This window comes from Enterococcus sp. C57 (assembly GCF_040887305.1).
GTDB classification, from domain to species: domain Bacteria; phylum Bacillota; class Bacilli; order Lactobacillales; family Enterococcaceae; genus Enterococcus_B; species Enterococcus_B hirae.
Map to the genome: position 1 here is coordinate 346,030 of NZ_JBFOFP010000002.1, position 57,671 is coordinate 403,700.

Consider the following 57,671-nt stretch of genomic DNA (forward strand, 5'->3'; position numbering starts at 1 on the left):
CTCCACCATCAGTCGAATAAAAAAGACAAGCAAACATTTTCCCTGCATCGATCGATCCATTTTTTAGGAGGTAAAACTTGGTTTCCAATTTATTGGCACTTACTTGTACCACTTCATTTGGTGACTGGAACAAATCGATCCCTCCCAATTGATACTCACCCGGGATAGCTACCAAGGATTCTTTGAATGTTAGTCCCCCATCATTCGTATAATAGATGTTTTCTCTTGTAGAAAGGAAACCCAATGTCTTCGTCACAAAACTAACATTTTGAATCGGTTGATTTACGATGGTACTGCCGCTTTTTTGCCAGCTTTGCCCTTTATCGTTGGTCGTATAAATTTTTAGACTTTCCGCAGACATTCCTGTAGAGGATGAAAATACCATGACGCCTTGATCGTTTGTGAAAAAGTTTGCTTTACGATAACGAACCTGTCCGCCTTGATCTGTAATCTGACTTTTTTGCCACGTCTTCCCATTGTCAGCTGATGATAATAGGTAAACGTTTTTTTGATCAGGTGAATAGATAAACCAAGAAAAAGTAGGAGAAACATCAAATGTTTTGTCCATCCATTCCCCTTTTGCAACAGTACCCGAAGTCAAAGTATAGTCACCAAAACGCAACCAGTCCACAGCAATTGGAACGAAATGCCAGTCTTTTCCTTGATTCGTCGTCAAATACAAGGCTTGTGTTTCTGGGTCTATTTTTACGTCATTCGTTTGCTCAGTGGTCAAATTGACGGATGTTTGAACAGGTTTCAATAAACCGTCCTGATTAGTCGAAGTTGGCATTTTTCTTACTTTTTCTTCGCTTTGCATCATAGAGTGTACATTCGTTGCTACTGGTCCTGCATTAATGAATTGATAAACACCCCCGCCAATCAATAAGAGTGTTCCAACTCCAATTGCTAAATGAGAGTAAAAAGGCTCAATTCTTTTTTTGTTTTTTTGGTCTATCGGTTCATTTACTTGCATAAAAACATAGTATCGATTACTGCCATACCAAGTAAGTTGTTCTCCTAGAAAAAGTGAGACACCCTCCATCGTTTGCAGCAGAAAATAACGCCTCTTTTTCGCAAGTGTAAACTCCTTTTTGTTATGATCACTCAAGTAGAGATAATTTTCGTCCTGAGAGCCAACTGAAATATGTAACATATTCGCCACTTGTTTTTCCAGCCATTGATCATAATGCCGAGAGATGTTCCTCTTTTTGAACCATAGCACAGCAACGAGAAAAAACAAGAATAGTCCTATCGCAAAGTCAACATAACTTGAAAAATGGTACAAACTAGTGATTCGCTCCATTTTAAATGAATGTGGATGATTCTGCTTTAAATGATGGTAGATGTTTCCCCATCCGACAAAGAACAACAAGTTAGCGATAAAATACATCCCAATTTTCCATGTCATATTTTTCGTTCGTTGATTGATGATAGACAACATCTTTGTTTTTGCTGACATCAATTCAATAATCAATAATTCTTTATCCATCTTGCCAATCTCCTTTTTTTACATTATGACGTAAAACGAGGAGATTGGCTAGTTGATTTACGCTTTATTTAACGTTTATCTTTTTTTTGTAAACAAAGTATAATCCAAGTAAGAAGCAAGCCATGCCAATCATAGAAAGACTTGATTTTTGATAACCTGTAGTAGGTAGTTTTTTGTCTTCTTGTTCTTCTTGTTCGTCTTTTTCATCTTTTTTATTTTTTTCATTTTTTTCGTCTTTTTTATCTCTCTGATCGTTGTTATTCGTTGTCTCATTTGGCGTTGCTGGTACAGGCTTTTTATCCCCCGATTGGTTCGTATCCGCATCTGCTTTTTCTTTAGTTGGTTCAGCTAGCACATGGATTTCAACAGTTTTCTTTTGATGACCGTTTTGATAGGTCACTGGATAAACGCCAACTTTTGTCGTATCCACCTTACCAGAAACCATTTTCTGGTCAAATGTTAGGGGATTTCCTTCTTTATCATTGGCTGAAATAAAATTGTCTTGTGGATTCCAATTGTCTCCTACATAGAGTGTGGAACCTTTAACTACGAGTGTTTCTTTGTTCTCTTTGACCGTTACTTTGATCGTCTTACTTGCTATTCCGTTGGTATACGTCACAAAATAATCGCCCGTTTTTTGGCTATCCACCGAACCTTCCACCATTTTTGGAGTGAACGCTAGAGGCATCCCATCTTCATCAGTAGCTGAAACAAAATTAGCTTGTGGATCCCATTGATCACCCACATAAATAACTGAGTCTTTGGCCTGAATGCTCTCCTGGTTTTCTTTCACTGTTACATGAATGACTTGAGCAGCGCTACCATTAGTATAAGTAATCGGTGTCACTCCTGCTACTGAGGTATCCACTGTTCCACTGACCATACTCATATCAAATGGAAGGGGATTTCCTTCCTTATCTGTTGCTGAAATAAAATTATCCTGTGGATCCCAGGTTTCACCAAGGTAAAGCGTCGAATCTTTGGCTAAAATTGATTCATAGTTTGGCTCTTTCTGCCAAACATACGTATCTGCCATCGCTCCTGTATAGTTCGTCATCAATTCTTCTGAAGTTAGCACGTATTCCCCTGCAGGGTTCGTAACCGTTCCAGAACCAACGTTTTGCCAATAACCAGTGTTTCCATCTTCTACTGGAATAGCAGGAAGATTGGCTGAATCTACAAAACGATAGCCTTTACCAAGAGTCAATTCATTGAGGCTCGTTGTTCCAGCCAGCATTTCTGCCATTTCTACGGGATCCTCAAACTGAAAATAAGAAAGATCTAATTTTTTTACTTTCGAACAATTTAAGAACATATATGTCAGATAATTCACAGACTCTGTATTGAAATTAGACACATCGATCGTCTCTAGTAACTCACAATTAGCAAACATGTATCTCATTGCTTGGACTAGACTGGTGTCAAAATTAGAAACGTCCAAAGAGGTTAAACTATTACAGCCATTGAACATATAATTCATGGATGTTACTTGACTTGTATCAAAACCTTCCACTGCGATCGTTTTCAATTTGCGACATTGATCAAACATGTAATGCAAATGAACAACCTTTGATGTATCAAAATTAGAAACGTCCACACTCTCTAATTCATAATTCAAACGAAACATCACTGAAAGATCAATCGCACTTGATGTATCGAAATTTGAGACATCCACATAGCGCAACTTCTTACATTCAGCGAATAAACGTGACATATAAACCACATTTGATGTATCAAAGTGAGCGATATCTAAGGTAATTAATTCATTACAAGCAAAAAACATTCTGTTCATGTTGACAACATTACTCGTATCAAAACTAGAAAGATCGATTGATTGTACTTTGGTACATCGACTGAACATGCCACTCATATCAACTACATTACTTGTATCGAAACTTGAAAGATCAAGATGAATGAGATTCTCTGTTTGGTCAAATGCTTCAAAAAACATATTAGACATATTCGTGACATTTGACGTATCCCATCCTGACAAATCAACGCCATTTAGTACACGACAGTCAGAAAAAAAGGAAGTCATATCCGTTACTTGACTTACGTCTAAATAAGCTAAATTCTCAATGGACAAAAGATTAGTATATCCATAAAATAAGCGATGAGTTTCTTTAGGAGCAATCGTTGGTCCAGTGAATACCATTTTTTTTATTTTAAATCGATAGCTGTTGAACCAAGGAGGAAAAAACGTAACCGGTGTTTCTCCCAATGTGCCTCCTCCAATATATAATGTACCTTCTGCATCGATTCGCCAAGAACAAGTTCCGAAAACACCACTGGCAATATCGGTGGATTCTTCTGTAGGTGTGGCAGTGTTGAGAAGCGTCTCCTCTTGTTCTGTGTTTTCCGTCAATTGATCCTGATCTAAGTCAACAGCTGATTGACTTTCAGTTGGTTGATCAAGGCTCTCTGATTCCTCTACCAGTTCTTCTTGCGGAACTTCTGTCATTGACTCCTCTAACTCTGGCTGATTTTCATCAGGTTCCTGGATCATTGTTTCTAATGGATTTTCGACCAGATCGTTTTTACCCCCTGGTTCGTTTAAACTAGTTGCTGTTTGTACTTGCTCTTCGTCTGGTTTACTCCATTCTTCGGCATAAGAATAAGAAAACGGATGAAGCAGAGATTGTGTCGCCAACCAAATCGCTAACGAACATTTGACTAACTTTTTCTTGTTCATTGATTTTCCCCCTAAATTCACCATGTTTTTAAAATAAAAGCTATTTATATAATCAACGATTACTTGAAGGAAAAGTTTTCTATTTTTTTCTTTCAAAAAAAATATTAGTAAAAAAATTGAGCTCATCGTTTATTCAAGTTAAAATAAAAAAGATTTCACTAAATAAATTACGCGGCTTTTAATTAAAGTCGGGAAGGAATAAGAATGAATAACCTATTTTTCAGATTATTAAATAACAAGCAATTGCAGCGGCAGATAAGAATTCTTTACTATTTACATAAATGTGATTCGATTTCTTCAACTGAAAAACTAGTGAAAGAACTTGAAACAACAGCACCGACACTTCGCGCGGATATTGATTCTTTACAACAATTACTTCCCAAGGGAATGACCATCAAATATTATAAAAAGATCGGTTACCGATTGATGGTTTCTACATTTAAAACGATTGATTCCATTGTCATGGAGATCGCTAAAGATACAATTGTTTATAAATTGATTGACGAAATCTACCGAGGTCGTATTCATTCATTCCAAACTGCCACCGAACAGTTTCATCTCTCGCATTCAGTTTTGAGAAAGACCATTCGCCATATTAACAAAGAATTAAAATTTTATCGCCTTACTTTATCGACTAAACAATTAGATTTATTAGGAAATGAAGCAGATATCCGTTACTTTTTATTTGAGTTTTACCATGGTTTTAGACAAACATTTACGACCAATCATTCTTATCAAACAATCAACAATACATACGAAGAACTCCAAGAAGCGACAACGCAAATCGCAACAAATTATTTTCGCATCAACTTATGGATGAATATTTTAAAACAGCGCTTATTAAATAAACAAATGATTCATCTCGAACCGTCCTTATGTAAAGAAATTAAGGCAAGAACAAGTTTCATTCAGTTTAAATCGGTTTTTAAAAAGTATTTTAAAAGTAGATTTGGTATTACCCAAGTAGCCGAGGAGGAAATTGTTTGGTCTTACCTCATACGCTTACATTGTGTTTCTTACTACCCAGCTAACAAAACTTTGAATCTGTGCTATCCAGAAGATATTCCAACCTTAGAACAGTATGAACCATTTTTACGACCATTACAGAATTCTACAACTATCACAAATGTCGACCTGCTAAAGTTAAAAGGATATCTCAGCAACCTGCGTCTGCTGACAAAAATCTCTTCTCATTTTGAGCGAATCACTTTAGAACTTCATACTAGCGTACCTATGAAAGTCAAAAAACTTTTTAAAGAATGGCAGAACTATTTAAAAAAGTATACACATGTATTACCTTTTTCTGTTACCCACTATCAAGATATCGCCTTAACGTTAAGTATTATTCATTATGCCAATTTAACCTCTTCCTCTACCCAAAAAAAACAGACGATTTTATTTTCATTCCAAGGAGAACCCGGATTAGAAGACTATTTGACTCGATTCGTATGCCAATTGCTTCCACAAAATGTGGTTCCTCTTTTTGTCTCTAATAAATTTATTTCACATAAGATGGTTTTAGAAACTGAGGTTGCATTGGTTGTTTGCAATTATGATTTTCTAGATACAACCTGCCCTTGCCCAGTACTCTTACTTTCTTATTTTCCTACAAAAAAGGAATGGTTCGATCTACAACAATACATTTTTAAATTAGCTTATCCAATCAATGATTGATCATTAGCTGAACAAGTAATAAAAAAAAGAATCAACACGATTTTTAGTTTCGTGTTGATTCTTTTTAATTATTTATTATAGATTTTTGGTCCTTTTCGCATATTCCGTCGATCATTTTTAGGCTCAGCCATTTTTTTTGAACGTCCGCCGCCTTGTTTCTTTTTGATCAATTCAAGCATTTTTTCCTTTGTATCCATCTTGTACCCCTTTCTTTATGATTGTCAGCCACGTTATCATTTTCTAGTTTTCTGATTCTTTTACATGATTCACTAAGTTTGAATTATCCCTTAGGTGCTAATAGCGCCACTAATTCCACATGATGTGTTTGTGGGAATAAATCGACTGGTTGTACTTTTTTCACTTCGTAGCCTGACTCAGCAAATAACTTTGCATCTCTGGCAAAAGTTGCTGGATTGCAAGAGATATACACTAATTTCGCAGGTTCCATGTCAATGGCTGACGCAATAAAACGTGCATCTAATCCTTTTCTTGGCGGGTCGACAACGATCACAGATGGTTTGATCCCTTTGTCTTGCCATTTCTTCATGACTGTTTCTGCCTTACCCACTTCGTAATGAGCATTTTCAATTTTGTTTGTTAATGCATTGAATTGTGCATCTTCAATCGCTTCCGGAACAAGTTCCATGCCATAGACCTCTTTAACTTTATCAGCTAAAGATAAACCGATCGTTCCAATACCAGAGTAAGCATCAATGACGGTATCTTCTTTTTGTAACGCTGCAAATTCAATGGCTGTTTGATACAATTTTTCCGTTTGTTCAGTATTCACTTGATAGAATGATTTTGAGGAAATACGGTAAGTTTTTCCCAATAGTTGATCCTCAATATAACTTCTACCATAAAGAACCTTCTCTTTATCGCCTAATATCACGTTTGTTTTCTCTTCGTTGATATTTTGAACGACTGAAACGACTTCTGGCAATTCTTCATGAATAATAGAAGCAATTTCCTTTCCTTTAAAGAATTTTTCTTTTCGTGTAACTAAAACGACCATCATTTCATGTGAGTAATGACCTCTTCTGATGATAATATGACGGATTTGTCCTTCATTTTTCGCCTCGTTATAACCACGTACTTGGAAACGTTGCAAAATATCTCTCACACGTTTGATGGCTTCATCGATTGCTGGATCTTGAATATAATAATCCTCGATTTCAACTAGTTCATGGCTATTCTTTTTATAAAAACCAGTTGCTAGACGACCATCTATTCTTCTCACTGGAATCTGCGCTTTGTTACGATAGCCAACAGGATTCTCCATTGGGATGGTAGGTAAAATGTCAACCTCTGGCATCTTTGCGATCTTGCTCATGACATTTTCCACTTGCTTTTGTTTAAAAAGTAATTGTTGCTCATAGTTCAAATGTGCTAAAGGAGCAATTCCTGTCCGTAGAAGGCGATTATCCTTTAATGGTTGACGGTCTGGTGATTCGGTTAGCCATTTTTCTACTTTTCCATAACCAAATTTATTCCCGGCTTTTACTACTAGCACTTCCACTCGTTCACCTGGTAATGCATTTTCAATAAACAAAGGATAGCCATCGATTTTAGCTACGCCCATACCTTCATAACTTAAATCGATAATATCTAATGTGTAACGTTCATTTTTTTTAACTGATAGTTTCTCTTTCATAATAACTCCTCATTTAGGTTTATAACTGAAGCAGTTTTGCTTTTAGTACCACGGTCATATCCAAAAAACGAACATTTGTGTTTTATTGGATAGGGACTTGGTACCGGGTTGCTTCAGGACATTTTTTTTAGGCACATAGAGCCTTTTTTTGGCAAGTCCATTTATTCACTTGATGCCTTCACTTCATTTACGATCCAATTGTCAATCTTTCGTTCGCCTGCTTTAGACTCAACAAAGAAAAATAACATACTGTTACATAATGACCTTCAATAAATAAGAATTAATTTTTATCATACGAAAGGGTGGAACGATCATTTGTCCCACCCTTTACGTCATTTTTCTTTATCTGCAATCTTGCCGTCACCGTCTATATCTTCATCAGTCAAACGCTCAACTTCTTTGACAAATTCTTTGCTGACCTCTTCTAACTCCTCTTCGGAACCAGTAATTGCTTCATCTGGAATTTGGTCGATGTTTGCATAAAATTCAATATGTTGATGAAGGTTTTGGAAGTGCATAGGTGCATTTCCACCATATTCGCCGTCTAAGTTGATCATGACCGGTCGGTTGATATCGTCTTCTGTTTCGACATACAAACTGCTGGTTTTCGTATAAATCACTCGAGAATCATCTACATGGCGCCCACCATTCAACATCAAGGCTGCGATATGCAAAATTTCAAAAATATTCGCTGTTTTGACAATAATTAATGAAAATTTACCATCGTCTAGCTTGGCATCAGGCGCAATCTTTTCGAACCCGCCGACTGAATTAGTGAGTCCTAAAAAGAACATAGAGGCATTCCCGATGTATTCTCCTTCATCATATTTCAAGCGCATTTTGATTGGTTTCACTCGAGGCAGCATCTCTGCTCCTTTAGCTAAATATGCCAAATAGCCGAAAATACTCTTTAGTTCTGAAGGAACTTCATAAGTTAACTCCGTTAAATAACCACCCGCAGCGATGTTGATAAAGTAGCTATCTTCCGTTTGACCGATATCCATCTTAACCGTCTGATTCTTCTTGATAACTTCAGCTGCGGCTTTGATATCATCCCGTGGAATCTTTAACGCACGTGCGTAATCGTTAGTAGTACCTGCTGGGATAATCGCCATTTTAGGACGATGCTCAAGCGGTGCAATACCGTTAACAACCTCATTGATTGTCCCATCGCCTCCCGCAGCTACCACCAGATCAAACCCATTTTCTGCTGCTCTTCTTGCTTCATTTTTGGCAGAATTTTTTTCTGGTGTTGTCGCATACGCACTTGCTTCATAGCCAGAATCCTCCAAGGCTTGGAGGATATCCGCTAGATTTTTTTTCAACAATTCTTTGCCAGAAGTTGGATTATAAATAACACGAGCTTTTTTCATGATCTACTCCTAGCGTTTTGCTAATTCTTCTTGCAACAGTTTATTAACGACACCTGGATTGGCTTGACCTTTAGTTGCTTTCATGATTTGTCCTACTAAGAAACCAACCGCACGATCTTTTCCGTTTTTGAAGTCATCTACTGATTGTTGGTTATTATCTAAGATTTCGTTGATAATTGGTAATAGTTTGCTTGGATCAGACAACTGAACCCAACCATTTTTTTCAACAACATCTTGTGCGTCGCCACCATTTGTGATCAATTCTCGGAATACTTTTTTCGCAATCTTAGAACTAATCGTACCATCTGCAATCAGACGAATCATGCCTGCTAGATTTTCAGGAGTCAAGTTCGTTTGAGCTAATTCTAGTTTCTCACTGTTCAAGTAAGCAGATACTTCACCCATTAACCAGTTAGATGCCTGTTTTGCATCCGCACCATTCTCTAAAGTCGCTTCAAAGAAGTCAGACATTTCTTTTGATAGAGTTAGAACCATTGCATCATACTCAGGTAACCCTAATTCTTGGATATAACGTTGACGACGAGAAGCAGGCATTTCCGGCAAGCTTGCTTTCACTTTTTGGATCCATTCATCGTCAATCATAAATTTAGGAATATCAGGTTCAGGGAAATAACGATAATCGCTAGAACCTTCTTTGACACGCATCAAAATTGTTTTATTAGTTGTTTCGTCAAAACGTCGTGTCTCTTGTTGGATTTCTCCACCAGAAAGTAAGACTTTTGCTTGACGTTTTTCTTCGAAGGCTAGACCTTTTTTAACAAATGAAAGGGAGTTTAAGTTTTTCAACTCTGCTTTTGTTCCAAATTCTTCCTGTCCATAAGGTCTTAAAGAAATATTGGCATCACAGCGCATAGAACCTTCTTCCATTTTCACATCACTAACTTCAGTAAATTGGATGATTGAACGCAATGCTTCTAGATAAGCATAGGCTTCTTCTGGTGAACGCATATCAGCTTCAGAAACGATCTCGATCAATGGTGTCCCTTGACGGTTTAAGTCAACGTAAGAATAGCCACCAATACCATGCATGTTCTTACCAGCATCTTCTTCTAAGTGAACTCGTTCGATCCGTATTTTCTTTTTCTTACCTTCAACTTCGATCTCGATCCAACCGTCATGCCCAATGGGTTGATCAAATTGTGAGATTTGGTAAGCTTTTGGATTATCTGGGTAAAAATAGTTTTTACGATCAAAATGTGTGTCTTTAGAAATTTCACAGTTCAAAGCGAGTGCTGCTCGCATACCGAATTCTAATGCTGCTTTATTCATTACTGGTAAAACACCAGGATATCCCCAGTCGATCACATTTGTATTGCTGTTTGGTTCAGCTCCAAAATGTGCAGGAGCTGGAGAGAAAATTTTTGAGTTGGTCTTTAACTCAACGTGGACTTCAAGCCCAATGATTGTTTCAAAGTTCATTCGCCTTTCCCTCCTAAAATTGCTGGTTTTTGATTATGGAATTGTGTTGCTTGCTCAAAAGCATAGGCTGCTTGGTACATTGTTTTTTCATCAAAATAATTACCAATGATTTGTAAACCAACCGGCATATTCTCAGATAATCCCGCAGGAACTGACATTCCAGGTAAACCAGCTAAGTTAACAGGAATTGTTAAGATGTCACTCATGTACATCGTGATTGGATCGTTAATGTTTTCACCGATACCAAATGCCACTGTTGGAGAAGATGGGCCGATGATCAAATCGTAGTCTGCAAAGACTTTTTCAAAATCACGTTTGATCAATGTTCGAACTTGACCCGCTTTTTTAAAGTAAGCATCATAATATCCAGCACTTAATGAGAATGTTCCCAACATGATCCGACGTTTGACTTCTTCGCCAAAACCTTCAGTACGTGAATTCACATATACATCTTCTAAGTTCTTCACATTTTCTGAACGGTAACCGAAACGAATACCATCAAAACGTTGTAAGTTGGAACTTGCTTCTGATGAGGCAATGATATAGTAGACTGCTACCCCATATTTTGAATGTGGCAAACTTACTTCTTCTACAGTTGCGCCTAATGAACGGAAAGTTTCTGCCGCTTTCAAAATGTTTTCTTTTACGCCAGGAGCGACTCCTTCGCCAAGATATTCTTTTGGTAAAGCAATCTTCATCCCCTTGATGTCGCCAGTCAATCCTTCGGCAAAATTAGGAACAGAAACACCAGAAGATGTGCCATCTTTTTCATCATAGCCACTGATTGCTGTTAAAGCTAATGCATTATCTTTCACGTTGCGAGTCATTGGCCCGATTTGATCTAGTGATGAGGCAAAGGCGATCAAACCAAAACGTGACACACGTCCGTAGGTAGGTTTCATTCCCACGATTCCATTAAATGAAGCTGGTTGGCGAATACTTCCGCCTGTATCACTACCTAAGGAAACTGGGATTTGTCCAGCAGCGACTGCAGCAGCCGAACCACCAGAAGAACCACCAGGAACTTTCGAATGGTCCCAAGCATTTTTTGTTTTCTTAAAGTAAGAAGTTTCTGTACTTCCTCCCATCGCAAACTCATCCATGTTCAATTTACCAACTGGAATCATATCTGCTTGATACACTTTGTCCATGACAGTAGCATCATAGATAGGATCAAAATTATAAAGAATTTTGGAAGCTGCAGTCGTCAACAGATCTTTGGTAACGATATTGTCTTTGATCCCAATTGGAATCCCAGCTAAGACATTATTTTCGTCAATTCCTTTTTCATCTAACGCTTTGGCTTGTGCCAGAGCTTTTTCTTCATTCAATGTAATAAAAGCTTCAATCTCTGGCTCAGTTTCTTTGATTCGCTCAAAGGTTGCTCTTGTTAAATCTTGTGCAGTGATTTCTTTAGAAACCAGTAATGCGTGCAATTCTTCTAAAGAAAGATCATATAGTTTTGTCATTATGCGCCAGCCTCCCCATTATCAATAATTGCTGGCACTTTGATAAAGCCATCTTCTTTTTCTGGTACATTTCTCAACAATTCATCGCGATCCCAACCAGCACTTGCTCGGTCTTGTCGCATAACGTTCACTGTTTCAACCACATTTGATGTAAATGGAACACCTTCTGTATCAACTTCCTCAAGCATTTCCACCATATCAATGATTTTCCCTAATTGATCAGTAAAACTTGCAAGTTCTTCATCTGCGAACGCAAGTTTTGCTAATTTGGCAACGTGTTTTACTTGTTCTTCACTGATCGCCATACTACCCCTTCTTTCTAAACGAGTTAAAAACTTTGCTCTCTATTTTAACATAAGTGATTCCCATCTGAAATTGTTTCTTGAAATTTGTCTGAAAAAAATCAGATTTTCTTAATTAAAATGACTGTCAGCTAATGCTTCTGCCATTTTTTCTTCTGACCATACATCGATTCCTAGTTCTTGTGCTTTGGTCAGCTTACTACCAGCGTCTTCGCCTGCTACCACGATGTCGGTTTTCTTAGACACACTGCCAGTAACCTTACCTCCAAGATTTTCAATGGTTTCTTTTGCTTCTTCACGCGTAAAACGAGTCAATTTCCCTGTTAAAACCACTGTTTTTTCTTTAAAAGGTGATTCGATCGTTTCGATCTGTGAAGAACGAATCCCTTTATACTCAAAGTTGACACCTGCTTGTTTTAGTTCGGACATCAAGTCATGGACCTCTTCATTACTGAAATAAGTCACTACGCTATCAGCAATCGTATCGCCGATCGTGTCTAAAACAATGATTGATTCAAAGTCACTTTTACTTAATGTTTCCAGATCGCCAAAATGCTCTGCTAATATCTTTGCTGCCTTGGAGCCGACGTGGCGAATCCCTAAGCCAAATATCAATCTTTCGACCGAATTATCCTTACTATCGTGGATTGCTGTTAATATATTATTGGCTGATTTTTCTTTGATTTTATCTAACGTCAGCAATTCCTCTTCCGTTAGCTTGTAAAGATCAGCCACATCTGTAACTAGTTGTTTATCATACATCTGTGCCAATACTCTTGGTCCTAGGCCATCGATATTCATGGCGTTACGTGAAACAAAATGATTCAATCCTTCTTTGATTTGTGCTGGACACTTCGGATTGATACAACGAAGAGCAACCTCTTCATCAAGATGAACTAATTCACTATGACAGATCGGACAATGTGTTGGTAAAACATAAGGTTCGCTATCAGCAGGTCGTTGATCCAACACGACTTGTGCTACTTCAGGGATAATATCTCCTGCTTTATAGATACGAACAATATCGTTTAACCTTATATCTTTTAACTTGATGTAATCACCGTTATGCAGACTTGCTCGACTAACTGTCGTGCCAGCCACTCGTACCGGAGTCATAATCGCTGTAGGTGTCACAACACCAGTCCGCCCAACCGTCCATTCGATTTCTTCGATCTTCGTTTCTACTTCTTCCGGTGGGAATTTATACGCTGTTGCCCAACGAGGTGCTTTGACAGTAAAACCTAATTGGTCCTGTAAAGAAAATTCATTCACTTTGATGACGATTCCATCAATTTCATAGGTTAAGTCCATTCGTTTTTCATGGTATTCTTCAATAAATGACCAAACTTCATCAATCGAATGACACAAACGCTTTTCGTGATTCGTATGGAAACCGATCTGTTCTAATTCTTCTAAAGCATCATATTGGGTTGTTGCTTTCATCGGTCCAAAATCCGCTACCGTATATAAAAAAGTATCCAAATTACGTTTTGCAGTAATTTTAGAGTCCAGTTGTCTCAGTGATCCTGCAGCTGCATTTCGAGGATTTGCAAAAATATCTTTCCCTTCTGCTTCTCTTGCTTGATTTAATTGCACAAATGATTTTTTGGGCATAAAACATTCGCCGCGGACTTCGATACTGATAGCATCTTTCAACTTCAATGGGACAGAACGAACTGTTTTTAGATTTTCTGTGATATTTTCGCCAACCGTCCCATCTCCTCTTGTTGCACCACGAACAAATTCGCCATTTTCATAGCGCAAGGAAACCGATAAACCATCAATTTTTAACTCACAGCAGTAATCAACAGGGCGACCAATCGCTTTTTGGACACGTTGATCAAAGGCAAAGAGTTCGTCTTTGCTAAATACGTCATTCAAACTATAAAGCGGAATATCATGAGTCACTTTTTCAAACCCACTGAGAACTTTCCCCCCTACTCGCTGAGTTGGTGAATCCGAAGTGATTAAATCAGGATATTGCTCTTCAATTGCTACTAATTCAGCATATTCTTGATCATAAACATAATCTTCGACAGTTGGTTTATCTTCAACATAATATTCTCTGGACCAACGATTTAACCGAGATCGTAGTTCTTCTGCTCGTTTTGCAGCTTCATCAATTGTCATTTCATGTTCCATCGTTTATCCCCCCTGTTTAAACTTTTTCAATTGGCGCAAATGCTGCTAACAACCGTTTCACACCTTGACTAGGAAATGCCACGTCCAATTCTAAATCTTTGGCAGTACCATTTACCCTTACCACTGTTCCGATCCCCCATTTTTTATGGTTGACTTTATCGCCTGCTTTCCAGCTATTGCTTTCTCCACCAGTTGCTGTTTTTGAAGAAACAACAGTTGTTACTGGTTGTTTGCAGGCTGGTTTAGCTGTTCTGCTCGTAAAAGGACTCGTTTGTTTTGGCGTTGGCCGCATGCCTTGGACTTCTAATAATTCTTGATCGATTTCTTCTACAAAGCGAGAAGGTCGATTATATTGCGTCCTGCCATATAAGGTACGGGAAAAAGCATTGGTCAGGTAGAGTGCTTCTTCTGCTCTCGTGATCCCGACATAAGCAAGTCTTCGTTCTTCTTCCAATTCGCTTTCTTCCATCAAGGCTCGTGACAATGGGAAAACTCCTTCTTCCAAACCAATCAGAAAGACGACTGGAAATTCAAGACCTTTTGCGGCATGCAAAGTCATCAATGTCACTTGGGTGGTTTCTTCTTCTAAATTATCGATGTCTGAAACTAAGGCCAAGTCATTTAAAAATACAGTCAATTTTTCTTCTGGTGCATCCGCATTTTCTTCATTTTGTTTTTCAAATTGTTTATCAAATTCTTGAGTAACGGTTAAAAATTCTTCCAAGTTTTCGATTCTTGCTTGTGATTCTAAAGTATTTTGAATTTTTAAGTCTTCTAGATACCCACTACGTTCTAAGATTTCTTTTGTCAGTTCGGTCACTGTTAGATAGGGAACCATTTGTGTGACGTCATTGATCATATCGCCAAAAACTGCTAATTGTTGACCGGCTTTTCCACCAATGTTAGTTAAATCAACATTTTGCGCCGCTTCAAGGAGTGGCCATTGGTGGATCGTCGCAAAACTTCTTAATTTCTCGATTGAGCCAGGTCCGATCCCGCGTTTAGGCGAATTAACGATCCGTTCAAAACTGATTGAGTCTTGAGGATTCGCAATCACATTCAAATACGCTAAAATATCCTTAATTTCTTTACGGTCGTAGAACTTATGTCCGCCCACCATTTTATAAGGAATATTCGCTTTTAGTAAGGTTTCTTCCATCACACGAGACTGAGCATTAGTTCGATACAAAATCGCAAAGTCGCCATAATTCCGTTGATTTTCACGAATTTGCTCTTGCATACGATCCACGATGAAACGTGTTTCATCTCGCTCGTTATCTGCACGGTAGTAAGTGATTTTATTTCCTTCCCGGTTTTCTGTCCAAAGATTTTTCGGCTTTCGATTGCTATTATTTTCGATCACTTGGTTGGCAGCACTTAAAATTGTTTTAGTCGAACGGTAGTTTTGCTCTAATAAAATGACTGTGGCATTCGGATAATCTTTTTCAAAATCCAAAATATTTTGCATATCAGCGCCACGCCAACCGTAAATACTTTGATCAGCATCCCCCACAACACATAAATTTTGGAATCTTTGGGCGAGTAGATTAACTAAAGTATATTGTGCATGGTTCGTGTCTTGGTATTCATCCACATGGATGTAATGGAATTTATTTTGATAATAAGTCAAAGAATCAGGATGCTCTTCAAATAACCGAATGGTATTCATAATCAAGTCATCAAAATCCATACATTGGTTATATTGTAATTCTTTTTGATAAGCTACATAACACTTAGCTGCAATTTCTTCATAGTAACTTCCTTGTAACTTGGCAAACTCCTGAGGGTTTTGCAAGTTGTTTTTTGCTTGCGAAATCGTTCCAAGTATACTTCTTGGATCGTATTTTTTCGGATCAATATTCAATTCTTTTAAGATACGTTTCATTAAAGACAACTGTTCAGAAGAATCGATAATGGTAAAATTTCGGTTGTAACCGATGAAATCGACATCTCTTCTTAAGATACGCACACACATGGAATGGAAAGTCGATACCCAAACATCTTCGCCACCATATTCTAAAATGGCATTTACCCGCTCCTTCATCTCTTTAGCGGCTTTATTGGTAAAAGTAATCGCTAGGATGTTCCACGGATTTACTTCCTTTTCTTCAATCAAATAAGCAATTCGGTGGGTCAAGACCCTCGTTTTCCCACTACCTGCACCGGCCATCAATAATAGTGGTCCCTCGGTATGAAGAACCGCTTCTTTTTGTCGAGGATTCATCCCATTCAATAATTCACTTTTGGATGACATTTACAACATCCTTTCTTTTATCAATCCGTTTAATTATAGCATTTCCCCAGCTTTCATTAAAGCATATATTATCTATGAATAGGGTAGTAATAACCGCAATCTGATCACTGCAAGCGAAATGAAAATTTGTTTGCAAAGCGATGAATTTGCAATGAAAAAAAATTTCTTTTCTTTTCCTCTTGTAAAAAAGAAAAAATCACGCTAAATTAAATTGAAACGAGGGATTAGCAATGAAAGCAAAAACATTATTTAAACATGTCGACAAAACGCAACTATATTATATTTTAAAAGGGGTCTTAGTTGGGTTGCTCACTGGCGGTATCGTTAGCATTTTTCGCTTGGCAATTGAGAAATTTGGTGAATTGACCGAACAAGTTTATCTTCATAGTCAACAAGAACCTTTATATTTAGCATTTATCTTAGCAGCTTCAATTATTATTGCTATTTTTGTGGGATTTCTTATCAAAAGCGATCCCGATATTAAAGGAAGCGGCATTCCCCAAGTCGAAGGACAATTACAAGGAGAATTAACAGTCTCATGGTTTTCTGTTCTATGGAAAAAATTTATTGGAGGCGTGTTATCGGTTGGTTCCGGTTTATTCTTAGGTCGAGAAGGTCCATCAATCCAGTTAGGCGCAGTGGTTGGTGAAGGAACAAGCCAATTATTAAACAGCTCTTCAGCTGAAAAGAAAATTCTTATCTCTAGCGGAGCGAGTGCGGGATTAGCAGCAGCATTTAATGCACCGATTGCTGGGTTATTATTTGTTTTAGAAGAAATCCATCATTCTTTCTCTCCATTAGTTTGGCTGACATCCTTTACATCAGCGATCACTGCTAATTTTGTGTCACTTTATTTTTTCGGTTTGAAACCTGTATTGTCTCTGGGAAAAATTCCGTCTTTACCGTTAAAATATTATGGTTTTTTAATTATTCTAGGTATTATTCTCGGTGTGCTAGGGTATATTTATCAGATCGTTTTGCTTAGCTTACCAAAATTTTATCGAAAGCTGCCAATTCCTGCACACTTTCACGGAATCGTTCCTTTTCTTTTAGTTTTGCCGATTGGCTATTTTTGGCCAACAATCCTAGGGGGCGGAAACCAGATCATCATCACTTCAGGACATGCCTTTTACCCATTAACATTGATTGCAGGTCTATTTATCTTACGGTTTTTCTTTTCTATGGTTTCATATGGCGCCAGTTTACCGGGCGGGATTTTTTTACCAATCCTAACTTTAGGTGCGCTGATTGGAGCATTTTATGGAGGGGCTTTAGTGAACTTAGTTGGTATGAATCCGATTTATGTCAAAGACTTTCTCGTGATTGCGATGGCAGGTTACTTTACAGCAATCGGAAAAGCCCCGTTGACTGCAATTATCTTAGTAACGGAGATGGTCGGTTCTTTGAATCATTTGATGCCTTTAGGTGTCGTTTCACTCTTCGCTTACGTTAGCAATGATTTATTAGGAGGCAATCCGATTTACGAATCTTTACTCGAGCGATTGATTCAACAAGAAAAACAACCAATATTAGTCGGCAAAACAACCTTTGATTTTCCAATCACTGCGGAAAGTACATTGGATGGACGAATGGTCAGAGATTTCAATTGGCCAAAACATATGTTACTCGTTTCCATTATTAGAGGAAATAAAGAGATTTTAACTCATGGGGATACAATCATGAATGTTGGCGACATTTTAGTCATCTTAACCGATGAACGTCATCTTTCAAGCGTACGGAAAATGATTGTTGCTCGCTCTTCGATTTTAACGACGAAACAAGCCTTTTAGGCAATAAAAATTTGCTCTTACGATTAGCCAGTATGCTAGTGGTAAGAGCAAATTTTTATTTTATAGGGAAATACAACCAGTATCTTTATCTTTAAATAAACTTTTCATCTTATTCTCTTTCTTTATTTCCCCAAAAATACTTCACTGTAATTGTTACTCCTACAAGGAATATTCCCAAGAAACTAATCATTAAACTGTCTGTGTCCGTTGTTTTGGGGAAGGTACTCATCGTTTTTACTTCTGTTTTAATCACATAACCTGGTTTTTGAGCCCCTGCACTTTCTTGCTGGTCATTTGGCAGTTCGGCATCAATTCCAAGTGATCCTTTTACGTCAAGTGTTGCCTTCATATTATCCCTTCTAACTTTTTTAATCAGTTTAAGGCGCTGCTGTCCAAGATACAGCATCTAATTGCAACGTCAAATTGAACGTTGGTGTACTCTTGGTTGCTGTGGTAGAAGATACTGTTCCAGCATAGTTGAAGGTGGTCGAAAAAGCATTATTTGCGGTACCATTTGCAGTTAGTTTTCCTTCATTGTTTGCTAATGTAAAGAGTTTGACTGGTGTCGTCGCAAAATCTGTGAGTGTTCCTGCGGCGATCAAGGAAGTGTTCGTTGCTGCTGGAGAAACAAGATTTAGACTAGAAATTTCTGTGATACTTTCGGCATTTGTTTGCGCGAAATCTGCAATGGATACATCAACTGGACGTCCCGATTTATTTTCAATATTATAGGTTGGAGATTCAATATCATTTCGCCCGCTTACGTTATAGAATATGGTCGCTGTATCTAATGTCACATTGATCCAATTGTCATGACTTTCCTCAATCGCTTCTTCTGGATCTGTGTTATCTAATCCAATCGTACCATTGATTTGAATATCGGCTTGGTCAACACCAATCACGTCTTCCGCTTGAACCATTGCGGGCGCAACAAATCCAACAAAACTCCCACTAAACAACATACTTACAAGTACTTTTTTCATCATATCAATAAACCCCTTTTATTTTTTATTCAACTGTTAATGTAACTCCTGCAGCCACTTGACCTTTTTTTTCGTTGGTGTCTGGGTCATACAAACTAAATAAAGCAACTGATGGATACTCCCCCTTTTCTAATGCCTGTTCCAACGTGACATTTTTTATTTCATACCCGGGCTGAATCGCACCGGAAGTATAAACAAGTTGATTGTTCTTTTTTTCTCTAATTTCTACATTGATCGGATAGCCATTTTCACTGGGATTTTTTATCATCAATTCGCCGCTCCCTGTTTGTCGATCGATTTTCGCTTCAGGTGAGATAACTAAATTGAATTTGCTTTTATCTACTGCAACCTGTGCAATTTTTTTCTTTTCAGAGTCAGAGATTTTTTGGGCATCTTTCCCAGCGGGTAAAAATTCGCCACTAACAATAGTAACGGGCTCTGGTTTTGCTTGAAGATAATAGCGGTACACTAGCCAGCCACTTAGCAACAACAATAATCCTAGTAGAATGAGTAGTACCTGTTTTTGTTTTTTCCGTTTTGTTTCTTCCATTGCTTTTCTCCTTTATTCTTTAGCTGATAGTTGATAAGTAAAGGCATAACTAGGATAATATTTTTGTAAAATGTTTCCTGAAAATTCTCCAGCTAAATAAAGTTCAATTGGTTCTGTTAAAAAAGGGGCAATTTCCAATCTGTCCACATTATTTTGCCCGACAACCAACGGTCCCATCGTTGTCCCATCAGTGGCAACAAGATTAAGAATCAACTCGTTATGATTTCCGTCAGAAAATTGATTGACTAGCACAACTGATGAATCAGCTGTAAGATCTTGAACCGTGCCAATCGTAAAATCAATGGGATAGTTACTCGAACTAATGATTGGTTTGGTCGAAGATGCCGTGTCGAATGCACCTTCTGTTTTCGATTCAAATATCATTTCTAAAGGTACTTCCACACTTAATGGACTTTTGACTACTTCCACCTGTTGTTCTACCCAAAGGCTTTCAGTTAAATAGGCTTGAAGTTCGGGATCATCGTTGACGGCACCAGCTATTTTTGTATAGACAAAATAAGTTCCAGCTGGTAGTTTTTCTTTTGTCCATGTCATTCCCGCGGTTTCTTCGACTGCGATCATCCCATCTGTATTTTCATCAGCAAGCTCAACTTGTTGTTGTGCTTCCTCAGTCGTTAAATTGGTTTCACTCCAAAGTTGTTTCGTACTTAATTTAAACGTCGTTGCCTTTCCTATCCGACTGGCTGGCTCATAAGCATTGATCGTAGTGTCTAATTGACTTTGTCCGACCGCTACACTCGGCTGTGCTTTCCAATCGGTAATATTGATTTTTTTTTGATAGATTGCTTGTTTTAGAGCTGTATTTGTAAAGTAACTGTCATTTAATGTAGCTGTACCAGCTCCTACTACTTCCTTTTTTTGTAAACTTTGATCAGTTGCTAAATAGCTAAATTGATAGCCTCCTATTTCTCCTGCTACTCCATCGATCCGGTTAAATGTCATATTTCTAGCAAACAAGCCGTTGGTATTAGAAGTATTTTGAAAACGAACAAAATCGGGCTCATCCGCATTCATTACAACATTTCCATTTGAATTGAATCTGCCTTGGCTGATCATTGAAGTTTGTGAATTAGCGCCAAAATTGATTTCTGCTGCTTGACCATTCGTAAAATTCATTGGCTTGTTACCTGTTTGTTCATACAAAAATTTAGCATTTTGACCAATCGTAAAAATTAATCCTGTCCCATCATAAGAAAAATAATCTTTGCTTGATGTCAATTGCACATTCGCATTTTCTTCAAGAGTGACTCGTATTTTCCGATCACCCGATCCGCCAGAAGCTGAACCATAAAATAAAGCGAGATTCGTACTCGTTTGGTGGTTGATAATCGTCGTCGAATCTTTCGCAAATGTAATGTTGTTTCCTTCCATGAACTCTTCGCTGTTTGCTCCTGCTTCACTGACAAATTCATTTTTCCCCTCAAAGGTGAAGGTGGATTCTGTATGCCAAGCTAGAAGTGGTTGCGCCCCGGTCTTGCCATAATAATTGACGTTTTCAAAAACCGCGTCAAATGAGAGGACAGATAAACTTCCAGCCCCTAAGATCCCGTAGTAAGATTGGTTACCATAGATAACGCCATTTTCATCAGTTAGTGTCGCGCTTCCAAAATTCATGTTTTTCAATTTGATTCTTAATCCACTAATCTTCACTCGATAGCCAGTATTCGAAGCGGTTGAGTTGGAAGCGTTGGTATATAGCATATGATGATTTTGACCATCGATCTCGACATTTTTATAAAACTCAAAAACATCCGCATCTGTATACACGATGTCTGCTGTCAAAGCAACATAATAGGTTCCCGAACCTGAATCATTATTGATCTCACTCATTACCCTAATTAATTCATCTGCTGTTGCTGCAGTATAAGGACTTTCTAATGATCCTTCTCCAACTAAAGGACTAATTGCACCAATTTCGTCGGACAGTTCAGCGTTTTCTGCTAACACTTGTTTTGTTTCTTCGCTACTTGTTGATGCTTCGGTGATTTGATTATTGACATCTTCATGGGATTCTTCCGTAGTTGTCTCAAAGGAAACGGAGTACTCATCACTTGTGCTCGTTTGCACATTGTCATGGAGATTTACACTATTCTCAGAATTTTCTTGTGCATCAAAGTCATTGACTGGGACAATACTAGCACAAAGAATAAAGAGCGATAAAACAACCCATTTTGTACTTTTTTTCATATTCCCCTCCTCTATAACCATTCTTTTTTTATATAAAAGCGCTTTTGATTAACATTAGATTACAAAAAAATGATACTATACACATTTATATCCGTCAATAAATAACTAATTTCTAATCACAAATCCTATATTTATGCATCTATTGATCACTTTCGCTTTCCATTTTTTAATTTTCAAAAAATTTGCATTTAATCTCACAAAAAAACCTTCTTACGAAAATTATTGTTAAATTCCGTAAGAAGGTCTCATATTTATAAATTGAAAATTATGCTGTTGTTACTGTTGGTGATTTTCTTAGTAAACCATAAATCACACCAGAAACGATTGCACCAATAGCGATGAATGCTAAGTACAAGACTGGATGACTTAACAAGAATACAACGAAAATCCCACCATGAGGAGCAAGTAATTTGATGCCGAAAGCACCAACTAAACCACCTGTTAAAGCAGAGCCAATAATGAAACTTGGAATGGCGCGGATCGGATCAGCTGCTGCAAATGGGATCGATCCTTCTGTTACAAAGGACAAGCCCATCACAATATTCGTTAGACCAGCATCTTGATCTGTTTTACTAAATTTATTTTTGAATAAACGAGTAGCAACAAAAATTGCTAATGGTGGAACCATCCCACCAGCCATAACAGAAGCCATCACGACACTACCGCCAGTCGCAACAGTTGTTGCTAGCGTAGCTGTACCGAAAACATAAGCCGCTTTATTAATTGGTCCACCTAAGTCAGCAGCCATCATTCCTGCAAGTAAAGCACCAAGTAACGCAGCGTTTGAACCGCTCATACTTGTTAAAAATCCGTTTAATGCATCATTGATTGCTTTCATCGGTACATTAACTAACAACATCAAGAAACCGGTAATCAACAACCCAAACACGGGATAAAAGAGAATCGTTTTGATTCCGTCTAATGATTTAGGTAATTTCTTGAAGAGTTTACGCAAGAACACAATGACATATCCAGCTAAGAAACCGCCGATCAAAGCCCCTAAGAAGCCTGCACCGCCAGTATTAGCTAATGCCCCAGCAGCAAAACCAACAATCAAACCAGGGCGATCCCCGATACTTGAAGCAATAAATCCAGCAAGAACTGGTAACATGAAACCAAAAGCAGCTTGACCGATTTGGTTGAACCAGCTGGCAATTTGATTATAATTCCCAAGGTTTGCAAGCTGATCTTGTGGTACACCCATAAATTGGTCTACCATGAAAGAAAGAGCAATTGCAATCCCACCGCCAATAACAAACGGCAGCATATGAGAAACACCATTCATCAAATCTTTATAGATTCGTTGGCCGACGGTTCCTTCTGCATTTCCTTCATCAGAACCAGTATCTTTCCCTTGTCCATGATAAACTGGTGCAGTACCGCTTAAAGCAAGATTGATCAGTTCTTCTGGCTTACGAATCCCGTCGCTAACCGGACGATTGACAAGTTCTTTCCCGTCAAAGCGATCCATGGCAACTTTTTTATCTGCTGCTACGATTACACCATCCGCACGAGCGATGTCTTCAGCTGTTAATAAGTTTTTAACGCCTTCTGATCCGTTTGTTTCAACTTTGATCTCTACGCCCATTTCTTTCGCTTTTTTCTTCAAAGCATCTTCCGCCATATAAGTGTGGGCAATTCCTGTTGGACAAGCGGTTACTGCAATAACAAACTTGCTCTTAGGATCAACGGTTGCAGCTTCAGCTTGTTTTGCCTGTTCTGCTTTTTCTTCCGCAGCTTTTTGATCTTCCGCTGTTTGGAATAATTCTTGTACAGCTTCTGGTGAATCTGCTTCTTTTAATTTTGCAACAAAATCTGGATCCACTAAAAGGCGGGATAAAGCAGCTAACGCTTGTAAGTGTGTATCATTTGCGCCTTCTGGAGCTGCGATCATAAAGAATAGGTAAGTCGGCTGACCATCTAATGCCTCATAATCGACCCCTTTGTTACTTTTAGCAAATAGTACGGTTGCTTCTTTTACTGCTGCATTTTTTGCATGAGGCATCGCAATGCCGTCACCTAGTCCGGTAGAAGTTTGCGCTTCTCGTGCTAAAATCCCCTCTTTATAGGTTTCAATATCTGAGATTCTTCCGGCAGCAAACATTTTTTGGACCATTTCATCAATTGCGCCTTTTTTATCAGTTGCTTGTAGGTCCATGATCATTGCATCTTTGATCATTAAATCTTTGATATTCATGATAATCCTCCTGAAAACGAATCTATTTTTGTTATCTCAACTTCTGGTAACAGTTCATCAATCAATGCTCTAGAAGCTAAATCATCAGAAAATGCTGTCGCACTTCCACAAGCGACTCCCCATTTAAATGCTTCCACTGGATCTTGATTTTTGCTATAAGCACCAATAAATCCAGCAATCATTGAATCTCCTGCACCAACCGAGTTTTTTAACGGGCGAACTAATACGTTTGATCGGTAAGCACCTTCATTAGTAAATAACAAGGCACCATCTCCCGCCATTGATATCAAGACATTTTGTGCCCCTTCAGCTAATAGTTTCTTACCATATGGCAAAATCTCTTCCACACGATCAAAGTGTGTCTGATATAATTCGGCTAATTCATGGTTATTAGGTTTGATCAACAATGGTCTTTTAGCAAGAGAATTTTTTAGATCATCCCCAGTTGTATCAATCACAAAGTCCGCTTCTTTTTCACGAATGATCTCAATCAATTCTTGATAGAACCCTTTTCTTAAGCTGGCAGGAGTACTACCAGATAAGACAACGATGTCCCCTTTGTTCACAACACTTAGCGCTTGCTTGAATGATTGGATTTCTTCATCTGAGATCGTTGGGCCTAAACCATTGATCTCCGTTTCAGAATCAGATTTTAATTTGATATTGATCCGAGTATCTGATTGAACTGTTGTAAAAGAAGTTTGGATTGTTTCTTTTTCCAACCACTCTGCGATAAAGTTTCCTGTAAAGCCTCCTAAAAAACCAAGGGCTGTCGAATCAGAGTCAATTCTTTTCAAAATTCGAGAAACATTGATCCCTTTTCCGCCAGGAACTTTAAAGTCTTCTTTCATTCGATTCAATTCCCCGATTTTTAACCCATCGACACGTACGATAAAGTCAATCGACGGATTTAATGTTACTGTATAAATCATTGTATAGCTGCCTCCTTGATAGTTGTCCGTTCCCGATAATCGGTAACAAATTCCAATGGACAACGTTCGGTTACGATCGTGGCTGCTTCTAAAGGTGCCACAGAAGTGAAACTAAGCTTGTTGAACTTAGAATGATCAATCAGGACAAAACTTTCTTCCGCATTTGCCATTGCTAGACGTTTCACGGCTGCTTCTTCCGGATCTGGCGTTGTAAATCCACGGTTCAAGTCAACACCGTTCATTCCCATAAACACTTTATTAAAATAGAAATTTTTTAACTGGCTGATTGTACTATTTCCTAGTACAGCATTTGTTGATAATTTAACTTGTCCACCTAATATGATGGTGGGAAGTTGCAAATCAACCAAACTAGCTGCATGTTTCACTGAATTAGTTACTACCGTTACCTTTTTCTCTTGCAAATATGGGATCATTTCTAACGTCGTGGACCCAGCATCTAAATAAATAACGTCATCGTCATTGATTAATTGAGCTGCTAATCGAGCGATTGTTTGTTTTTCTTGAACGTTTTTGAGCGTTTTTTCACTCATATTCTGTTCAAACCCTAAAAGTTGCCCTTTTTTCGCGCCACCATGGATTCTTTCTAACAGACCATCATTCTCCAACTCTTGCAAATCACGTCTAATCGTTGATTCAGAAGCGTTTAGAAGTGTTACTAAATCTTGAGATTTCACTATTTTATTTTGTTCTAACAAGTGTAGTATTTTTTGTCTGCGCTCTTCTGTAAGCATTTCCACGATCACCTCACGACATATAGTAGCATAATTCTTTTTATTAATCAATAAAAATCATTCAAAAACATTCATAGACAATCTAAAACATTCAAAAAAGAGTCTGAACTTTCAACTGGTCCAGACTCTTGAGTGGTTGTAAAGAAGTACGAACGGTATTCGCTGTATGATTCTTCCACAACCTTTTATATGCTTTATTTTCTATGCACTAAATAATAGTACCTTCCTAATCCAATGAACATAATGATAAAGCCCAAAATTGATCGTACAGGGATGTTGGGAAGAAAGAACATCAAAAAAGCTACAAATGCTGTAGGTAACATGACCCGATAATATAAGTGTTTATCCATGTGATCACCTCAAATTTTTTGTAATGTCGCAAATTTGTTTAACTTTGGATAATCATAGATTTCTACTCTAAGATGATTTACACCTTTTTTCACGTCAAAGCTTAAACGTCCTCGTCTTTTTCTTATTCGCTTAAACTGAATATCTGATAGTTTTTCGCGAATTTCATTCAATGGGAGCTGTGTCAAATTTTCAGTAGGTACGTATAATCGTAAAGTAACTAAATATTCTTGATATTTTTCATCGTCAACTGCGATCTCTAAGTATTCTCTTATATAGTAGCAATAAGCTTCGATCCCATCATCTAAAGAAATACGAGGATCAATCACTTTGTAAAACATCATCTGCGCCCGCTGCTCATCTACCCAAGGAAAATAAGCTTGTGTATTCAACCTCCCTCTTACTCGCTTTTCGTGGTATTCATCATTGACAAAATTATAACTTCGAGTAACGAAGAACGTCGCATCCTTTTTCTGAGTCGGTTGCATTCTTTCATTTTGGTATTGAACAGATTGAATACTTTGATCGGTATAAGCATACTCAATGTACGGGGCTTTCAAAAGCCCAACACCATTGTCCCAAGAAAGATGATCAAATCCCAATTGGTCGCGATAATAGGTCTGAAAATGTCGATTCGTTTCCTCGGCCCATTTGAAAGGGTCACGATATAATTGAATACAGATCACACCATTTTGTTTCTCTTTTACAAATTCCACTTGTTGGACATCTAAAAATACTTGTTTCGGAATGATGCGATAGTAGTAAGAGCTGTAATACATTTCCCAACAAGAAGTAAAGCATAATCCCTCATGAGATAGATCGTAACCAGGCAATTGATTACAATCAATCACAACCGCTCCCGATCGTTCTCTCATCTTTGGCAACTTATCAATAGCTTCTTGTGTTTCAAACTTCAACCGTTCTTCAATTTCTTTAATATTATGATACTTAAATTCATTGTATGAACGTAAGTAAGCAAATACGCCATTTTTATCCATTTTAAGCTGGATATAATCTCTGATCACCGATTCATGTTGTAAGAAAATATTCTTCTCCAAAATATTCTTAATGATCAATTGTTGACCATCAAAATGAAAACGACACTCATTCCTTTCATTTTTTACAGTCAGCCAACCAAATGCGAACTGAGATTCCTGCATTGCTTCCTTTTTAAAGGTTGTCCATTCAAATATTCGTGCTGTCTGACGAGAAGTCTGAAAAAATGAGGGACTAAACATCATCCGAATAAAAAAGAACCAATCTTCCAATTCATTTTCTCTTTGACTTTGATTCAAATCGGTTAATTGAATCGTCATTAATAATTGTTGTTCTTCCACTACGCTCTCACTCCTTTCAAATTGTTTTATAATTAAATTATAACCAAGCATAAGAAAAAACTAAAATTTAACGACTTCCAATTATTTTAGTAACTATCCATGGTAGAATAGAAACAAATAATCAAAGAGGTGAATAATTTGGGGCTTAAATTTGAACGTACAGATAATCTTGATAAATTATTTGAATCCTTTGCTGTTGATCCAGAAAAAACAGTTGCTTCAAAAGAAGAAATCGATCGCTTTTTGAAACCAAAAAATGACGAAAAAAAAGAACAGACAAAAAAATAGAAAAAAACTAGTAGCAAGCGAATGTTCTCCTCTTTGAGTCCTTCGTCTGCTACTAGTTTTTTATTCTGAAATTGCTTCTTCAATTGCCTGCCAAGCTTCTTCTTTTCCTTGCTTTGTGACAGAAGAAAATAAAATAAACTGATCATTATTATCAAAATCCAACGCTTTTTTGATTTCACTTTCATGCTTGTTCCATTTTCCTCGTGGTATCTTATCCGCTTTAGTCGCTACGACAATCACTGGAATATCGTAATATTTCAAAAATTCATACATCTGGATATCCTCTTGGGAAGGTTTGTGACGTAAATCGACTAAAGAAACGACTGCTCGCAACTGCTCTCTGGTCGTAATATATGTTTCGATCATTTTACCCCATTTTGCACGTTCAGTCTTTGATACTTTGGCATAACCATAACCAGGGACATCGACAAAGTGTAACGCATTTTCAATCAAATAAAAATTCAATGTTTGGGTCTTACCTGGTTTTCCCGAAGTGCGAGCTAAATTCTTTCGGTCAATCAACGTATTGATAAAAGAAGACTTTCCGACATTTGAACGCCCTGCTAAAGCAATTTCTGGTAAATCAGATTCTGGGTATTGTTTTGGTGCAACTGCACTAATCACTATTTCTGCTTGATGTACTTTCATAAAATCTCTCCTAAAAAAGGTCGTTGAAGAAGAAAGGAACTCTATCGAGATGAGGGAAGATTGTTTAATATCACTTTATTAAACAATCTCTGATATACGAAGAGTCGCTTCTTAAACGCCGTGTAACAGGTTGCGAGAAGCATGAATTGATTCGTTCATTAAAGAAAAAAATCTCGAAACAGCTTCTCATGTTTTGAGGTTTTTTGATTTCATTCTAAGATTCAACGATCGAAAAACTGCAGTTGATTGCGGAAAGTACGTTTTTACATAAACGAAAGTCATCTTCCCTATTTGCCAATTTTGAGTAATCACAACGTTGAATCGCCTGCTGTCAATAGAATGCCTTAATCATTAATCAATAGTTTCGATAAAAAGACAAAGCTGCCGCAAAAGCAATAACTAACTTTCACGACAGCACTCCAGCTTCTATCTGCTTTTATCCCGCTTTTTTCTCAGAATCTTTATAAACGACAGTCGGTTCTCCTGTTAATTCAGCAGCTTCTTTCGTAATGATCACTTTTTCGATATTCTCATTAGATGGGATGTCAAACATAATATCCATCATGATTTCTTCGATGATCGAACGTAGTCCACGTGCCCCAGTATTTCGGGCAATTGCTTTTTCAGCGATTGCTGTTAATGCCTCTGGTTCAAATTCTAATTCCGTATTATCCAAAGCAAGTAATTTTTGGTATTGTTTGACCAAAGCATTCTTTGGCTCTGTCAAAATACGCACAAGATCTTCTGTCGTTAATTTTTCAAGTGCTGCCATTACTGGTAAACGACCAATAAATTCAGGAATCAAACCAAATTTCAATAGATCTTCTGGAATGATTTCTTGCATGACACTTTCTCCATCTGCTAATTTTTGATTTTTAGTCCCGAAACCGATTGTCTTTTCTCCTAGACGATTTTTAACAATTGTTTCAATCCCATCAAACGCACCACCTACGATAAACAAAACATTTGTTGTATCGATTTGGATAAATTCTTGATGAGGATGTTTCCGACCGCCTTGAGGGGGAACGCTGGCAACTGTTCCTTCTAAAATCTTCAATAAGGCTTGTTGGACACCTTCACCTGAAACATCTCGAGTAATTGAAACATTCTCACTTTTACGAGCAATTTTATCGATTTCGTCAATGTAGATGATCCCTTTTTCAGCTCGTTCCACATTGTAATCAGCTGATTGCAATAATTTCAATAGGATGTTTTCGACGTCTTCCCCAACATAACCAGCTTCAGTTAAACTGGTTGCATCAGCGATCGCAAAAGGTACATTTAACGTTTTAGCTAATGTTTGTGCCAAGAAAGTTTTCCCTGATCCAGTAGGACCGATCAGACAGATATTACTTTTTTGCAGTTCAACATCATCTGCATCTTCTTGGGATTGTTGATTAACACGCTTATAGTGATTGTATACTGCTACAGCTAATGAACGTTTCGCACGATCTTGACCAATCACATAATTATTTAAGACTTCCAAAATTTCTAATGGTTTTGGTACTTCTGTGAATTCACGTACCGCTTCTTCATAAAATTCTTCATCAATGATTTCTTTGCATAGGTCAATACATTCATTACAGATGTAGACCCCTGGACCAGCCACGATTTTTTTTACTTCTTCTTGTGTTTTCCCGCAAAAAGAACAACGTACGGTCTCATTGCCACTTGGATTATCATACATGGTCTTCACCCCTTAACTTGCATCATAAATGCAAGAAACTATCACAGACTTTACAGTCTTTTACTATCATACCATAATTCAAAAAAAAGCAAAAGCACTAAACAAGAACCAAAAATCGAAAATATGCAAAAAGAGGAAACCTCTCAGTTTCCTCTTTGATAAAATGCAATAAAAGATGATTATTTTGCTTCAGTAGCAGTTCCAGTAATCAAATCGATTGCTTTTTTCATTGTCACATCATGTTCCAACATATCTTCTGTTAACACTCGTTTGATTTGTTCGATTGGCATGTTGTATGTCTCAGATAATTCTTGGATTTCAGCGTTGATTTCTTCTTCTGTTGCTGCTAGTCCTTCTGCTTTAGCGATAGCTTCGATTACAAGATTTGTTTTTGTGCGTACTTCTGCTTCGCCTTCAAATTGTTTGTGCAAGTCTTCTTCTGTAGAACCAGTTAATTGGTAGTACATGTCAGGAGAGATTCCTTGACGTTGCATGTTGTTCAAAAATTCATCCATTGAACGGTGTACTTCATCGTGAACCATCACGTGTGGCAGATCAACGATTTCTGCATTTTCAACAGCTAAGCGGATTGCAGCTTCATCTTTTGCGTCTTCTGCTTCTTTTTCTTTTGCTTCTGTCAATTCTTTTAGATATTTTTCTTTCAATTCTGCTAATGTAGAAACTTCATCATCTACATCTTTTGCAAATTCATCATCTAATTCAGGTACTTCTTTAGCTTTTACTTCATGAACCGTTACTTTGAACACTGCTTCTTTACCGGCAAGATCTTCTGCTTGATAGTCTTCTGGGAAAGTAACTGTTACATCTAAGCTTTCACCTGATTTTTTACCGATCAATTGATCTTCAAAGCCAGGAATGAATGAACCAGAGCCTAGTTCTAGTGAATAGTTTTCACCTTTTCCGCCATCGAATGCTTCGCCATCAACAAAGCCTTCAAAGTCAATCACTACAGTATCGCCATTTTCTGCTGGAGCATCTTCTTTGATTACTAATTCTGCTTGAGCTTCTTGTTCACGTTTGATACGTTCTTCCACATCCGCTTCAGTAACTTCACGGTCTTGTTTTTCAACAACTAAATCTTTATATTGACCTAATTTCACTTCAGGTTTAACTGTTACTTCAGCAGTGATCACCCAATCTTGCCCTTTTTCCATGCTTTCAACATCGATTTGAGGTTGTGATACAGGTTCGATACCTGCTTCTTTAACTGCTGCTTCATAGCTTTCAGGTAAGACAGCATTCAATGCGTCTTCATAAAGAGCTTCTTCTCCGTACATACGGTTGAATACTTGGCGTGAAACTTTCCCTTTACGGAACCCTGGTACGTTCAAGTTTCCTTTAACTTTATTAAACGCAGCTGTCAATCCTTTTTGAATTTCATCTTGCGCAATCGTAAATTTTAAAACACCATCGTTTGTGCCTTTTTTTTCAAATGTTGCAGTCATTTAGTTCCCTCCGAGTTTAGAAAATTCATTTTATACATCAAAAACGTTTCATGCATACCCTTAAATAGTACACTAACCCTTTCAAATTGTAAACATATTGAATGGTTAGAATCCACGTTTTTCATGACTTTTTTATCTGATAAGTGTCAACGGTCACTTTGAAAGAGTAGCATTTCCCTTAAAATATTTCCCCTTTTTTCTAGGAAATCTGCTTCCTCTGCTTCTGTTTGTCTATTATTATAGTTTGGATCATACATGCTAAGTGTATCAGCAAACCATTTTTTAGGATCACCGACATATGTATCATAAACAGGATAAAGAAGAGCGGATTGCATCATAAATTCTTCTTTTAGCACTGTACTAAGATAGGCATCTTGATCTTCATAAGCTTCTGCTAATCGCATTAACTGTTCATAAGCCTTTTGCTTTTCTGGTTTTGGTAATGTTGCAGGTATGACTTCTATAAACGTCTGATCCATCGTTAAATAAACAACTGGCTGGTGTTTCTTCACTTGCACGAGTGACTCTAACATTTTTGCTCGCACTAATAAGTGGATCTCTGGTAAGATAATCATTTTTTTGATTGTTTGTACCAATTCATGATAAGGCAACTCTTCAATCTCAGACACAACCAAAAGTTGTTCTGCAGGTGGCATTGTCGGCATTTTTTCAACACTAAGATGAATCTTACGTATTTTTTGACGGTCATTTTGACTCGTGAAATTTTCTGCTTGTTGGATCTTCTCTACCATGAGTTGCTCAAATAAATCAGAAAAATCATAGCTGGCAATTAACTTGCGAGCATAAAGATAATCTTTTGTTTGGATCAGCAGATCAAAATAAAAAGCTGCCACTTTTTCATCTGTCAGGTAGTCATTTTCATAAGGAAACGCCTGATTCAGCGCTTCTTTTTTTTCATCTAGCTCAACTAAGCAAAGGACAAGTAGACGGTTCGCCTCAAATGTTCCTTTAAGCTCCAATGCTCGTTGTAAAAATGTTTTTGCTTGTAAATATTGATGATCAGCTAATGCTTGTTGTGCTAGACGCATAAGATTTTCGTATTTATCAGGAAAATCAATCGGCTCCAATGTTCGTTCTCCCTTCGACTCTTTGCCAGTAAAATCATGAATAAAACTATAGTATCAAACATAAAAAAACATGACAATCTTTTTTAGATTGCCATGTTGAAAAAATAAAATGAATCAAGCATTAATTTCTTGATTAAAGGCTTTGACTAGATTTAGCGTGACTACACTCGTATTTGAAAAATAATCACCAATATGCTGTTTTCTTTGATTAAAGATTGTCGGTAAATAGCCAACAAAAAGTAATGGGAATTTCAAAATGAACCGACAAGCGCCTTCTCTCACCAGCACTGTTGTCCAACTCAAATCTGATTCATTAAAGCAAATCACACGAATCCCAAAAATCATTTTTCCAATCGTTTGACCATGATTTAATTTCGTGAATAAAATAAAATAACCAAGGTAAATCAGCAAAGCAGCAAAACCATAAATACTTAAATAAGAATCGGATACTTTTAACCAGTCTAAATTAGCCGCTAAGCCAATGGTCAACCGTGTGATTGAGCCAATACAAATCAGATCCACAATAAAAGCGAAAAATCTTATCCAAAATCCTGCATAAAAATATTTAGGAAAGTCATTTACATTGATTTTTTCCTCTTTATCTTCGGTATACTGTTGCCATTGTTGTTGATTTACTTTGATTTCACTTTCAGATAATGGTTTTTCTTTAAAAGATTGCAGTACTTTTTGAGAAAAGCCTGGATCTGGACCCACAGCAGGACGATCTGCCTTGTTATGTGAAGATAAATCTTCTGGTTGCTTCGTCATACTTACTCACCTCCGTAATAATACATTGCCTTTGGTGATTGTACGGTTCCTTGATTTTCTAAGAAAGACAAGATTTGACTTGTTTCAGAAGCTTTTAGGCCTTGAAGCTGAGCAAGTTTCGAACCGAACCATGTGTTTGCAAAACCAGTAGTATTCGTTTCATATTCTACTAACTGAGCGTTTTCTAAATGTTGCTCACTTCTCATCGCTTTTAACGCGTCTTGTGGATACCCAATTTCATCCACTAATCCGACTGCTTTCGCCTGTTCTCCATCATAAATACGACCATCCGCAATTTTTCGGACTTCTTCTTCTGATTGATTTCGTCCAGTACTGACTACTTTGACAAATCGATTGTAGGCATTATCGATATAAGTTTGTAAGACTTTTTGATCTTCTGGCGTTTGTGGTCTAGTACTTGAACCCATATCTTTCAATGCACCACTTTTTACCGTCGTATCCTCGATCCCTAATTTTTCTAAAAGTCCAGAATAATTAAGACCTGACATGATGACACCAATGGACCCAGTGACTGTTTCCTCTGTTGCATAGATTTTATCTGCTTGGGCTGAGATATAATATCCGCCACTAGCAGCTGTATTTTTCATACTGACATACATTGGAATATTTCGTTCATTTCGGATATCACTGATTGTCTTAGCTATTTCTGCACTTTCATAAACACCACCACCAGGAGAATTGACTTCTAACATCATCCCTTTGATCGTTTTATCTTCTTTTATAGCATTTAATTGCTCCATAAACTTAGCGTGATTGTATCCTTCTGTTGCAAACAAACCTGATGTTCCATCACTAGTGATCGTCCCATCAACAGTCAATTTTACGATTTTTTCTGAACTATCTCCTTCTTCCAGAACTGTGGGCGATAATTCATTAGTGCCATATAATAAGCTATTCAAACCACTCATTTGCTTTTCTTCTTTTGAATTTGACGTCAGGCTAGATGATACCAACGAAACAACCAATAAGCCTGCCGCAATCAACACTGCTATCCAACGCTTTTTATTCATACTCTCCCTCGCTTAATATAAATTTTTGATAACGATCACTGTTTCTTTATCTCCAGTTGCATTCATTTTTTCTGCTTTTTCGACTAATGTAAATCCATTGAACTTCTCTTTTGTCCACTCATCTTCTACTACGAATTGTTGCGCTTCTCCAATAGTCAACGCATCAGGCGCAATTTCTTGGATACTATCCCAACCAGTATCTAAAAAGATTTTGGTTTCATCATCCACTGTATTTACTTTTTCAAGTTCGGCCAACTGTTTTTTTAGCATGCCTAATGTCAAGACTGCGATATTTGATGCCATTTTTCATCCTCCTTCTTTTACTTACTCTCATATTGTACCGAAGTCTGCAAAAAGATGATAGTCAAAACTTCATTTCGACCCTCCCGCCACAACCATATAGACCAATTTTATTTTCTCTCTTTTTTATTGACAAACATCACACAACAACGTTATCATTTAAGAAGTTTCCAGAAAAATACGAAAAAGGAGTTTAGATATACCATTCTCATTTTAAGGAATAGCGCCTGGTCTGTAGTTACAGATGACGAGGAAAGGGTTTATCGAAATATTCGGCGGATGACCCTAGGGACTGCACTCTATAGGATCGATCAAAACCTATCTGTGAAGATAGAACAAAAATCGATTCCAGCAGCTGGAAACTTTCATAATGATTATATTATAGAAAGTAGGATGTTTTTTATGTGTGGAATTGTCGGAATGATTGGATTAGAAAACGTAACACCAGGATTGATCAATGGTTTAGAAAAATTAGAATATCGGGGATACGATTCGGCTGGAATCTTTGTTGCGAATCATGAAAATGATTTTTTGGTCAAAGCACAAGGTAGAATTCAGAACCTAAAGGATAAGCTAACAAACGAAACAGCGGGAACAATCGGAATCGGTCACACTCGTTGGGCAACTCATGGCGAACCTTCTCAAAAAAATGCGCACCCTCACACTTCTCAAAGCGGACGTTTTGTTCTTGTCCATAACGGTGTAATTGAAAACTTTGCTGAACTAAAAAATGATTATTTAGAAACGGATCAATTTTCAGGGGAAACGGATACTGAGATCATTGCTCATCTTATTGAATTTTTTGCAAATGAAGGACTGGATACAAAATCTGCCTTTGTCAAAACACTTCAATTAATCAAAGGTTCTTATGCTTTCGCATTAATTGATCGTACTCTGCCAGATCAAATTTTTGTCGCTAAAAACAAAAGCCCTCTCTTAATTGGTCTGGGAGACGGATTCAATGTTATCGCCAGCGATGCAATGGCTATGCTGGCTTATACGAAAGAATTTGTTGAAATTGAAGATGGCGAATTAGTGATCGTCACTAAAAATGAGATTTCAATCGAAACGATCTCAGGTCAACCAGTTGAACGAACTTCTTTTGAAGCACAAATTGATGCAGCTGATATTGAAAAGGGCACTTATCCTTACTACATGTTGAAAGAAATCGATGAACAACCGATCGTTATGCGAAAGATTGCCCAAACTTACGTGAACCATGAGAATGAAGTACTGATGGACAAACAACTTTTAGAAACAGCTAAAAACAGTGACCGTATCTACATTGTTGCTTGTGGAACGAGTTACCATGCTGGCTTAGTTGGAAAACCTATTTTAGAACAATTAACCCGTATTCCTGTGGAAGTCCACCTTGCAAGTGAATTTGGTTATAATTTGCCTTTACTTTCAGAGAAACCATTTTTTATTTTCTTAAGCCAAAGTGGAGAAACAGCAGACAGTCGACAAGTACTCGTGAAAATGAATGAATTGAATTACCCATCATTGACAATCACTAATGTACCTGGCTCTACTTTATCAAGGGAAGCTTCTTACACTCTTTTACTACATGCTGGACCTGAAATCGCCGTGGCTTCAACAAAAGCTTATACTGCTCAAATCGCTGTTTTAGCTGCACTTGCTAAAGGAATTGGTCATGAAAAAAATCTTTCTTCAGCTAGAGAATTCGATCTAACGCACGAGCTTAGTATCGTAGCGAATGGCATGGAAGAACTAATTTCTCAAAAGGACTACTTACAGGAGTTAGCAGCTGACTATCTAATGGATGCAAGAAACGCTTTTTATATTGGACGTGGAACAGATTATGCTGTCTCTTTAGAGGCTGCATTGAAGTTAAAAGAAATCAGTTATATCCAAGCAGAAGGTTTCGCAGCTGGGGAATTAAAACATGGTACGATCGCGCTGATTGAAACGAACACACCGGTTATCGGGATGATCAGCGAAGAGATAACAGGTGCACACACGAGAGGAAATCTAAAAGAAGTGGAAAGTCGTGGAGCAAAAACATTGGTCATGGCTACAAAAGGCTTAGATCGATCAGATGACCAATTAGTATTGCCTGTTGTTCATCCTTTACTTACTTCATTAATCACAGTGATCCCTACACAATTGATTGCCTACTATGCGACCTTGCTAAGAGGTCTTGATGTTGATAAACCGAGAAATTTGGCAAAATCTGTGACTGTTGAATAGAACAATTGCCTCAAAAATAAATCTAATATGAATTATCATGAAAAAAGCCAAAAAACAATGAAATTTAATTTTCATTGCCTTTTTGGCTTTTTTGTGTAGTCATCAATCAGTTCGAAAATGACTTTTTATTGTTTTAACCTATTTTGCATCGAGTCCCCCATCTAAAGGAGCTAAGCATTAGTTCCGGGCTGTTTTGCTTGATGGCTCTTTTTTTGTCTCCTGTAAGATAACAGGATTGTTACACTCACTATGGTTAGCCCCAGTAGTTGTAGCAATGGACTAACTTTATTACCCGTAGCTGGTAACTGTTTACTCACCTTTTTAGCAGTATTCTTATTCACTTTTGCTTCCTCTTTTCCTTTATTAATTGCTCCATTATTTATTGTTTCGGTTTCTTTTGCCACAGGTGGTTTTTCCGTTGATTCTTTTACTATCTCTTCCTCTAAAGGAGGAACCGTCTCATGTTTTTTGCTTGTCTGCACAATAATTTTATTACTTTCTTCCGAGAGATTCCCTTCTTTGTTTTTCGATTTAACTACATAAGAATATTTCGTATTTTCCTGTAAATCTTTATCAGTATATAGTGAGGTTTCCCTCGCTACTTCTCCTACCAATACATTGTTTCGATAAACTTGATAGCTCATGATTTCCTTCGATTCATTAGGTGCGTCCCACATTAAAGCCACTTCATGTTCTGTGACACGGGCTGATCTCAGTTTAGTAGGGGGCAACGGGCGACTCACCTCAATTGTCATTTTCGTTCTTGCTTTCACTGCATTACTTGCTTCTGATAGATTACCAGCTTGATCAACCGCTCTGATTTTATAGGTATAAGTGGTAGCCTCCATCAATCCTGTGTCTATGTAAGTTAAGTCCGTACCAGAAAGTGTTTGGACTAACTGATCGTCTCGATAGACGTGATAACCAGTGACACCCACATCATCGATTGCTGCTTCCCACGACAAGCTGACACTGTTAGTTGTTACATCATCGATTCGTAAATTCAAAGGTGGCGTAGGAGGAGTCAGATCTTCTGCTGATTTTGTCCTAGCCGTTACCGCATTACTTGCTTCTGATAGATTCCCTGATTGATCAACAGCTTTGACTATATAGGTATAGGTGGTATCTTCCATCAAGCCTGTATCTATGTAGGTTAAATCCATACCAGTTAGCGTTTGGACCAACTGATCATCTCGATAAACGTTATAACTAGCTACATCAACATTATCGATTGCTTCTTGCCATGACAAGCTGACACTGTTAGTTGTTACATCATCGATTCGCAAGTTCAAAGGAGCTGCAGGAGGAAGAATTTCTTCTGTTTGTTTTGTCTTAGCTGTTACTGTATTACTCATTTCTGATATGTTTCCTGCCTGATCAACTGCTCTCACTTGATATGTATACATCGTATCTTCCATTAATCCTATATCCGTGTATGCTACTTCCTCCGCACCAATCACTCCTTGAATTAACTGATTGTCTCGATAAATGATATAACCGATTACGTCAATGCTATCTGTCGCTGATTCCCACGATAAGCTGACACTATCAGTTGTTACACTAGTGACTTTTAAATTCAAAGGCACTGCAGGTGGGCTGCTACTCGCCAATTTTGTCCTAGCCGTCACTGCATTACTCGCTACTGATACATTCCCCGCTTGATCAACTGCTCTTACTTCATACGTATAGGTAGTATCTTCCGTTAATCCATTGTCGGTATAGGCGAGGTCTGCACCGGTGACTGTTTGAATCAGTTGGTTGTCTCGATAAACCAAATAACCCATTACGCCTACGTTGTCTGTTGCAGCTTCCCAAGACAAGCTAACACTATCACTTGAAACGTCGTTGACTTTCAGATTTTTAGGATTGGTAGGAGCTTCCAAATCTAATGCAGTGGCTTGAACATTATCAAAATATGCTGTCCCGTTTCCACTAGACGCAAAACGGATAATATATGTATTTTCACCTTCCGGAGTCGTAAAGCTAAATTCATGTTGTTTCCAAGCATCATTATAATGTCTCTCATCCTTCAACGAAATAAACCCTTCCCCATGATTAAGCGTGCCAAATTCCACAATTGCTGGAAACGAAGGGTCTCCGATCACATAATAAGTGAATTGATAGGTCGTTTTCGGTTTTAACTGAACATATTGCAGGATATTCTCTCCATTTGATGCCATTACATAATGATTGCCACTTTCATCTGTCACAAGTGCAGGATTGTTACTTCCAGGATTGGAAACGATCCAGTGATTCAACCCATCATTAAATTCACCATTTTTTATAATCACCTCTTCTGCTAGTTGATAAGAGGGTGCATAAGATGGGTCAACCGCTACTACAATGACCGGTTTTACAAATAGAAAAACAATCATCATCAATCGAATCAGTTTTTTGAAAATTTTCATATTTACCTCCTCTAAATTAGTTGTTTCGCAAGTTAGTTTAATCTATTCAGAGATAAAAAAAGCCCTTTTTTTTCGTATAATTAGAAATTAAAGTTCTATCATAACAACTTTTAACGGAGAATATTCTAAACCCAACGCTAATTTTATACAAAAAAGTAGTTATCTTGGAACAAGCATTTGACAGCAACCCAAATTTGTTTTCCTACGGACAAAAAAACTGTTATTCACAAAAACAAGAAAACATTTTTGTAAATAACAGTCGATTACTATTAAAATGAGAAAAATTTTAGTTCTTATTCTTCAAGTCCGATCTCTTCTCGAACAACTGCAGCAATCTTATCCACGTAATATGCTACTTTTTCATCCGTTGGCGCTTCAGCCATGACACGTAATAATGGTTCAGTTCCAGAAGGACGAACTAAAATTCTTCCTTCACCAGCCATCTCAGCCTCAGTTTCTTCAATCACTTTTTTGATCGCTGGAACTTCCATTGCACCATTTTTGTTACTTACTCGGATATTTACTAATTTTTGTGGGTAGATCGTCACTTCGCTCGCTAACTCGGATAATTTCTTCCCAGTTTGCTTCATGATATTCAGTAATTGGATTCCTGATAGCATTCCATCACCTGTAGTATTAAAGTCAAGGAAGACCATATGACCAGATTGTTCTCCACCAAAATTATAATCATTTTTTCGCATTTCTTCTACAACATAGCGGTCACCAACCTGAGTAACTACGTCCTTCAAGCCAATTTCTTCCACCGCTTTATGGAATCCTAAATTACTCATGACCGTTGTAACGATCGTATCTTTTTTCAAACGATTTTTCTTTGAAAGGTATTTCGCACAAATAAACATGATTTTATCACCATCAACGATGTTCCCAAGTTCATCCACTGCAATAATTCGATCCCCATCACCATCAAATGCTAAACCGGCATCGGCGCCTTTTTCAACAACCATTTCAGCTAACTTTTCAGGGTGTGTTGAACCAACACCATCGTTAATATTTAAGCCATTAGGGCTGGTACCCATCGTATAAAAATCTGTTTCTAAGTCTGCGAATAAACGGTTGACAGAAGTTGCTGTCGCCCCATTTGCCGCATCGACACAAACGGTTAGGCCTGATAGATCCCCATTGATCGTTTGCACTAAGAATTGAGAATATTTTAATAAGCCTTCTGGAAATTCTTCTACTGTTCCTAATCCCTCTGCTGAAGGACGTGGCAATTCGTCCACTTCGGCATCAAGCAATGCTTCAATTTCTAATTCTTGTTCATCCACTAATTTAAACCCATCAGCACCAAAAAATTTGATTCCATTATCTTGTGCAGGATTATGTGAAGCAGAAATCATCACGCCGGCATTGGCTTTTTGCAATCTTGTTAAATAAGCAACTCCTGGTGTGGAAATGACGCCAAGTTGAAATACTTCAATACCAACTGATAACAAACCAGAAATTAAGGCTTCTTCTAGCATTTGCCCAGAGATTCTGGTGTCACGCCCAACTAAAACCCGTGGACGTTTCCCTTCTGTTTCATGTTGGCTTAATACATATCCGCCACATCTACCTAACTTAAACGCTAATTCTGGTGTCAATTCTTTATTGGCTTCGCCACGGACACCATCCGTTCCAAAATATTTACCCATAATTGTAAATTTGCTCCTTTAACTTAATTTTCCGAAGAATACGTTTGACTCTCTTGTGTACTTTGCATAGTGGATTCACTCGAATCTGTACTTTCAGAAGTTTGCTTGCTTTCTGTCTGGACACTAGAAAGTGACGTGCTCGATGTAGTCGACTTTGTCGTTGACGTTGTTGAGTCATTCCTTTTAGTCGAACTTTGATTTTTATCGACTGAAGAATCACTAGTTGTCGATTCCAGCACTGGTGTTATCTCAACTTTAACCGATTTAGGCGAGACGCTCATTCCTTGTTCAACAGGAATCTGAATCGTCCTAGTCGTTCGATGAGTAATTCCTGATATGTCGATAGGCACAGCGATACTATCCCCTATTTGAGCAAGTTGTTCCGTCGTCCCTGTGACTTCAGCCTCTAATTCGGAAAACTTGAAATTATAGTTCTTAATTCCTTCGCCTTTTGTCCCTTGTTGAATACCATATAGGCTAACCGTTTTTTTCGGTTTGATTGCATCTGACGTGACGTTGACTTGCACTGGATCAGAAACAATACTCAACGGCTCACCAGCTGAATTTAACGCTTGTACAGATACATTGCTATTCACACCATCGTCCGTTATCATTGACGGGTTGACTTTTGCAACCACTTGATGAATTTCCGCTAAAGTCTTATCTCCAGTGGTGATCGTGACCTTCGTTGGATCGACAGTTGTTTCAGTTAAATTATAACCAGAAGGCGTCGTCTCTGTTGGCAGAATAGCTTTAACTTCAAAGTCTTTGGTCACTTTCTTTTCAATTGTAACCGTGATCGTTTCCGGTTGCAACTTAGCGGTGACAGCGCTGCTTAGATTTTTGATTTTCAATGGCACTTCGTGGGTTCCTTCACCTAGATGTGCTAAGTCTGCGGTGACCCTAAAGGTACGGGTGTCTTCATTTGCCTCAGCCATCAACTGGATACGATTCGCACTAGCCAATTTGACAGTAGTAGTGTTTTCGTAACCATGGATATAATACTTATCGGTATCATATAAAAGTTGGATCGAAACATCAGAAGCTGTCTGCGAATAGGACTCGTTTCCAGATAATGTGTTTTGCATCGTTTGACCATTCGCATTGAAATAAAGAATGATACTAAACAATAACGCAACAAACCCATACAGAATACTCGTACGCTTTTCTTTTGAGATCATTTCCGATCCCCTCCCTTAGTCATTGCGTCCAAGAAAGATTGAAGCCCATTCTTTTTGTTTTTATTTTTTTCTTCTACAATTAGTTGTTCTCGTAAGATCGATAAATACTCTTCTTGCGATAACCCTGGTATCAATTGATTGTCTAAAGTGATACTTACATCTCCTGTTTCTTCCGAGACCACGATAGTTATTGCATCGCTGACCTCACTAATACCGACAGCAGCTCGGTGACGTGTTCCAAATTCTTTTGGAATCAACATACTTTCTGATAAAGGTAAATAGGCACTGGCAACTGCAATTTTTCCATTTTTGACAATAACTGCCCCGTCATGCAGCGGCGTATTGGGGATAAAGATATTAATAAGTAACTCACCAGTAATATCTGCATCCAATGCAATGCCTGTCTCAATATACTCATCCAAACCAGTATGACGCTCGATCGTAATCAGAGCACCAATCTTACGTTTCGACATATATTGAATAGCTTTATCAAAGGATAGGATCATCTTCTCGTCTTCTTGCTGTTCGCTTTTCGTTTGTTTGAATAACGAACTTCTTCCCAGATGTTCTAACCCACGACGAATCTCTGGTTGGAAGATAACGATTGCTGCAATCACACCATAAGTTATGACTTGATTCATCAGCCATGACAGCGTGTGTAGCCCAATCAACTCAGCCGCAATTCGAATCACGATAAAGATGGCAACGCCTTTGAGCAATTGGATCGCTTTCGTCCCTCTTAGTAGCTGGATCAGTTTGTAAACCAAATACCATACGACTAAAATATCCAGTATGTTTACCAAAAAATTCAGAGAAAATAAGTCACCGGAAAACATTTGTTGCCAATACTCTAAATTAAAAAGTTCCCCGATTTGAAATGACATAAAAAGCCTCTCTTCTCTTTTGAGATTTCCCTTTAAGTATATCATATGTTTGGAAATATGAGACGATTCCGGCTACTTTTTTCAAGAAAATTACATAAATTATTCGATCGATTTTTCCACCCTTTAAATTGTTTGCTTATCATTTACCGAATGAGATAGTTGGATCAATGAACAAAACATCAAAACATCATTTTCGACGTGCTGCACGTTCTGCTCTTTTAGCAGCTCTTCTGGCTGCTGCTTCATCATCGATCTTACGTTCTTTTTTTCTCTTTTTCGTTTCGACTTCCTCTTCTTTTACAATCGGATCAGACGGTTCTAGTTTTTCTTTAATTTTATCAAGCTGTCCAGTGAGTGAAGCATAATTGTAAAAACGAGTTTTTGCATCTAGAACCGTTTTTTCAAACAATTTTTCAGCTAATTGAGGGTTGGCACTTTCTAGTGAAGAAAACCGGACTTGCTTACGCATAAAATCGCCCATTGTTGAAAAGTCTGGTTTTTTGTAATCCAAAATCATCGGAACCTTCCCTTTTTCAATTAAACTTGGATTATAACGATAGAGGGACCAATAGCCTGATGAAACAGCTTCTTTGGCTTCTTTAATCGATTCTTTCATGCCCCCCAACAGACCATGGGTGATACAAGGCGTATACGCAATGATTAGTGATGGCCCTGGGTATTTCTCTGCTTCTTCAAACGCCTTGATTGTTTGCATTTGATTGGCACCAGAAGCAATTTGAGCGACATAGACGTTCCCATAAGTCATTGCCATCATTCCTAAATCTTTCTTCGACGCATATTTCCCACTTGCGGAGAATTTTGCAATAGCTGACGTTGGCGTTGCTTTAGAGGTTTGCCCCCCAGTATTAGAATAAACTTCATTATCCAATACTAGGATATTCACATCTGCCCCACTAGCCAATACATGATCGATACCACCAAAGCCAATATCATAAGCCCAACCATCTCCGCCAATAATCCATTGACTGTTTTTGACAAAAATATCTTTGTGCTCAAGAATGGATTCCAATTCTGGGACTTGCTGTACTTCCGCTACCATCGCAGCCTGAAGTTTAGCTGCTCGTTGTTGTGTTCCTTCGCTATCGAATAAATGGTTGAGCCAATCCTCCATCAACAGTCGAAGCGCACTCGATACTTTTGGCATGATTTCACGAACAGATTGCGCTAAAGCTTCACGACGGGTTTGAGCAGCTAGTAACATACCATAGCCAAATTCAGCATTATCTTCTAATAAGGAATTAGACCAAGCTGGACCTTGCCCACAAGCATTCGTTGTGAACGGTGATGCTGGCGAAGCTCCTCCCCATATTGAAGAACAGCCGGTTGCATTAGCGATCATCATTCGGTCTCCGAACATTTGGGTCAAAAGTTTCACATATGGCGTTTCACCGCAACCAGAGCAAGCACCTGAAAATTCAAGCAACGGTTGGTTAAATTGGGTAGCCATTACCGTATTTTTTCCTTTCATAGGGTTTTCTTTCTGTCTCAATGTCATTGCAAACGCCCAATTGACCGCTTGTTCTTTTTGTTCCTCGTAAGGTTTCATCACTAACGCTTTTCCTTTGGCTGGACAAGCCTCCACACATAATCCACATCCTGTACAGTCCTCCACGGAAACTTGGATACGATATTTTAACCCGTCAGGTCCTCTCATATCACGAACGATAAATCCTTCAGGCGCTTCAGTCAGCTCTTCTTCATCAGCTAAGAATGGGCGGATGGCTGCGTGCGGACATACAAATGCGCACTCATTGCACATCGTACAACGGTCACTGATCCATTCAGGGACTTCTAGGGCTACACCTCGTTTTTCCAGCGCTGCTGTTCCTAATGGCATCTCGCCAGTTGTCATCTGGTTGGCTACTAAAGTACCTACTGACAGTTGATTTCCTTCTTGAGCATTGATCGGCGTAAAAATCTCTTTTACGTAACGTGATGTTGTCTCTTCTTTTTTGCTAGGTAGTTCTAATGATCGCCAATGTTTGGGGATTTCAACTCTATGGAGAAGTTCAAGGGTATGATCAATCGCTTGGTTATTTTTTTCTACGATTTTCATTGATTTATGACCATAGCTTTTAAGCACTTCTTCTTTCAAGAGCGGAATCACTTCTTCAATAGGAATAATGTTTGCTAATTTGAAAAAAGCCGTTTGCATGGCAGTGTTAATACGACGACCTAATCCAACTTCTTGAGCAATTTTCATCGCATTGATCGTATAAAATTGAATCTCATTTTCTGCCAAATATTTTTTTAGACGAAGAGGCAGATGCGTTTCTAACTGCTCATCTGTCCATAAAGTATTCAATAAAAATGTGCCACCTTTTTTCAACCCTTTAACTAAATCATAGCTGTGCAAGTAAGCAGGCGTATGACAAGCGACAAAATCAGCATGTTCAACTAAATAAGTAGAACGAATTGGCGTGTTTCCAAAACGGAGATGGGAAATCGTCAATCCACCTGATTTTTTTGAATCATAGTAAAAATAGCCTTGGGCGTATTTGTCTGTATGATCACCAATGATTTTAATAGCAGATTTATTTGCACCGACTGTCCCGTCAGAACCAAAACCCCAAAACTTAGCTTGGTAAGTTTCAGCATCCGTTAAATCCAATGTTGGTCTTGGTGCCAAAGAATGATAGGTAACATCATCCACTATCCCGATTGTAAATCGTTTTTTCATTTGTTCATCTTTTTGCAACTCGTCAAAAACGCTGATGATTTGATCTGGTGTCACATCTTTTGATCCTAATCCATACCGCCCACCAATTATTTTAGGACAGATTGTTGCATCATAAAGTGCACTTTGAACATCTAGCAGTAATGGTTCCCCACCAGCTCCTGGTTCTTTGCTTCGATCTAATACGGCAATTGACTGTGTAGTTTTAGGAAGTTTTTGCAACAATGTTTCAATTGGGAATGGGCGATAAAGATGGATATTTAAGAAACCGACTTTCCGGCCATTTCTATTCAAATAATCGACTGTCTGCTCAATCGTTTGCGCTACCGACCCCATCGAAATGATGACTTCTGTCGCGTCGGCAGCACCATGATAAGTGACTAAATCATAGGAAGTTCCACGTAATTCATTGATTGCTTGCATGTATTTTTGTACGATGCGAGGTAATTGTTCGTAATACGAATTGATCGTTTCTCTTTGCTGAAAATGAATATCTGGATTTTGATTCGTTCCACTAACAGTTGGGTGGTTAGGGTTCATCGCTCTGTTTCTAAACGCAGCAAGTTTCTCTTGATTGATTAACGATGCTAACTCGTCATATTCTAGTACTTCAATTTTTTGGATTTCATGGCTCGTACGAAAACCATCAAAAAAATTCAAGAATGGCAGCTCTGCTTCAATCGAAGCCAAATGTGCTACGGGTGCTAAGTCCATAACTTCTTGCACACTACTTTCTGCAAGCATCGCAAATCCAGTCGATCGAGCAGCCATGACATCCCCATGATCCCCAAAGATATTTAACGCATTCGTCGTGACTGCACGACTTGCGACATGAAATACGCTTGGTAGTAATTCACCAGCGATTTTATACATATTGGGTATCATCAACAACAATCCTTGAGAAGCTGTATAAGTCGTTGTCAGCGCTCCTGTTTTGAGCGAACCATGCACAACACCAGCCGCTCCTGCTTCAGATTGCATTTCAACCACTTTAACTGGTTGTCCAAAAAGATTTTTCTTCCCACTAGCAGACCATTGATCCACTAATTCTGCCATCGTTGAGCTGGGCGTAATGGGATAGATTGCAGCTAATTCTGTAAAAGCATAAGAAATATAAGCGGCAGCTGTATTTCCGTCCATTGTTTTCATTTTTCGCATTTGTCATCATCCTTGTTCAAATTCTCTCAAATATCCCACCTATTATAACGCAAAAGCTCCTGAAAACCTACCTATTCTGTAAAAGTACTCACATGAGAAGATACATGCTTTATTAAACAAAAAACTAGTCTTTTTCCTGAAAAATGCTTAAAATGAATCTAAGAGGTGATTATACATGGATATATCTATCATTAAAGCAGATAAAACAAATACCGAAACTGGCATTCATTATGGAAACTTAGATGCTCCTAAGAAAATGGCAGAGTTTATCAATCTGGCTTGCCCTTATTGCCGTCAATGGTTCAACGAATCTTATGAATTACTCGAAGAAGCTGTAAGTAAAGGTCGTTTGCAACGGGTGATCAAACTTTTTGATAAAGAAAAAGAAAGTTTGCAACGTGGGAATGTGATGCATCATCATATTGATACGTCAGACGGTCAAGTAGCTTTACGAGAAATCAAAAAAGTATTTGATTCGCAGGATGATTGGAAAAATCTTAGTCTAGCAGAAGTAGCAGATTATGCTCAAAATAAGTTAGGTCTAACTTACCAAGAAGAATCTCCTGCCTCTCAAGCAATTATAGCTGAGGCGAATGCTGCCAATATCCGTTTTGTTCCAACTGTTATTTTGGAAGAGCATATTTTTGATGAATCGATCAAAAAAGAAGAGCTAATTGATTACATTAACGAGTAATAATCCTGACTATCACATGTACTTGTAATCATTATTGATCAGGATTGACACTATCGTTCCGATCCTAACAAGACCCAAAGAACCTCAAAATAGCCTAGCCTATTTTTAAGGTCCTTGGGTCATTTTTGATTGAGCGACTATCCAGATCTTAATTTAGAAAAATATAAAAAACGAATTGATACACCATCTATCTATCCTAAGACCTTTCGTTGACAAAGCTTCGTAAACTAGCTTGGACACGTGGGTTATTTAGATGCTGTTGCCATTTCTGTTCGATGACATTTTGTACTTTTTCAACGGCACGAGTTGTAGTCGATGAAAAACTTTTTGGCTGTGACAATATGGGTGAGTCTACCCGTGCTTTTTTCAGACTTAGGTCCAGGGCGCCTGGATCCGATTCTGAATTTCTTCTCTTCCTCTCTCCTTCTGATTTCATTTCTTGACTCTTTTCATATTTTCCTTTCACTTGGTCTGAGCTATTTGATCTAAGCTCGATTTGATCAAAACGGCTGGTTAATTCATCCATAGATATTGGTTGTAGTGGTTGGTGACTCGTGCTTTGGTACAACGAATTGTTTTTAACTAGAGATAACACTTCATCTTTATGGATAAACCGCAGTTTTCCATCGGAATTAGGAACGGAATAATAAGAAAATTCTGTCGCAATCTCGTTAACTGTCCTCCCTTTCTTTTCTTCATTTCGGATGTAATCACATATTATTTCTTGGACCTCTTCTGGTGATAAATTATATTGATATGAAATTACTCCTATATTTTGATTCTCCTTATACTCACTAACAATGATTTCACGCAATGGATCTAATCTATTCGTTTTAGTGTAGATTTGATGAAACTGGTTTGTTGATTCAGCCATAGATATTGGTTTTGGTGGTTGGATCGTGCCTTCTTGTATCAGATTTTTCTTAACTTCAGAGATTGCTTTCTCAATGATAGGTGGTTCTGGGGTGTTTAATTCTGGTTGAGATTCGTTCTGAATTTTATTCACTATCTCTTGAACGGCTTCTTCGTTTATCTTTAGCGTACATGCAATTTCATTAATGGATACATTTTTTTCAATTGCTCCCTCTACATATATCTTATAAATTTGAGCCAACGTGCAGCCATTTCTTTCCGCAATTCCTTGAATTTTTTGGTTCTTTAATATATTGTTTTTAATATACTGATATGGAAATGTTTTTATTTCAGTTTGAGTTAAACAAAGCTGGTTACTTATTTCTTGTCTAGATATTCCCCTAATTGAATGATCTATAATAAATTTAGCCATTCGATGTTTCACCATTGATAGATCCGTTTCCTGTTCAGTTGCAATCTTCCCAATTTTCATACCTATTTTTCTTTTCTTGACAAGATCATCGAAACTTAATCTTTCCCTCTTTTTTGTTTTTTTTCTTAACAACACGGTATTTGTTTTTTTAATGCTTTTTTTTGCATCTTCCACTAATTTGTTATTTTTTTCAACTTTTTGGAAAACCTCAAGTATCCTTGGATATCCATCTAAACTCACAGGTAATATTCTATTTAATTCTTCCCTTGTATACCCTTGATCATGAATTTTTCTTATTGCATAATCCTCTATTATCGTTTTAGTTTTTTCTACAGAAATATCCAAGCTTTCAGAGATCTTCATTATATTTTCCTTTTTTTTAAGCTTGTGAACGACTAATTTTTCTATCACGTAATCTTCTGAACAACCAATCATCTCAGGAATGAGTCGGATATTACCATTCCTTCGAAAATTATTTATGATGAATGCATGTTTTTTTCCCATTATACTATTTGAACTTTTATGTAGTCTTTCAGCTATCTGAGGTACCGAAAAACCTTGGTATATGCTACGTGCGATTTCTAAATTAAGTATCCTATAAGCAGTTGGTCTACTAATCTTTAATCGCTTAGTAAGTTCTTTTACACTTACTTTATTTTCAAGTCCATGAATGAACTCTCTATGGATTTTATTCATTTGCTCCTTATTGCGGCGTTTCCGAAACGTTAGTTTTTTCGGGCTAACCTTAGGAAGGCGTTTCATATGAATCTCTTGTTTCTCTGTATCTTTTTTTTGTTTTTTCTTTCTTTTATTATTAACCTTATTTTCCATAGTAATTATTCTCCTTTGTTTTTAGTAGCAATAACCGTTATCAATGGGACTTGCTACTTACTTTTTAACATATTAAAGGACACTGATTAGAACTTTTTTTGGAAATATAATAAAAAAAGATTCTGAGACAAATACTTGTCCCAAAATCTTCATTAATTAAAAAATTAAAAATTTTTTCACTTAACTTGCTTCTTCGCGCAACTTTTCTGCAAATTCATTAATCTTTCTGATTCGATGATTGATTCCGGATTTAGAGATCGCTCCTGATGGAATCATTTCTCCTAGCTCTTTTAAACTGACTTCTGGGTGCTTTAATCTCAATTCTGCAATTTCTTGCAATTTTTCTGGTAGTGCAGTTAATCCAACTCTACTTTCAATCAATTCAATATTTTCGATTTGTTTTGCTGCAGCATCAATCGTTTTATTCAGATTGGCTGTCTCACAATTGACAAGTCGGTTGACTGAGTTTCGCATATCACGTACGATACGGACATCTTCAAAGCGCAACATCGAATTCGTCGCACCAATTAAGGTTAAAAAGTCAGCAATTTTCTCTGCGCCTTTTAAATATGAAATATAGCCGTTTCGACGTTCCAATGTTCGAGCATGAAGACCATAATAATTTAACATATCACAAATGTCTTGATTATGTTGTTCATAAATGGAGAAAATTTCTAAATGGTAACGACTAGTTTCAGGATTATTGACTGAACCAGACGCCATGAATGCTCCTCTTAGATAGGATCGCATTTTTTGTGCATTTCCTAAAATTTCATCAGATACATGCCCATTGAACATCATTCCGTCCATGATATCTAGATCCATCAGTACATTTTTCGTTCCTTGTTTCAAACGAACGATATAGACATTATTCTTTTTCAATTTCATTTTTTTTCGAACGAGTAACTCGCTTCGGACATTATAATGATCTTTTAAAAGAGAATAGATCCGTCTAGCGATAGCTGCATTTTCTGTTTGAAAGTTTAGGATAAATTGTTGATTCACAATCCCTAAAGATCCATTCATTCGCAAAAGTGCAGCTAATTCCGCCTTTGCATGTTCGCGGTGAACTTCAAGTCCAGTAAGTTCTTTTTTGACATCTGCCGCAAATGACACCCTATTCTCCTCCTTTCTCTTAGTAACCTACCGTTTAATATTTGGAACCAAAAACCAAACGAAATAGCTCTTCCACAACTTTTTCACCATCATGGAAGACACCACCATTTTTTAATTCTAAAAAGTCAGTCGAAATCACTCGACATCCTTCATTCCGTAATCCATGAAAATCATGGGTTACTTGTACGAGGTATTCATCGTATATTTCAGGATCCATATAACCTGCTGGTACTTTTTCTGTGTTAACTAAAACAGTATCAATAAATGGTCGTTTCAAATGTTCATGCAACACCCGAATATGATCAGCATCTGTAAAATGTTCTGTTTCACCTTTTTGTGTCATGATATTACAAATATACACCACTTCGGCTTCTGTTTTAGCTACTGCTTCTCCAATTTCTTGGATGACCAAATTAGGTAAAATGCTAGTAAACAAACTACCCGGTCCTAAAACGACCATATCTGCCTCCATAATGGCAGAAACAACTTTTCGTGCTGGTTTGGCTTCGCTATCATCCGTGGTATTTCGCACATAGACATGATCAATCGTTTTTCGATCGACCGCAATTTTTGATTCCCCCACCGCAGTAGTACCATCTTTAAAAACTGCATGGAGTGTTAATGGTGTTTCAGAAGAAGGATAGATATGACCGTCCACATGCATCATCTTAGATAGGAGTTGTACTGCTTCGTATGTACTTCCTCTCATTTCTGCGACAGCGGCAATGATCAAATTACCAATCGTATGATTGGCTAAAAATTGATCTTCTTTTTTAAAACGATACTGAAAGATATCTTCATAAAATTGTGGCATATCCGACAATGAAACCAACACATTCCTCAAATCGCCAGGGGGCGCCATCGCAATTGATTCTCTGATTGCACCGCTACTGCCTCCGTCATCTGCGACAGTTACGATCGCTGTAATATCAGCCCCTTGGTTACGCAAGCTTTTTAAAATAACCGGTAAGCCTGTGCCACCCCCAACGACAACGATTTTGGGCTTTCTTATACGGTAAGTTTTCATCTTCACGAGCGATTCACCGTCTCTTTCCGTTTATCTTTGTCACGGTGAGTCACATTGACTTTATAATTTTCTTTCAAAGCACCTGATAAACGTTCTGTTAACGCAACTGAACGGTGTTGCCCTCCGGTACAGCCAATAGCAATCGTCAAGCTGCTTTTACCTTCTTTGATATATCCTGGTAAAACCGTCTGTAATAAATCTAAAAACTTATTATAAAACAGCTCAGTTTCATCAAATGACATCACATAGTCATAAACTGGTTGATCTTTTCCTGTCAAAGGTCTTAATTCAGGGATATAGTGGGGATTTGGTAAAAAGCGTACATCCATCACGATATCTGAATCAATCGGCAAGCCATATTTGAATCCAAAGGAAACAAATTCGATTCGAAAGCCTTGATCGCCTTTGGTCTTAAACGTTTGATTGATTTTTTCCCTTAACTGACGTGGCGTTAAAGTCGTCGTGTCTATAATGACCGAGGCCTGCATCTTTAGATCATTCAATATCGCACGTTCTTTACGAATTCCTTCCGTGACTAAACCGTTCATTGCCATTGGATGGGTACGTCTTGTTTCCTTGTATCGTGCGACTAATTCTTCATCGGATGCATCTAAAAATAAAATCGACGTATCGATAAAATCCGTATTCTCAATTTCGACTAACATATTTTGGATTTCTTCAAAAAACGAGCGTGAACGCAAGTCTACCACTAATGCCATTTTCGTCACTTTACCCGATTCTTTGATCAATTCCCAAAACTTTGGAATTAGATTTGGTGGCATATTATCAATACAGAAATACCCCATATCTTCAAAACTTTGAATAGCGACCGTCTTCCCAGCGCCACTCATCCCTGTGATGATTACTAGTTGTAAATTATCAGCCATATCAAACGGCCCCCTCTCATATCTCTTCCTAAAATTATATCACTTCCGGGCGTATCATTACCAGTTAAACATTCTTAAAAATGAAGTTGTCGATAAAAATAGGGACAAATACCACTGTAGGTATCCGCCCCTAATCTCTGCTCATAAAAGTTTTCAACTTGATATGGTAGCTTGTCGGTGTTGTAAGGCACGGGCGATCGTTTGATCAGCTAAGATTGACTGTGCGTCAATGACGGGATATTCATTTTCCCCTACATACTCTTGCATCAACGATAATTCTGTACAGCCTAAAATAATTTTTTCGCAATCAAATCGCGCCACCGCTTCTGCCAAAATTTCGTAGTATAGTTCTTTGTTTAAATAATCTGATTCTTTGATATCATGATAAATCAAATGGTTGATTTTCGCCTGAAGTTGAGCATCAGGAATGACAGCCTCAAAGCCTAGCTGTCTCACTTCCTTTTCATAAATTCCAGCTTTCATGCTACCTTCCGTACCTAGGATGGCTACTTTACCAGTTGTATTTTGTCTGACAAGCTCATTTGCCGCTTCTCGTGGCATATGAAGAATCGGAATCTCAGTGGCTGCTTGAAGTTCATCAAAGAAATAATGAGCTGTATTACACGTTAAAACGATAAAATTTGGTTTGAGTAAATTTTGTTTTTCAACATCATCTAGTAGGTAAGGCATTGGACTTTCTTGTTCCCTATCTAAAATATAAGCCGTTCGATCAGGAACTGTCGCATGATTAAATAATACATAATTTAAATATTCCTGATCTTTTGAGGCTTTGGTTCGATGATTGATTAGACGGACAAAACTCTCTGTGGCCATCGTTCCCATTCCGCCCAAAATACTAAAAAAGTTTTCCATGAATCAACCTTCTTTCACATGAAAGTATTTTTTAAATCGAGGAATGTAATTTCTAAACATATACTTCATCAATAACCAGCGTTTGAGCGAACGATCTTTCTCATAAAAAACAGTCGTTCCATAACGATTTTCTTTAATCATTTTTTCTGCAACTTTTTTGTCTTCATTTGCTTTTGCATAAGTTAAAAAGACCTTGTTAGGTACACCCATCCATAATTTTGCTTGATCCGATTGGCTCGTCCCATAGGTAGTCCCTGTGAATGGAACTTCAAATACACGGTCTTCTGTCACAAATTTTGCTAAATTCAAGCCATTAAGAGTGACAAAGAAACTGCTTCTTCCCTGACGAAGGTTGATTTCAAAAAGTTTGTATTCACCATCTCTTGGATCGTATTTCATATCAAAATTCGCAAAACCAGTATAGGAAATATCTTCTAAAAATCGTTTAATCGTTTGATAGATCTTTTCATTATAATCTGGCATGATCACCACATAATTACCAATCGAAGCTGGTGTTGGATCTTCTAGTAATGGGTGACCTAAACACATCATTCTTACTTGATGGTTTTCATCGACATAAGCATTTAACACACGCATATTACTATCATCCCCAGGAATGAAATCTTGGACGATCATTTCACTTGTATAACCTGCTTCGTAAATACGACCTAAGATCAAGTCAAATTCTTCACGATTATCGATAATAAACGCTTTTTTTCGACCTTCAAATTGGACAGATAAGTATTCTACGCTGTTTGCCGGCTTTAATGCCACTGGAAAGTCAAATGGTAACTCTTGATTCAAATGCCCATCAACTAACATTTCTTTTCTAACAATCAACGTTTTGGGATAAGGTAACTGGTATTCCTCGCAAACTTCATAAAAACTAACCTTATTAATCAGACGTTTAAATAACGAATAATCGATGTAAGGACAAATAAAATACTTTGAGAGTTCTTCTTTATGCTGTGAAATCAGTTCTGCATAGCCATCTCCACATGCGATCAAGAGATACTTCTTCGTTTGATCTGAATATTTCTCTCTTGCTAAACGTAACATGGACTCAATAAAGACCGGATCTTTATCAAAGCCAGGAATTACGTCAACTTTGACGATTTTGCTATAGCGAGTTGGTGCCAACTGATTTGATGCATACGCCTGGCAAACTTTGCCATACGCTTCATGAAATGAGCGTGCCATTCCATAGACATTCATGTCGCTACCCAATAAAATAGGAATAAATTCTTCGTTTACATTACTGTTCATCATTATCTCTCACTTACTCATAATCTCTAGTTTTCTTTTTCAACTACACAAGGAATATCATACCATAAAGAAAAAAGCAATCAAAGGAATCTCCTCCGATTGCTCAATTCTTTTTTGAACGGATTGAACTTATAGGAAGTTTTTATCTATACCAATTAGTGTAGAAAGAACTACCATGTTTCGTATTTTAGTCTATACTGGTCAATAAAACAAGAATAGATACTTGATTTTAATTTTTTTTTAACTATCCAGTTGGTTTTCACCATTCATGATTTTTTTTAAGTATCGACCAGTATAACTCTCTTTCACCTCAATGATTTCTTCAGGTGTACCAGTGGCTAAAATCGTACCGCCACCTTCCCCGCCTTCTGGTCCAAGATCAATAATATGATCAGCGGTTTTAATAACATCAAGGTTATGCTCGATCACTAATACCGTATTCCCTGCATCTACTAAACGTTGCAAGACATCAAGTAGCCGGGCAATATCATCTGTATGCAAACCAGTCGTTGGTTCATCCAAAATATAAAAGTTCTTACCATTCGCTATTTTGTGTAATTCACTAGCGAGTTTCATCCGCTGTGCTTCCCCACCAGATAATGTTGTAGCTGGTTGCCCCATCGTAACGTAGCCTAGACCAACATCGACAATGGTTTGAAGTTTTCGATGAATCTTAGGGATTGGTTGGAAAAATTCAACGGCATCTTCAACCGTCATTTCTAAAATATCTGCAATACTTTTTCCTTTATAATGAACTTCTAGCGTTTCAGAATTATATCGCTTCCCATGACAAACTTCACAAGGAACGTAAACATCAGGTAGAAAGTGCATTTCAATCTTAATAATTCCATCGCCTCGGCAGGCTTCACAACGTCCACCTTTAACGTTGAAACTAAAACGACCTTTTTTATACCCACGCATTTTAGCTTCATTTGTTTGTGCAAATAAATCTCTGATATCATCAAATACACTAGTATATGTCGCAGGATTGCTTCGTGGTGTGCGCCCAATCGGACTTTGATCGATATCAATGATTTTTTCAATACTTTCATAACCGGAAATTGATTTGAATTTACCAGGTTTTGCTGAATTACGGTTGATTTTTTGTGCAAGAGCTCGTTTTAGGATACTATTGACCAATGTACTCTTACCTGAACCGGACACACCAGTCACCGCAACAAATTCACCTAAAGGAAATTCCACTGAAATATTTTTCAAATTATTTTCCGTTGCCCCAGTGATTTTGATGGCTTTTCCATTCCCTTTTCGGCGTTCAGTTGGAACTGGGATACTCTTTTTACCGGATAGATATTGTCCAGTCAAAGAGTCTTCATCAGCAGCCACTTCCGCAGGCGTGCCAGCTGAAACGATTTCTCCTCCTTGATGCCCGGCACCAGGGCCTACATCAATCAAATAATCTGCCGCACGCATCGTATCTTCATCATGCTCGACCACGACTAATGTATTCCCTAGATCACGCATTTTCTTCAATGAACCGATCAACCGATCGTTATCTCGTTGGTGGAGTCCGATAGAAGGCTCATCTAAAATATAAAGAACCCCTGAGAGATTCGAGCCAATTTGAGTGGCCAAACGGATCCGCTGTGCTTCTCCTCCTGAAAGAGTTCCTGATGCACGACTCAGCGTTAAATAATCGAGACCAACATTTTCTAAAAATGAAAGTCGATCATTCACTTCTTTTAAAATCGGTTTTGCTATTACTTTTTCTTGGTCTGAAAGGGTCAAATTTGAAAAGAAGTTGACCGCTTTTTGGATAGACAACTCGTTCGTTTGTCCAATATTCGTCCCATTGATTTGAACGGATAAAGCTTGAGGATTCAAACGATACCCATGACAAGTTTGACAAGTCAATTCAGTCATATATTGTCTCATTTGCTCTCTTGTGAAATCACTGTTTGTATCATGGTACCGACGCTTAATGTTTTTCAATACCCCTTCAAAAGTTGTTTCAACATCACGAACACCACCGAAATCATTCTCATAGTGGAAATGGAACAGCTCGTCTGTCCCATTGAGCACGATTTCTTGATGTTCAAGTGGCAACTCTTCAAAAGGCGTCTCCATATCAATCCCATAACTTTCACAGGCTTGAGCCAGCATCTGTGGATAGTATTGTGAACTGATTGGATTCCAAGGGACGATTGCTCCTTGACTCAACGTCTTCGTACGATCAGGTATCACTAAATCTTGGTCCACTTCTAATTTGACACCAAGACCATCACAATCAGGACAAGCACCAAATGGCGCATTGAAAGAAAACAGTCTTGGTTCCAATTCACCAACAGTAAAGCCACAATAAGGACAAGCGTAATGCTCGCTAAACAGCATTTCCTCTTCTCCGATGACATCAATCAAAACATAGCCTTCTGCTAAACGCAAGGCAGCTTCGATTGAATCAAACAAACGTGAACGGATTCCTTCTTTTATGATGACACGGTCTATGACAATTGCGATATCATGCTTTTTATTTTTTTCTAATTCTGGTACTTCACTTAAGTCATAGATTTCTCCATCCACTCGAACACGTACGTATCCTTCTTTTTGAATACGTTCAAAAACTTTTTTATGTTGGCCTTTTTTCTTGACAATGATCGGCGCAAGAACTTGAATTTTAGTT

General features: G+C 37.8%; 42 protein-coding genes (2 of these 42 only partly in view). 5 read left to right on the top strand and 37 right to left on the bottom strand.

The annotated features are described in order from the left end of the window. Both AB5M32_RS03515 and AB5M32_RS03520 read right to left on the bottom strand, forming a co-directional pair. Positions 1 to 1,489 carry the 5' portion of a WD40/YVTN/BNR-like repeat-containing protein gene (locus AB5M32_RS03515; RefSeq protein ID WP_368024313.1) on the bottom strand. 47 nt of this gene lie to the left of the window's left edge, so 1,489 of the gene's 1,536 nt are visible here — the first part of the coding sequence; the start codon lies at positions 1,487 to 1,489; its stop codon lies off the left edge, out of view. 64 nt (positions 1,490 to 1,553) lie between these two features. Beyond that, a complete protein-coding gene (locus AB5M32_RS03520; RefSeq protein WP_368024314.1) occupies positions 1,554 to 4,181 on the bottom strand; it encodes a BspA family leucine-rich repeat surface protein in 2,628 nt (875 codons plus the stop codon). A 204-nt stretch (positions 4,182 to 4,385) separates the two neighbouring features. Between AB5M32_RS03520 and AB5M32_RS03525 the strand changes: the two genes are divergently transcribed. Beyond that, positions 4,386 to 5,855 carry a helix-turn-helix domain-containing protein gene (locus AB5M32_RS03525; RefSeq protein ID WP_368024315.1) on the top strand — a complete coding sequence of 490 codons (1,470 nt, stop codon included), beginning with the start codon at positions 4,386 to 4,388 and terminating at the stop codon, positions 5,853 to 5,855. Between the two features lie 68 nt (positions 5,856 to 5,923). Here the strand turns inward: AB5M32_RS03525 and AB5M32_RS03530 are convergent, their stop codons facing one another. The 8 genes from AB5M32_RS03530 to pcrA all read right to left on the bottom strand — a co-directional run bounded on the left by AB5M32_RS03530 (position 5,924) and on the right by pcrA (position 16,489). Further along, on the bottom strand, positions 5,924 to 6,052 hold the full coding sequence (locus AB5M32_RS03530; RefSeq protein WP_010718988.1) for a hypothetical protein: 129 nt from the start codon (positions 6,050 to 6,052) through the stop codon (positions 5,924 to 5,926). Between the two features lie 83 nt (positions 6,053 to 6,135). Then, on the bottom strand, positions 6,136 to 7,509 hold the full coding sequence (gene rlmD, locus AB5M32_RS03535) for a 23S rRNA (uracil(1939)-C(5))-methyltransferase RlmD (RefSeq protein WP_063627211.1): 1,374 nt from the start codon (positions 7,507 to 7,509) through the stop codon (positions 6,136 to 6,138). 332 nt (positions 7,510 to 7,841) lie between these two features. Next, a complete protein-coding gene (locus AB5M32_RS03540; RefSeq protein ID WP_010718986.1) occupies positions 7,842 to 8,882 on the bottom strand; it encodes a diacylglycerol kinase in 1,041 nt (346 codons plus the stop codon). Between the two features lie 9 nt (positions 8,883 to 8,891). After that, positions 8,892 to 10,322 (bottom strand): Asp-tRNA(Asn)/Glu-tRNA(Gln) amidotransferase subunit GatB, encoded by a 1,431-nt coding sequence (gene gatB, locus AB5M32_RS03545; protein ID WP_010737716.1) that lies wholly within the window; start codon positions 10,320 to 10,322, stop codon positions 8,892 to 8,894. Then, positions 10,319 to 11,791: an Asp-tRNA(Asn)/Glu-tRNA(Gln) amidotransferase subunit GatA gene (gene gatA / locus AB5M32_RS03550; RefSeq protein ID WP_010718984.1), complete on the bottom strand. Its 1,473-nt coding sequence runs from the start codon at positions 11,789 to 11,791 to the stop codon at positions 10,319 to 10,321. Before gatA ends, gatB begins: the two co-directional genes overlap by 4 nt. Next, positions 11,791 to 12,096, bottom strand: coding sequence for an Asp-tRNA(Asn)/Glu-tRNA(Gln) amidotransferase subunit GatC (gene gatC, locus AB5M32_RS03555; protein ID WP_010718983.1), 306 nt, complete (start codon positions 12,094 to 12,096; stop codon positions 11,791 to 11,793). The genes gatA and gatC overlap by 1 nt, the downstream gene beginning before the upstream one ends. A gap of 108 nt (positions 12,097 to 12,204) precedes the next feature. Further along, a complete protein-coding gene (ligA, locus tag AB5M32_RS03560; protein ID WP_161651782.1) occupies positions 12,205 to 14,235 on the bottom strand; it encodes an NAD-dependent DNA ligase LigA in 2,031 nt (676 codons plus the stop codon). Between the two features lie 16 nt (positions 14,236 to 14,251). After that, complete coding sequence (gene pcrA / locus AB5M32_RS03565) at positions 14,252 to 16,489, bottom strand: DNA helicase PcrA (protein WP_368024316.1); 2,238 nt, start codon at positions 16,487 to 16,489, stop codon at positions 14,252 to 14,254. Positions 16,490 to 16,719: 230 nt separating this feature from the next. On the opposite strand from pcrA, the gene AB5M32_RS03570 reads away from it, so the two are divergent. Continuing rightward, positions 16,720 to 18,279, top strand: a complete 1,560-nt coding sequence (locus AB5M32_RS03570) for a ClC family H(+)/Cl(-) exchange transporter (protein WP_368024317.1) — start codon at positions 16,720 to 16,722, stop codon at positions 18,277 to 18,279. 109 nt (positions 18,280 to 18,388) lie between these two features. On the opposite strand, the gene AB5M32_RS03575 is transcribed toward AB5M32_RS03570, so the two are convergent. The 8 genes from AB5M32_RS03575 to AB5M32_RS03610 all read right to left on the bottom strand — a co-directional run bounded on the left by AB5M32_RS03575 (position 18,389) and on the right by AB5M32_RS03610 (position 27,637). Continuing rightward, positions 18,389 to 18,628 (bottom strand): hypothetical protein, encoded by a 240-nt coding sequence (locus AB5M32_RS03575; protein WP_010718979.1) that lies wholly within the window; start codon positions 18,626 to 18,628, stop codon positions 18,389 to 18,391. A gap of 28 nt (positions 18,629 to 18,656) precedes the next feature. Next, complete coding sequence (locus AB5M32_RS03580) at positions 18,657 to 19,265, bottom strand: hypothetical protein (protein WP_010718978.1); 609 nt, start codon at positions 19,263 to 19,265, stop codon at positions 18,657 to 18,659. Positions 19,266 to 19,287: 22 nt separating this feature from the next. Further along, positions 19,288 to 19,812 carry a hypothetical protein gene (locus tag AB5M32_RS03585; protein ID WP_010718977.1) on the bottom strand — a complete coding sequence of 175 codons (525 nt, stop codon included), beginning with the start codon at positions 19,810 to 19,812 and terminating at the stop codon, positions 19,288 to 19,290. 12 nt (positions 19,813 to 19,824) lie between these two features. Beyond that, positions 19,825 to 22,020, bottom strand: a complete 2,196-nt coding sequence (locus AB5M32_RS03590; RefSeq protein WP_368024318.1) for a hypothetical protein — start codon at positions 22,018 to 22,020, stop codon at positions 19,825 to 19,827. Between the two features lie 265 nt (positions 22,021 to 22,285). Beyond that, positions 22,286 to 24,217, bottom strand: coding sequence for a fructose-specific PTS transporter subunit EIIC (locus tag AB5M32_RS03595; RefSeq protein ID WP_010737724.1), 1,932 nt, complete (start codon positions 24,215 to 24,217; stop codon positions 22,286 to 22,288). Then, entirely contained in the window at positions 24,214 to 25,149 is a 936-nt protein-coding gene (gene pfkB, locus AB5M32_RS03600) for a 1-phosphofructokinase (protein WP_010718974.1), read from the bottom strand. Before pfkB ends, AB5M32_RS03595 begins: the two co-directional genes overlap by 4 nt. After that, positions 25,146 to 25,901 (bottom strand): DeoR/GlpR family DNA-binding transcription regulator, encoded by a 756-nt coding sequence (locus AB5M32_RS03605; RefSeq protein WP_010718973.1) that lies wholly within the window; start codon positions 25,899 to 25,901, stop codon positions 25,146 to 25,148. The genes pfkB and AB5M32_RS03605 overlap by 4 nt, the downstream gene beginning before the upstream one ends. 359 nt (positions 25,902 to 26,260) lie before the next feature. Next, on the bottom strand, positions 26,261 to 27,637 hold the full coding sequence (locus AB5M32_RS03610; RefSeq protein WP_207414231.1) for a hypothetical protein: 1,377 nt from the start codon (positions 27,635 to 27,637) through the stop codon (positions 26,261 to 26,263). A gap of 87 nt (positions 27,638 to 27,724) precedes the next feature. Between AB5M32_RS03610 and AB5M32_RS03615 the strand changes: the two genes are divergently transcribed. Beyond that, complete coding sequence (locus tag AB5M32_RS03615) at positions 27,725 to 27,874, top strand: SPJ_0845 family protein (protein WP_010737727.1); 150 nt, start codon at positions 27,725 to 27,727, stop codon at positions 27,872 to 27,874. A 60-nt stretch (positions 27,875 to 27,934) separates the two neighbouring features. Here AB5M32_RS03615 and yihA read toward each other — a convergent pair whose 3' ends face one another. The 7 genes from yihA to AB5M32_RS03650 all read right to left on the bottom strand — a co-directional run bounded on the left by yihA (position 27,935) and on the right by AB5M32_RS03650 (position 34,865). After that, the gene (gene yihA / locus AB5M32_RS03620) at positions 27,935 to 28,522 is read right to left on the bottom strand and encodes a ribosome biogenesis GTP-binding protein YihA/YsxC (RefSeq protein ID WP_010718969.1); all 588 of its coding nucleotides are present in this window, start codon (positions 28,520 to 28,522) and stop codon (positions 27,935 to 27,937) included. 436 nt (positions 28,523 to 28,958) lie between these two features. After that, positions 28,959 to 30,209: an ATP-dependent Clp protease ATP-binding subunit ClpX gene (clpX, locus tag AB5M32_RS03625; RefSeq protein WP_010718968.1), complete on the bottom strand. Its 1,251-nt coding sequence runs from the start codon at positions 30,207 to 30,209 to the stop codon at positions 28,959 to 28,961. A gap of 179 nt (positions 30,210 to 30,388) precedes the next feature. Further along, positions 30,389 to 31,675, bottom strand: coding sequence for a trigger factor (gene tig, locus AB5M32_RS03630; protein ID WP_010718967.1), 1,287 nt, complete (start codon positions 31,673 to 31,675; stop codon positions 30,389 to 30,391). Between the two features lie 146 nt (positions 31,676 to 31,821). Continuing rightward, complete coding sequence (locus AB5M32_RS03635) at positions 31,822 to 32,763, bottom strand: hypothetical protein (RefSeq protein WP_010718966.1); 942 nt, start codon at positions 32,761 to 32,763, stop codon at positions 31,822 to 31,824. 114 nt (positions 32,764 to 32,877) lie between these two features. Further along, a complete protein-coding gene (locus AB5M32_RS03640) occupies positions 32,878 to 33,531 on the bottom strand; it encodes an RDD family protein (RefSeq protein ID WP_368024319.1) in 654 nt (217 codons plus the stop codon). A gap of 2 nt (positions 33,532 to 33,533) precedes the next feature. Beyond that, complete coding sequence (sppA, locus tag AB5M32_RS03645; RefSeq protein ID WP_010718964.1) at positions 33,534 to 34,562, bottom strand: signal peptide peptidase SppA; 1,029 nt, start codon at positions 34,560 to 34,562, stop codon at positions 33,534 to 33,536. A gap of 12 nt (positions 34,563 to 34,574) precedes the next feature. Continuing rightward, the gene (locus AB5M32_RS03650; RefSeq protein ID WP_010718963.1) at positions 34,575 to 34,865 is read right to left on the bottom strand and encodes a hypothetical protein; all 291 of its coding nucleotides are present in this window, start codon (positions 34,863 to 34,865) and stop codon (positions 34,575 to 34,577) included. 399 nt (positions 34,866 to 35,264) lie between these two features. Here AB5M32_RS03650 and glmS point away from each other — a divergent pair, with 399 nt between their 5' ends. Continuing rightward, positions 35,265 to 37,073, top strand: coding sequence for a glutamine--fructose-6-phosphate transaminase (isomerizing) (gene glmS / locus AB5M32_RS03655; protein ID WP_034698260.1), 1,809 nt, complete (start codon positions 35,265 to 35,267; stop codon positions 37,071 to 37,073). A gap of 170 nt (positions 37,074 to 37,243) precedes the next feature. Here the strand turns inward: glmS and AB5M32_RS03660 are convergent, their stop codons facing one another. The 5 genes from AB5M32_RS03660 to nifJ form a co-directional block, all read right to left on the bottom strand. Further along, positions 37,244 to 39,481 carry a fibronectin type III domain-containing protein gene (locus tag AB5M32_RS03660; protein ID WP_207431981.1) on the bottom strand — a complete coding sequence of 746 codons (2,238 nt, stop codon included), beginning with the start codon at positions 39,479 to 39,481 and terminating at the stop codon, positions 37,244 to 37,246. Positions 39,482 to 39,774: 293 nt separating this feature from the next. Then, positions 39,775 to 41,133 carry a phosphoglucosamine mutase gene (gene glmM, locus AB5M32_RS03665; protein ID WP_010718960.1) on the bottom strand — a complete coding sequence of 453 codons (1,359 nt, stop codon included), beginning with the start codon at positions 41,131 to 41,133 and terminating at the stop codon, positions 39,775 to 39,777. 23 nt (positions 41,134 to 41,156) lie between these two features. Continuing rightward, a complete protein-coding gene (locus AB5M32_RS03670; RefSeq protein ID WP_010718959.1) occupies positions 41,157 to 42,314 on the bottom strand; it encodes a YbbR-like domain-containing protein in 1,158 nt (385 codons plus the stop codon). After that, positions 42,311 to 43,198: a diadenylate cyclase CdaA gene (cdaA, locus tag AB5M32_RS03675; protein WP_368024320.1), complete on the bottom strand. Its 888-nt coding sequence runs from the start codon at positions 43,196 to 43,198 to the stop codon at positions 42,311 to 42,313. The genes AB5M32_RS03670 and cdaA overlap by 4 nt, the downstream gene beginning before the upstream one ends. A gap of 187 nt (positions 43,199 to 43,385) precedes the next feature. After that, positions 43,386 to 47,054, bottom strand: a complete 3,669-nt coding sequence (gene nifJ, locus AB5M32_RS03680; RefSeq protein WP_368024321.1) for a pyruvate:ferredoxin (flavodoxin) oxidoreductase — start codon at positions 47,052 to 47,054, stop codon at positions 43,386 to 43,388. A 175-nt stretch (positions 47,055 to 47,229) separates the two neighbouring features. Here nifJ and AB5M32_RS03685 point away from each other — a divergent pair, with 175 nt between their 5' ends. Next, complete coding sequence (locus AB5M32_RS03685) at positions 47,230 to 47,748, top strand: thioredoxin domain-containing protein (RefSeq protein WP_034698266.1); 519 nt, start codon at positions 47,230 to 47,232, stop codon at positions 47,746 to 47,748. Between the two features lie 196 nt (positions 47,749 to 47,944). Here the strand turns inward: AB5M32_RS03685 and AB5M32_RS03690 are convergent, their stop codons facing one another. The 7 genes from AB5M32_RS03690 to uvrA form a co-directional block, all read right to left on the bottom strand. Continuing rightward, a complete protein-coding gene (locus AB5M32_RS03690) occupies positions 47,945 to 49,864 on the bottom strand; it encodes a hypothetical protein (RefSeq protein WP_368024322.1) in 1,920 nt (639 codons plus the stop codon). 180 nt (positions 49,865 to 50,044) lie between these two features. Next, positions 50,045 to 50,980 carry a DNA-binding protein WhiA gene (gene whiA / locus AB5M32_RS03695; protein WP_368024323.1) on the bottom strand — a complete coding sequence of 312 codons (936 nt, stop codon included), beginning with the start codon at positions 50,978 to 50,980 and terminating at the stop codon, positions 50,045 to 50,047. Between the two features lie 34 nt (positions 50,981 to 51,014). After that, positions 51,015 to 52,013 carry a YvcK family protein gene (yvcK, locus tag AB5M32_RS03700; RefSeq protein ID WP_010718950.1) on the bottom strand — a complete coding sequence of 333 codons (999 nt, stop codon included), beginning with the start codon at positions 52,011 to 52,013 and terminating at the stop codon, positions 51,015 to 51,017. Then, entirely contained in the window at positions 52,010 to 52,894 is an 885-nt protein-coding gene (gene rapZ, locus AB5M32_RS03705) for an RNase adapter RapZ (RefSeq protein WP_010718949.1), read from the bottom strand. Before rapZ ends, yvcK begins: the two co-directional genes overlap by 4 nt. 153 nt (positions 52,895 to 53,047) lie before the next feature. Further along, the gene (locus AB5M32_RS03710; RefSeq protein WP_010718948.1) at positions 53,048 to 53,767 is read right to left on the bottom strand and encodes an amino acid racemase; all 720 of its coding nucleotides are present in this window, start codon (positions 53,765 to 53,767) and stop codon (positions 53,048 to 53,050) included. Between the two features lie 3 nt (positions 53,768 to 53,770). After that, positions 53,771 to 55,036, bottom strand: a complete 1,266-nt coding sequence (locus tag AB5M32_RS03715) for a D-aspartate ligase (RefSeq protein WP_010718947.1) — start codon at positions 55,034 to 55,036, stop codon at positions 53,771 to 53,773. A gap of 237 nt (positions 55,037 to 55,273) precedes the next feature. Beyond that, positions 55,274 to 57,671, bottom strand: the 3' portion of a protein-coding gene (gene uvrA, locus AB5M32_RS03720; protein WP_081127457.1) for an excinuclease ABC subunit UvrA. 440 nt of this gene lie beyond the right edge of the window; the window shows 2,398 of its 2,838 coding nt (coding positions 441-2,838); its start codon lies off the right edge, out of view; it ends in the stop codon at positions 55,274 to 55,276.

Bases quoted from the DNA above. Each gene is read 5' to 3' on its own strand.
- AB5M32_RS03590 (WP_368024318.1), bottom strand. From the start codon at position 22,020: ATGAAAAAAAGTACAAAATGGGTTGTTTTATCGCTCTTTATTCTTTGT.
- clpX (WP_010718968.1), bottom strand. From the start codon at position 30,209: ATGTATGATAATCCAAGTGGCAATGAGACCGTACGTTGTTCTTTTTGC.
- AB5M32_RS03530 (WP_010718988.1), bottom strand. From the start codon at position 6,052: ATGGATACAAAGGAAAAAATGCTTGAATTGATCAAAAAGAAACAAGGC.
- nifJ (WP_368024321.1), bottom strand. From the start codon at position 47,054: ATGCGAAAAATGAAAACAATGGACGGAAATACAGCTGCCGCTTATATT.
- sppA (WP_010718964.1), bottom strand. From the start codon at position 34,562: ATGAATAAAAAGCGTTGGATAGCAGTGTTGATTGCGGCAGGCTTATTG.
- rlmD (WP_063627211.1), bottom strand. From the start codon at position 7,509: ATGAAAGAGAAACTATCAGTTAAAAAAAATGAACGTTACACATTAGAT.
- pfkB (WP_010718974.1), bottom strand. From the start codon at position 25,149: ATGATTTATACAGTAACATTAAATCCGTCGATTGACTTTATCGTACGT.
- AB5M32_RS03710 (WP_010718948.1), bottom strand. From the start codon at position 53,767: ATGGAAAACTTTTTTAGTATTTTGGGCGGAATGGGAACGATGGCCACA.
- AB5M32_RS03685 (WP_034698266.1), top strand. From the start codon at position 47,230: ATGGATATATCTATCATTAAAGCAGATAAAACAAATACCGAAACTGGC.
- glmM (WP_010718960.1), bottom strand. From the start codon at position 41,133: ATGGGTAAATATTTTGGAACGGATGGTGTCCGTGGCGAAGCCAATAAA.
- pcrA (WP_368024316.1), bottom strand. From the start codon at position 16,489: ATGTCATCCAAAAGTGAATTATTGAATGGGATGAATCCTCGACAAAAA.
- gatB (WP_010737716.1), bottom strand. From the start codon at position 10,322: ATGAACTTTGAAACAATCATTGGGCTTGAAGTCCACGTTGAGTTAAAG.
- AB5M32_RS03540 (WP_010718986.1), bottom strand. From the start codon at position 8,882: ATGAAAAAAGCTCGTGTTATTTATAATCCAACTTCTGGCAAAGAATTG.
- yihA (WP_010718969.1), bottom strand. From the start codon at position 28,522: ATGAAAGTACATCAAGCAGAAATAGTGATTAGTGCAGTTGCACCAAAA.
- AB5M32_RS03715 (WP_010718947.1), bottom strand. From the start codon at position 55,036: ATGATGAACAGTAATGTAAACGAAGAATTTATTCCTATTTTATTGGGT.
- tig (WP_010718967.1), bottom strand. From the start codon at position 31,675: ATGACTGCAACATTTGAAAAAAAAGGCACAAACGATGGTGTTTTAAAA.
- ligA (WP_161651782.1), bottom strand. From the start codon at position 14,235: ATGGAACATGAAATGACAATTGATGAAGCTGCAAAACGAGCAGAAGAA.
- AB5M32_RS03610 (WP_207414231.1), bottom strand. From the start codon at position 27,637: ATGCTTGGTTATAATTTAATTATAAAACAATTTGAAAGGAGTGAGAGC.
- gatA (WP_010718984.1), bottom strand. From the start codon at position 11,791: ATGACAAAACTATATGATCTTTCTTTAGAAGAATTGCACGCATTACTG.
- rapZ (WP_010718949.1), bottom strand. From the start codon at position 52,894: ATGGCTGATAATTTACAACTAGTAATCATCACAGGGATGAGTGGCGCT.
- glmS (WP_034698260.1), top strand. From the start codon at position 35,265: ATGTGTGGAATTGTCGGAATGATTGGATTAGAAAACGTAACACCAGGA.
- AB5M32_RS03605 (WP_010718973.1), bottom strand. From the start codon at position 25,901: ATGCTTACAGAAGAGCGCAGACAAAAAATACTACACTTGTTAGAACAA.
- AB5M32_RS03525 (WP_368024315.1), top strand. From the start codon at position 4,386: ATGAATAACCTATTTTTCAGATTATTAAATAACAAGCAATTGCAGCGG.
- gatC (WP_010718983.1), bottom strand. From the start codon at position 12,096: ATGGCGATCAGTGAAGAACAAGTAAAACACGTTGCCAAATTAGCAAAA.
- AB5M32_RS03660 (WP_207431981.1), bottom strand. From the start codon at position 39,481: ATGAAAATTTTCAAAAAACTGATTCGATTGATGATGATTGTTTTTCTA.
- AB5M32_RS03640 (WP_368024319.1), bottom strand. From the start codon at position 33,531: ATGACGAAGCAACCAGAAGATTTATCTTCACATAACAAGGCAGATCGT.
- AB5M32_RS03580 (WP_010718978.1), bottom strand. From the start codon at position 19,265: ATGATGAAAAAAGTACTTGTAAGTATGTTGTTTAGTGGGAGTTTTGTT.
- AB5M32_RS03670 (WP_010718959.1), bottom strand. From the start codon at position 42,314: ATGATCTCAAAAGAAAAGCGTACGAGTATTCTGTATGGGTTTGTTGCG.
- AB5M32_RS03570 (WP_368024317.1), top strand. From the start codon at position 16,720: ATGAAAGCAAAAACATTATTTAAACATGTCGACAAAACGCAACTATAT.
- AB5M32_RS03650 (WP_010718963.1), bottom strand. From the start codon at position 34,865: ATGGCATCAAATATCGCAGTCTTGACATTAGGCATGCTAAAAAAACAG.
- AB5M32_RS03595 (WP_010737724.1), bottom strand. From the start codon at position 24,217: ATGAATATCAAAGATTTAATGATCAAAGATGCAATGATCATGGACCTA.
- AB5M32_RS03520 (WP_368024314.1), bottom strand. From the start codon at position 4,181: ATGAACAAGAAAAAGTTAGTCAAATGTTCGTTAGCGATTTGGTTGGCG.
- AB5M32_RS03575 (WP_010718979.1), bottom strand. From the start codon at position 18,628: ATGAAGGCAACACTTGACGTAAAAGGATCACTTGGAATTGATGCCGAA.
- AB5M32_RS03690 (WP_368024322.1), bottom strand. From the start codon at position 49,864: ATGGAAAATAAGGTTAATAATAAAAGAAAGAAAAAACAAAAAAAAGAT.
- cdaA (WP_368024320.1), bottom strand. From the start codon at position 43,198: ATGTCATTTCAAATCGGGGAACTTTTTAATTTAGAGTATTGGCAACAA.
- AB5M32_RS03585 (WP_010718977.1), bottom strand. From the start codon at position 19,812: ATGGAAGAAACAAAACGGAAAAAACAAAAACAGGTACTACTCATTCTA.